Annotated in this window: 47 protein-coding genes and 1 pseudogene; 29 read left to right on the forward strand and 19 right to left on the reverse strand. The window is 64.2% G+C overall.

Annotated features, from left to right (window positions below):
* A pseudogene (locus tag WCZ84_RS03150) lies at window positions 1-1,190 on the reverse strand (MFS transporter); the annotation flags it as partial.
* 165 nt (window positions 1,191-1,355) lie between these two features.
* On the opposite strand from WCZ84_RS03150, the gene WCZ84_RS03155 reads away from it, so the two are divergent.
* Window positions 1,356-3,380 carry a SpoIIE family protein phosphatase gene (locus WCZ84_RS03155; protein ID WP_372684806.1) on the forward strand — a complete coding sequence of 675 codons (2,025 nt, stop codon included), beginning with the start codon at window positions 1,356-1,358 and terminating at the stop codon, window positions 3,378-3,380.
* A complete protein-coding gene (locus tag WCZ84_RS03160) occupies window positions 3,377-4,573 on the forward strand; it encodes an ABC transporter substrate-binding protein (RefSeq protein ID WP_372684807.1) in 1,197 nt (398 codons plus the stop codon). Before WCZ84_RS03155 ends, WCZ84_RS03160 begins: the two co-directional genes overlap by 4 nt.
* Window positions 4,574-4,624: 51 nt before the next feature.
* On the opposite strand, the gene WCZ84_RS03165 is transcribed toward WCZ84_RS03160, so the two are convergent.
* Complete coding sequence (locus WCZ84_RS03165; RefSeq protein WP_372684808.1) at window positions 4,625-6,079, reverse strand: glutamate-cysteine ligase family protein; 1,455 nt, start codon at window positions 6,077-6,079, stop codon at window positions 4,625-4,627.
* Between the two features lie 235 nt (window positions 6,080-6,314).
* Between WCZ84_RS03165 and WCZ84_RS03170 the strand changes: the two genes are divergently transcribed.
* Complete coding sequence (locus tag WCZ84_RS03170; protein ID WP_372684809.1) at window positions 6,315-7,754, forward strand: dihydrolipoyl dehydrogenase; 1,440 nt, start codon at window positions 6,315-6,317, stop codon at window positions 7,752-7,754.
* Here the strand turns inward: WCZ84_RS03170 and WCZ84_RS03175 are convergent.
* Window positions 7,751-8,617 carry a DMT family transporter gene (locus WCZ84_RS03175; protein ID WP_372684810.1) on the reverse strand — a complete coding sequence of 289 codons (867 nt, stop codon included), beginning with the start codon at window positions 8,615-8,617 and terminating at the stop codon, window positions 7,751-7,753. The genes WCZ84_RS03170 and WCZ84_RS03175 overlap by 4 nt on opposite strands.
* A 105-nt stretch (window positions 8,618-8,722) precedes the next feature.
* Here WCZ84_RS03175 and WCZ84_RS03180 point away from each other — a divergent pair, with 105 nt between their 5' ends.
* From WCZ84_RS03180 to WCZ84_RS03190, 3 genes are all read left to right on the forward strand, one after another.
* Complete coding sequence (locus tag WCZ84_RS03180; RefSeq protein ID WP_372684811.1) at window positions 8,723-10,006, forward strand: exonuclease SbcCD subunit D C-terminal domain-containing protein; 1,284 nt, start codon at window positions 8,723-8,725, stop codon at window positions 10,004-10,006.
* An 11-nt stretch (window positions 10,007-10,017) separates the two neighbouring features.
* Window positions 10,018-13,275, forward strand: a complete 3,258-nt coding sequence (locus WCZ84_RS03185) for an AAA family ATPase (RefSeq protein WP_372684812.1) — start codon at window positions 10,018-10,020, stop codon at window positions 13,273-13,275.
* Between the two features lie 148 nt (window positions 13,276-13,423).
* Complete coding sequence (locus tag WCZ84_RS03190) at window positions 13,424-13,987, forward strand: YSC84-related protein (RefSeq protein WP_372684813.1); 564 nt, start codon at window positions 13,424-13,426, stop codon at window positions 13,985-13,987.
* A gap of 127 nt (window positions 13,988-14,114) precedes the next feature.
* Here the strand turns inward: WCZ84_RS03190 and WCZ84_RS03195 are convergent, their stop codons facing one another.
* Window positions 14,115-14,624: a GNAT family N-acetyltransferase gene (locus WCZ84_RS03195; protein WP_372684814.1), complete on the reverse strand. Its 510-nt coding sequence runs from the start codon at window positions 14,622-14,624 to the stop codon at window positions 14,115-14,117.
* 196 nt (window positions 14,625-14,820) lie between these two features.
* On the opposite strand from WCZ84_RS03195, the gene WCZ84_RS03200 reads away from it, so the two are divergent.
* Both WCZ84_RS03200 and WCZ84_RS03205 read left to right on the forward strand, forming a co-directional pair.
* Window positions 14,821-15,030: a hypothetical protein gene (locus WCZ84_RS03200; protein WP_372684815.1), complete on the forward strand. Its 210-nt coding sequence runs from the start codon at window positions 14,821-14,823 to the stop codon at window positions 15,028-15,030.
* Between the two features lie 65 nt (window positions 15,031-15,095).
* Complete coding sequence (locus tag WCZ84_RS03205; RefSeq protein WP_372684816.1) at window positions 15,096-16,592, forward strand: MFS transporter; 1,497 nt, start codon at window positions 15,096-15,098, stop codon at window positions 16,590-16,592.
* 1 nt (window position 16,593) lies between these two features.
* Here WCZ84_RS03205 and WCZ84_RS03210 read toward each other — a convergent pair whose 3' ends face one another.
* Window positions 16,594-17,697, reverse strand: coding sequence for a PLP-dependent cysteine synthase family protein (locus WCZ84_RS03210; RefSeq protein ID WP_372684817.1), 1,104 nt, complete (start codon window positions 17,695-17,697; stop codon window positions 16,594-16,596).
* A 182-nt stretch (window positions 17,698-17,879) separates the two neighbouring features.
* Here WCZ84_RS03210 and WCZ84_RS03215 point away from each other — a divergent pair, with 182 nt between their 5' ends.
* A complete protein-coding gene (locus tag WCZ84_RS03215) occupies window positions 17,880-18,224 on the forward strand; it encodes a hypothetical protein (protein ID WP_372684818.1) in 345 nt (114 codons plus the stop codon).
* Window positions 18,221-18,826 (forward strand): HutD family protein, encoded by a 606-nt coding sequence (locus tag WCZ84_RS03220; protein ID WP_372684819.1) that lies wholly within the window; start codon window positions 18,221-18,223, stop codon window positions 18,824-18,826. Before WCZ84_RS03215 ends, WCZ84_RS03220 begins: the two co-directional genes overlap by 4 nt.
* 72 nt (window positions 18,827-18,898) lie before the next feature.
* Here the strand turns inward: WCZ84_RS03220 and WCZ84_RS03225 are convergent, their stop codons facing one another.
* The gene (locus WCZ84_RS03225) at window positions 18,899-20,878 is read right to left on the reverse strand and encodes a BCCT family transporter (protein ID WP_372684820.1); all 1,980 of its coding nucleotides are present in this window, start codon (window positions 20,876-20,878) and stop codon (window positions 18,899-18,901) included.
* Window positions 20,879-21,030: 152 nt separating this feature from the next.
* Here WCZ84_RS03225 and prmB point away from each other — a divergent pair, with 152 nt between their 5' ends.
* Window positions 21,031-21,942, forward strand: a complete 912-nt coding sequence (gene prmB, locus WCZ84_RS03230) for a 50S ribosomal protein L3 N(5)-glutamine methyltransferase (protein WP_372684852.1) — start codon at window positions 21,031-21,033, stop codon at window positions 21,940-21,942.
* Window positions 21,939-23,861, forward strand: a complete 1,923-nt coding sequence (locus tag WCZ84_RS03235; protein ID WP_372684821.1) for an ABC-F family ATP-binding cassette domain-containing protein — start codon at window positions 21,939-21,941, stop codon at window positions 23,859-23,861. The genes prmB and WCZ84_RS03235 overlap by 4 nt, the downstream gene beginning before the upstream one ends.
* On the opposite strand, the gene WCZ84_RS03240 is transcribed toward WCZ84_RS03235, so the two are convergent.
* Genes WCZ84_RS03240 through purN form a run of 3 tightly spaced genes read right to left on the reverse strand, consistent with a single transcriptional unit; the run spans window position 23,862 to window position 28,154 of the window.
* Window positions 23,862-26,096, reverse strand: coding sequence for a UvrD-helicase domain-containing protein (locus WCZ84_RS03240; protein ID WP_372684853.1), 2,235 nt, complete (start codon window positions 26,094-26,096; stop codon window positions 23,862-23,864). It abuts the gene before it with no gap.
* Window positions 26,090-27,478 (reverse strand): RsmB/NOP family class I SAM-dependent RNA methyltransferase, encoded by a 1,389-nt coding sequence (locus tag WCZ84_RS03245; RefSeq protein ID WP_372684822.1) that lies wholly within the window; start codon window positions 27,476-27,478, stop codon window positions 26,090-26,092. Before WCZ84_RS03245 ends, WCZ84_RS03240 begins: the two co-directional genes overlap by 7 nt.
* Window positions 27,465-28,154, reverse strand: coding sequence for a phosphoribosylglycinamide formyltransferase (purN, locus tag WCZ84_RS03250; RefSeq protein ID WP_372684823.1), 690 nt, complete (start codon window positions 28,152-28,154; stop codon window positions 27,465-27,467). The genes WCZ84_RS03245 and purN overlap by 14 nt, the downstream gene beginning before the upstream one ends.
* A gap of 55 nt (window positions 28,155-28,209) precedes the next feature.
* Between purN and WCZ84_RS03255 the strand changes: the two genes are divergently transcribed.
* From WCZ84_RS03255 to dut, 5 genes are read left to right on the forward strand one after another with little or no spacing between them, the layout of a single operon-like run.
* The gene (locus WCZ84_RS03255) at window positions 28,210-29,175 is read left to right on the forward strand and encodes a bifunctional riboflavin kinase/FAD synthetase (protein ID WP_372684824.1); all 966 of its coding nucleotides are present in this window, start codon (window positions 28,210-28,212) and stop codon (window positions 29,173-29,175) included.
* A complete protein-coding gene (gene ileS, locus WCZ84_RS03260) occupies window positions 29,165-32,005 on the forward strand; it encodes an isoleucine--tRNA ligase (protein WP_372684825.1) in 2,841 nt (946 codons plus the stop codon). The genes WCZ84_RS03255 and ileS overlap by 11 nt, the downstream gene beginning before the upstream one ends.
* Entirely contained in the window at window positions 31,998-32,528 is a 531-nt protein-coding gene (gene lspA / locus WCZ84_RS03265) for a signal peptidase II (RefSeq protein WP_372684826.1), read from the forward strand. The genes ileS and lspA overlap by 8 nt, the downstream gene beginning before the upstream one ends.
* Before the next feature lie 4 nt (window positions 32,529-32,532).
* Window positions 32,533-33,756 carry a bifunctional phosphopantothenoylcysteine decarboxylase/phosphopantothenate--cysteine ligase CoaBC gene (coaBC, locus tag WCZ84_RS03270; RefSeq protein ID WP_372684827.1) on the forward strand — a complete coding sequence of 408 codons (1,224 nt, stop codon included), beginning with the start codon at window positions 32,533-32,535 and terminating at the stop codon, window positions 33,754-33,756.
* Window positions 33,757-33,769: 13 nt separating this feature from the next.
* On the forward strand, window positions 33,770-34,234 hold the full coding sequence (dut, locus tag WCZ84_RS03275; RefSeq protein ID WP_372684828.1) for a dUTP diphosphatase: 465 nt from the start codon (window positions 33,770-33,772) through the stop codon (window positions 34,232-34,234).
* 29 nt (window positions 34,235-34,263) lie between these two features.
* Here the strand turns inward: dut and putA are convergent, their stop codons facing one another.
* The 6 genes from putA to clpS form a co-directional block, all read right to left on the reverse strand.
* Entirely contained in the window at window positions 34,264-38,070 is a 3,807-nt protein-coding gene (gene putA, locus WCZ84_RS03280; RefSeq protein WP_372684829.1) for a trifunctional transcriptional regulator/proline dehydrogenase/L-glutamate gamma-semialdehyde dehydrogenase, read from the reverse strand.
* Window positions 38,071-38,098: 28 nt separating this feature from the next.
* Window positions 38,099-38,758: a membrane integrity-associated transporter subunit PqiC gene (locus WCZ84_RS03285; RefSeq protein ID WP_372684830.1), complete on the reverse strand. Its 660-nt coding sequence runs from the start codon at window positions 38,756-38,758 to the stop codon at window positions 38,099-38,101.
* An 11-nt stretch (window positions 38,759-38,769) separates the two neighbouring features.
* Complete coding sequence (locus tag WCZ84_RS03290; RefSeq protein WP_372684831.1) at window positions 38,770-40,509, reverse strand: intermembrane transport protein PqiB; 1,740 nt, start codon at window positions 40,507-40,509, stop codon at window positions 38,770-38,772.
* Entirely contained in the window at window positions 40,496-41,743 is a 1,248-nt protein-coding gene (locus tag WCZ84_RS03295) for a paraquat-inducible protein A (RefSeq protein ID WP_372684854.1), read from the reverse strand. The genes WCZ84_RS03290 and WCZ84_RS03295 overlap by 14 nt, the downstream gene beginning before the upstream one ends.
* A complete protein-coding gene (gene clpA, locus WCZ84_RS03300; RefSeq protein ID WP_372684832.1) occupies window positions 41,743-44,052 on the reverse strand; it encodes an ATP-dependent Clp protease ATP-binding subunit ClpA in 2,310 nt (769 codons plus the stop codon). The genes WCZ84_RS03295 and clpA overlap by 1 nt, the downstream gene beginning before the upstream one ends.
* Before the next feature lie 154 nt (window positions 44,053-44,206).
* On the reverse strand, window positions 44,207-44,524 hold the full coding sequence (clpS, locus tag WCZ84_RS03305) for an ATP-dependent Clp protease adapter ClpS (protein ID WP_372684833.1): 318 nt from the start codon (window positions 44,522-44,524) through the stop codon (window positions 44,207-44,209).
* Window positions 44,525-44,654: 130 nt separating this feature from the next.
* On the opposite strand from clpS, the gene WCZ84_RS03310 reads away from it, so the two are divergent.
* Both WCZ84_RS03310 and WCZ84_RS03315 read left to right on the forward strand, forming a co-directional pair.
* On the forward strand, window positions 44,655-44,894 hold the full coding sequence (locus WCZ84_RS03310) for a cold-shock protein (protein ID WP_372684834.1): 240 nt from the start codon (window positions 44,655-44,657) through the stop codon (window positions 44,892-44,894).
* A gap of 168 nt (window positions 44,895-45,062) precedes the next feature.
* On the forward strand, window positions 45,063-45,569 hold the full coding sequence (locus WCZ84_RS03315) for a DUF192 domain-containing protein (protein WP_372684835.1): 507 nt from the start codon (window positions 45,063-45,065) through the stop codon (window positions 45,567-45,569).
* Here the strand turns inward: WCZ84_RS03315 and sodB are convergent.
* Complete coding sequence (gene sodB / locus WCZ84_RS03320; RefSeq protein WP_372684836.1) at window positions 45,535-46,113, reverse strand: superoxide dismutase [Fe]; 579 nt, start codon at window positions 46,111-46,113, stop codon at window positions 45,535-45,537. The genes WCZ84_RS03315 and sodB overlap by 35 nt on opposite strands.
* A gap of 533 nt (window positions 46,114-46,646) precedes the next feature.
* On the opposite strand from sodB, the gene WCZ84_RS03325 reads away from it, so the two are divergent.
* From WCZ84_RS03325 to rpsT, 9 genes are all read left to right on the forward strand, one after another.
* Complete coding sequence (locus tag WCZ84_RS03325) at window positions 46,647-47,255, forward strand: MotA/TolQ/ExbB proton channel family protein (protein WP_372684837.1); 609 nt, start codon at window positions 46,647-46,649, stop codon at window positions 47,253-47,255.
* Window positions 47,252-47,665, forward strand: coding sequence for an ExbD/TolR family protein (locus WCZ84_RS03330; protein WP_372684838.1), 414 nt, complete (start codon window positions 47,252-47,254; stop codon window positions 47,663-47,665). The genes WCZ84_RS03325 and WCZ84_RS03330 overlap by 4 nt, the downstream gene beginning before the upstream one ends.
* Window positions 47,662-48,747, forward strand: coding sequence for a tetraacyldisaccharide 4'-kinase (gene lpxK, locus WCZ84_RS03335; RefSeq protein WP_372684839.1), 1,086 nt, complete (start codon window positions 47,662-47,664; stop codon window positions 48,745-48,747). The genes WCZ84_RS03330 and lpxK overlap by 4 nt, the downstream gene beginning before the upstream one ends.
* A gap of 100 nt (window positions 48,748-48,847) precedes the next feature.
* Complete coding sequence (locus tag WCZ84_RS03340; protein ID WP_372684840.1) at window positions 48,848-49,033, forward strand: Trm112 family protein; 186 nt, start codon at window positions 48,848-48,850, stop codon at window positions 49,031-49,033.
* Entirely contained in the window at window positions 49,030-49,806 is a 777-nt protein-coding gene (gene kdsB, locus WCZ84_RS03345) for a 3-deoxy-manno-octulosonate cytidylyltransferase (RefSeq protein ID WP_372684841.1), read from the forward strand. The genes WCZ84_RS03340 and kdsB overlap by 4 nt, the downstream gene beginning before the upstream one ends.
* 103 nt (window positions 49,807-49,909) lie before the next feature.
* Window positions 49,910-50,578, forward strand: a complete 669-nt coding sequence (gene adk, locus WCZ84_RS03350; protein ID WP_372684842.1) for an adenylate kinase — start codon at window positions 49,910-49,912, stop codon at window positions 50,576-50,578.
* Between the two features lie 17 nt (window positions 50,579-50,595).
* On the forward strand, window positions 50,596-51,354 hold the full coding sequence (locus tag WCZ84_RS03355) for a 3-hydroxyacyl-CoA dehydrogenase (protein ID WP_372684843.1): 759 nt from the start codon (window positions 50,596-50,598) through the stop codon (window positions 51,352-51,354).
* Between the two features lie 6 nt (window positions 51,355-51,360).
* Window positions 51,361-52,914 (forward strand): murein biosynthesis integral membrane protein MurJ, encoded by a 1,554-nt coding sequence (gene murJ, locus WCZ84_RS03360; protein ID WP_372684844.1) that lies wholly within the window; start codon window positions 51,361-51,363, stop codon window positions 52,912-52,914.
* Window positions 52,915-52,963: 49 nt separating this feature from the next.
* Entirely contained in the window at window positions 52,964-53,227 is a 264-nt protein-coding gene (rpsT, locus tag WCZ84_RS03365) for a 30S ribosomal protein S20 (RefSeq protein ID WP_372684845.1), read from the forward strand.
* A gap of 56 nt (window positions 53,228-53,283) precedes the next feature.
* Here rpsT and argF read toward each other — a convergent pair whose 3' ends face one another.
* Window positions 53,284-54,225 carry an ornithine carbamoyltransferase gene (gene argF / locus WCZ84_RS03370; protein WP_372684846.1) on the reverse strand — a complete coding sequence of 314 codons (942 nt, stop codon included), beginning with the start codon at window positions 54,223-54,225 and terminating at the stop codon, window positions 53,284-53,286.
* A 131-nt stretch (window positions 54,226-54,356) separates the two neighbouring features.
* Between argF and WCZ84_RS03375 the strand changes: the two genes are divergently transcribed.
* Window positions 54,357-54,722 (forward strand): DUF3579 domain-containing protein, encoded by a 366-nt coding sequence (locus WCZ84_RS03375; RefSeq protein ID WP_372684847.1) that lies wholly within the window; start codon window positions 54,357-54,359, stop codon window positions 54,720-54,722.
* A 59-nt stretch (window positions 54,723-54,781) separates the two neighbouring features.
* On the opposite strand, the gene argG is transcribed toward WCZ84_RS03375, so the two are convergent.
* Both argG and WCZ84_RS03385 read right to left on the reverse strand, forming a co-directional pair.
* Window positions 54,782-56,119, reverse strand: coding sequence for an argininosuccinate synthase (argG, locus tag WCZ84_RS03380; protein WP_372684848.1), 1,338 nt, complete (start codon window positions 56,117-56,119; stop codon window positions 54,782-54,784).
* 118 nt (window positions 56,120-56,237) lie between these two features.
* The gene (locus tag WCZ84_RS03385) at window positions 56,238-57,473 is read right to left on the reverse strand and encodes an alpha/beta hydrolase family protein (protein ID WP_372684849.1); all 1,236 of its coding nucleotides are present in this window, start codon (window positions 57,471-57,473) and stop codon (window positions 56,238-56,240) included.
* Window positions 57,474-57,671 lie beyond the last annotated feature (198 nt).

Here is a 57,671-nt window from a genome sequence, read left to right on the forward strand (position 1 = left end):
AGCAACAGCAGCAGTTCGAACGTCGCCACCAGTGCCACGACCATGACGGTGGCGGCATCGAGGATCCGGGCACGGATCCCATCGGTCATGCGGGCGCCATCCAATAGGATCTGTATATGAGCCACAGGGGTTTGTGCGCGGCCATGAAGTGGAAACAGCAATGAATCATCCGGCTCGGCCAGGTGACCGAGCCGCCTGGTCCGTGTCGCTGCCGCATCGGGTGGCACGGGCAAGGCGCCGTGCGCATCCGCCCGATTCAGCCAGCGGCCCTGCGCATCGACCAGCCGAATCTCCTGGATCACCGGAAACGCGGCCGCCAACCGCGCCATGGGCAACTCCACCGCCTGCATTCGATCCGCTGCGATACCATAAGCCAGCACGCGGTCCAGATCCGACTGCAAACGACTACCCAGTGCCTGCGTGTTTTGGCGAGTGACTTCACGCCACGTGCCCTGGAAGGCATGAATCGTGTGGGCCACATAGGCCCCTTGCGCCAAAAGCAGTGCAAACAGCGGGAGCAGAAGCCGGAACCGGCCGATCCCGGCGAGGTCGTGCCGCAACACCATGGGCCGAAGCAGCCACAGCAACAGCAACACTGCGCCCAACGTGGACAATGCCAGCACCTGGAGGTTGTCACGGATCAGCGCATCCTGCTCGGGGATTTGGGAGGGCACCCACACCCGGACCGCGCCCAGCAACTCGCCGGCGCTCCCTCGCAAAGGCGCGGCCACCGTCAGGCGATGGCCCACCGCCTGCCAGGCAGCCCCCGACGCCTGGAGCCGGACGGTGCCTGGCGGGGCGGGCTGCAGCGGATCCAGCGCCCGCAGGGCCTGGAGCACCGTGGTGTCCTCTACGGCGCCGCCGAGCGCAGCCAGGCGGTGGCCGTCGGCGAGGACGACGTCGGCCCCACCCAGATCCGGAAGCGCATCCCGCAACCCGGCCAATAGCCGCGACAACCCGAAATACTGCGCCAGCGGCTTGCCCAGCGACATGCCCATGCGAACCTGCCCGGCCGTCTGCTCGACAAACAATCCGACCCGTTCGGCCGTGTTTTCGAGCGATTGCTGCTTCAGCGCTGCGAGGCTCAGGGCGCCGATCAGCGCCTGCGACAGCAAGAGAACCAGCACGCAGGCCATGAGCACAGCGCGAAATGGTCTGTGTATACGCATGGGGGTAAGAGAATACGGCATGGACGGCCCATCGGACAGCCTGGCGTCGGCCAAGCGCCAACGACAGCAGGTTGCCGCTCTCATGATAAATTACAATGACGCCCGGACATACCCGCGCGACGATCTCCATCGAGCCCGTATCCTGGCGCCTGGCCGGCGCGCGTCTCTTCAGCCTAGGGTCTGCTCATGCGGCCACGCTCATTGCGCAGCAAAATCTTTCTTCTTGTGGGCCTGACCACGCTGCTCGGTGCCATTGCGGTCATGCTGATCACCCAGCAGAATGTCACCCGCACGGTGGTCGCCAGCGAAAAGCACGCCGTGCATAACGTCCTCGACCTGATCCTGCACGATAGCGAGGCCCGCTGGGGGGCCCTGCTGACCGACAAGATCACCACCGTACGCAACAGCCGCAGCCAGCTGCTGCAGCTGGGTGCCACCCTCCATTCGGTCCTGGCCCTGCATGCCGAACAGGCCGCCCAAGGCGTGATCGACCTCACCTCGGCACAAGACCAGGCCCTTGCCTGGATCAGTGCCCTGGATCTCGGCGACGAGCGGTTCGGTTTCATCTTCGATGATACGTTGACCATACTTGCCAGCGGCCGGGCCGATTGGATGGGCACCGACTTATCCTCGCTCAAGGACTACAAAGGTCGCGCGCTCGCGACTTCGATGCACGACGAGGCCAGGATCACGGGTCACGGCTTTGCCATCTATCGCTGGCCGGTCAACAACACCTCCGGTGGGGATGGTGATCTGATGTATGCCTATTTTGGCTATTTCGAACCATGGAACTGGGTCATTGCCATTACAGGCAATGCGCGCCAGATTGCACGGCAATTCAACGCGCGCCGCCAAGAAATGGAGCAATCCGTGCGCGCGGCGCTGGCACCGTTGAAGCTGGCCCAATCGGGTTTCGCGTTCATCATCGACGACGCGGGCATCCTGGTGTCGCCGCCGCCCGCCGGCCACGACGCACTGCTGGACGCCCACGGCGCCCACGGCCTGGAAACGCTGCGCCAGCAAGTCATGCAGCGCCGCAAACCAGGCCAGATCCAGAACTTTCTGTTCGATGAAGCGGGGCGCGATCACCCCTGGCAAATCAGCACGGCCTACTTCAAGCCCCTGGGCTGGACCATCGTGGCAGCCGTTCCGAACGATGACCTGACGGCACCCGCCCAGGCCCTGCGCAACCGTCTGGGCCTGGTGTTCGCGCTGGTCCTGCTCGTCTCACTGGTCGTCGCCTGGCTATGGTCGGCGCGCATCAGCCGCCCGCTGCGGCGCCTGAGCGATTTTGCCCGTGCCCTGCCCGAGCAGGACCTGCAGGCCGCCGGCCGCATCCCGCCCTACATCGCGCGGCTACCCCGAAGCCAGCCTGACGAGGTCGGCCGGCTCGCTGCCACTTTTATCTACATGGATCAGCAGTTGCGTGAAAAAATCACCCGCCTGATCCACGAGACATCACGCCGCGAACGGTTCGAAAGCGAACTCAGCATTGCGCGCAACATACAAACAGGCCTGCTGCCGCAGTCTCCCGAAGCGGGGATATCCAAAAAAATCGACCTGTACGCCACCATGCTGCCAGCCAGAGAGGTGGGCGGTGATCTGTATGATTATTTTGAACTGCCTGACGGCCGCCTGTGCCTGGCCATTGGCGACGTATCCGACAAGGGCATACCCGCGGCCCTGTTCATGGCCGTCACCCGAACCCTGATCCGCGCGTCGGCCGAAGATGAAAGCAATCCGGCCCGGTTGCTGGAACGCGTCAACAACCGCTTGGCCGAACATAACCCAAACATGATGTTCGTCACCCTGATCCTGTGCGTCCTCGATTGCAACACGGGCGAACTGGCCTGGGCCAATGCAGGGCATCCCCCACCCTGCATCGTATCGGCCGCCGGCGCCCTGCGCGTGCTCGAAGGGCGCAGCGGACCGGCTTGTGGCGTACAGGAAAACTTGTCTTATCAGGCATTCGACACGACGCTCGCACAGGGCGAATACGTGTTCGGCTATACCGACGGGGTGACCGAGGCCTGGGCGCCAGACCACCGGCTTTATGGCGAGGCGCGACTCTACGACGTGCTGGCGGGCGCCTCGCCCGACGAGGCCCGCTGCGTCGTCGAAGCGGTGCTGGACGATCTCGCCGCCTTTACCCAGGGCCTGGAACAATCCGACGACATCACGGTCATTGTGGCGAAAAGAAAATGTTCATGATTGCACGCTTCCTGACGGCCTGGCTTGTTACCGCAAGCCTGTTGGTCTGGCCCGCCACCGCCGCGCCGGCGGTCGACGGGGTGGCGCCTTATCCAACCACGCCGATCCACCGGCCCGACGGCAGCCCCTGGCGCCTGGGCTATCTGGAAAGTGGCGACTACGCCGAATATCCCCGCACGCTGCGCGTCATCGCCCAGGGGCTGCAACGGCTGGGCTGGCTGGCGCTGGATACCGAGATCCCCACTGACATGAGCGGGCAGGCCCTGTGGCACTGGCTCGGCCAGCACGCCCGCGGCGGCTACCTGGTGTTCGTCGACGACGCGTGGTGGCAACCCGGCGATTTCGACGCCCAGCAGCGCGAATCCGTGCGCAACGCGATCACCCGGCGCATTGCCGAACGGGGCGATATCGATCTGATGCTCGCCATGGGTACCTGGGCCGGCCAGGACATGCGCGCCATCGGCCCCCCCGTACCGACGGTCGTGGGCTCCACCAGCGACCCGATTGCGGCGGGGATCATCGACAGCGTTCAGGACAGCGGACGCGACAATCTGCATGCGCGCGTGGAACCCGAGCGCTACCAGCGCCAGCTGCGCCTCTTTCACGATATCGTGCCTTTTCGCCACCTGGGCATCGTCTACGAAGATAGCCCAGCCGGCCGAACCTATGCCGCACTGGATGCCGTCGAACAAGTCAGCCGGGAACTGGGATTCGAGATCATCCCCTGCCATGCGGCATCGAGCAGCATCCCGACCGCGGCGGCCACTGCCAATGCGATCGATTGCTATACCCAGCTCACTCGCCAAGGGGTGGATGCGGTCTATGTCACGACACACCGTGGCGTCACAAAGGACTCGATCCGGACCATTGCCGACATCCTGAATCGCGCGCAACTACCCAGTTTCTCCATGGGGGGATCCGAAGAAGTGGCCCAGGGAATCCTGTTGAGCCTGGCCAAGGCCGATATGTCTTATGTGGGCCAGTTTCACGCCGAAACGATCGCGCGCATCCTGAACGGCGCCGTGCCCCGGGCACTGGTCCAGCTGTGGGTCGATCCTCCGAAGATCGCGCTCAATCTCGGCACGGCGCGCCGGATCGGGTTCAATCCACCCGTGGATATTCTTCTGGCGGCCGACGAAGTGTACGAGTCGCCAGAGTGGCAAATCACGGACCCGCACACCACGGGGCATTGAGTCGGCCGGCCGCCCCCTCCCGACGGTGTGGAAGCCCCGGACCCGTCTGCATCATGCGCCGTATCGGGATGGGTCCAGAGCGACGTGCCGGGTCACCAGAGCCGCCAGCTTCTGCGCGCGTCCGCCGGGCGCAGCAAGCCACGTCTCGAGCAGGCGGTCGGCCGCGTTGCGGCGCGTCTCCATCACGAAATCCGCATAGGCCAGCCAGTGGCGATCGGCGGCCGGCAGGCCTGCGCGCGCCACCGCCAGCACGTCGATGCACAAGGCGCGCACCTGTTCATCTTCGAGGCCAGATGCCATGGCGGTCTGACGCAGGGCGCCCAGCCGCTGCCAGCCCCAGTCATGCATCAGCGCCACTGCCTGCGCCAGATTGGCCTGCAGGCCGGCCTGCACCGCCATGGGCGCCATGAGCACGCTGCGCGCAACAGCGGCCCCCGCCTCTTCCAGCAGACAGGGGTCGGCAAAGCCGGCGCCCGGTATGCGCCCTTCGATATACATGGCGGTATCGCAGGATGCGAACAATGTCTCCAGCCCGCCCGGCCGGCGCCAGGCAGCCAGCAGATCCGCCAGCGGCGGAAGGGTTCCGAACCGGTAGCGCAGACGCGCATCCAGAAACTGCCCGATCTGGGAATACTCGAAGTGTCGCGCATCGACCCGCAGTTCGACGGGCGCGCTATCACCCAGGCGGCGCCCGCTCCAGCGGCCCGCATGCAGGATCGCCATCAGGCACGGGTCACCGTCTGGCAAAACGGTGCGGGCGTCCTTGTAGTCTGCGTCGGGCTCCGATGGCAGGCCGCGCGACACGGTTCCAGGCCCGAACATCCAGCCAAAGAAATCCGCCAGGTCGTGAAATGGCCGCGCAGGCCGCGTACACAGCTTGAGATCACCGCCGAACCGCGCCGAAGCCAGCGCACGCGGCCAGAGCAAGGTGCGCGTTTCCTTCAGGCCTGTCACCTGACCAGATTCAAGCGGACTGTTGGCAAACAACGCCAGATTCGCTGCGGCGAAACCCAGGTTGACGTTCAGCGCATCGATCGCCAGAGCCACCGGCACCGACGTATTGGCACCGTTCTGTGCCTTGGCATCGATCCCTTCGGCATGATGCCAACCGCGGTAGTCGCGCAGTTCTTGATAGATGGGTCGGGGGACGCAGACGTCGGCATACCACTGCGCATCGCGCCGGCAGTCCGGGTGCTGGGAGGCATTCAGGATACAGGCCTGGTCCGCCTGCAACGCCCGCAGGGCATGAGCCAGTTCGACATGGGCCCGGCGCGCCAGTTGCGTCAGCCCGCCCCGTTGCTCGGACACCGGCGCCAGCGCCGTTTCCAGCAGATTGAAGCCATTGTCCAGGCCACACTCGGCCAGCGGCGTGCGCAGCCCGACGCAGCGGCCCGCAAGTTCGTGAGCCTGCACTGCGAGCCCACTCGCCTGCTTGATCGAGCGCAGCGCTTCGAAATAGTGACGCACCGACACACTGGCGCCGTGCTGGTCGTGCACGGGAATCATTTCCAGTTCCAGACCAAATAGCCGCTGGGCAGCCGCCCGAGGGCCCGGCCCATCAGCCTGATTCATGCACAATGCGGCTGCACGATCGGTTGTCATGACAGAGAATCCCCCGGAGCCCGCGGAGACCGTGCGGCACCGGCGCCAAACGGCAGGGGGCCCCGAACAGGCCTTGAACAGTTGAACTTGCTATCATAATCCCGATCGTCGCCTTCCATTTCAATTGACAGGAAAACCGGTGAAAACAGAAATTCGCACTGATGTGCTCGTCCTCGGCGCGGGTAGCGCCGGCCTGTATGCCTTGCGCGAAGTTCGGCGCGCACAGCGCGATTTCCTGCTCGTCGACCCAGGCCCGCTGGGCACGACGTGCGCCCGGGTGGGCTGCATGCCTTCCAAGGTGGCCCTGCATGCCGGCGCGTTGTGGCAATCCCGTCTCGCCCTCGAACAGATCGGGGCCACCGGGGCTCAGGCACTCAAGCTGGATCGCGCCCGGACCTGGCAGCACCTGCGCCGCCTGCGCGACCAGTTCGCCGGCAGCGCCACCGAAAAAGCCCGCAGCGCCGCTGGCGACAGGCTCATCGAAGCCCACGCCCGCTTTCTGGCCCCTGACCGGGTGGAAATCGAAGGCCCGCAGGGCACGCGGCACATCCGTGCCCGCAGCGTGGTCATCGCAACCGGATCGCGCCCCGTGCTGCCGGGCTGGCTCGATCCCGTGCGCACCCATACCGTCACCACCGACGAGGTGTTCGAGCTCGAAGAACTGCCCGCCTCGATCGGCATCCTGGGCCTGGGGGCCATCGGCCTGGAGCTCGGCCTGGCCCTGTCCCGCCTGGGGGTGCAGGTCGTCGGGGCCGACATCGCGCCGGCGTTGGCCGGTACGGCGGATCCCGCCATCGCCGCGCGGGCACTCGAACTGGCCCGCAACGACATGACCCTCTGGCTTGAAACGGAAACACGCCTCGAGCCACTCGCCAACGGCATCCGCATGCATGCGCATGACCAGTCCGTACAAGTGGATCTGTTGTTGGCCGCCCTCGGGCGCCGGCCCAATGTCGACGGCCTGAATCTGGCTGAAGCGGGCTTCCCCACAGACCGCCGCGGCCTACCGGTTTTCGATTCCGAAAGCCTGCAGATCGGCGACCTTCCTGTGTTCATCGCCGGTGATGCCAACGCAGACCGCCCCCTGATGCACGAAGCCTCGGACGAAGGCGCAATCGCCGGGTTCAACGCGGCCCGCGAAGCGCAGCCGGCCCGCTTCCGGCGCAAAACCAGCCTGGCCATCGCTTTTACAAACCCCGACCTGGCCAGTATCGGGGCGCGTTTCGATCAGCTCGACCCCGACGCCATCCTGATTGGCACCGCGAGCGGCCAAGCCAACGGGCGCGCCCGCATTCTGTCGGCAGAAAGCAGCCTGGTGCGCATTTATGCCGACCGCGACAGCGGCCGGTTGTTGGGCGCCAGCCTGGTGGCCAGCGGTGGCGAGCACCTGGCCCATTTACTGGCCTGGGCAATACAGCGCGGTGAAACGGCGCAATCCCTGCTCGAAATGCCTTTTTACCACCCGGTGGTCGAGGAAATGCTGCAGACGGCGCTGCAGGACATCGTGCGCCAGATGCCGGTCGCCCAACCCTGGCCGCTGGGGCTGCAGGTCACCGATGCAATCCCCCCTGCGTCCTAGTCGCGCCGCAGCAGCACCGCACTGATCGCGATCACCACGCACACCATGGCGAGTGCATCCTGCCAGCTGGGCCATTCGCCGATCAGTGTGCTGCTCAGCACGCTGACGATGGGCACCGCCGTTATGCCCATGGCACTGGTGGATGCCGGCAAGTCACGCGCCAACGCAAACCAGATCACCTGCGACGCGCCATAGTTGAGAAAAGCGGACCACAGCAGCACCCCCCACATGGCTGCACTAAGATGCCAGTGCGGTTCGGGTTCGAGCACATCGGCGATCAACATCAGGACCACCGATGAGGCGCCCAGCATCCAGATGACCAGCGTTTCCGGAGCAATCGTCAGCTTGGCACGCTCCATCCACACGGTGCCCAGGGCCCAGCAAAAGGCCGCGCCCTGCATCCACGCAATCCCGATTGGACTGCCGGCCAAGGCGCTGAGTTCATTCCAAAGCAGCAGCACGATCGCCAGCAGCACCGCCGTAACGGCCACGACCAAACGGTGCGTGAAACGCTGGCCATAGAAAAACACCGCCAGCAAGACGGTAAACACCGGCATCGTAAAGCCAAGAATGGCGGCCCGGCCGGCTGGCAGATACGAAATCCCGATGATGGACAGACCGTGCCAACCGGCCACGTTGGGCAGGCCCAACACCACGACGCTGCGCCATTGGTTCAGCCCACGGGGCAGCACCGGGATGCCCTGGCGCCAGTAATAGGCCGCCAGCGCCATGGCGCCCGCGGCCATGGTCGTGCTGCGAAACCAGAGTGGACTCATCTCGCGCAGGCCCAGCTTCATCACCGGCCAGTTCAAACCCCATACCAGCGTCAGCAGAATAAGACCGATCAGTTGTCGACGGGTCAAGGCGAGCCCCAGGGTGAGTACATACGGCTCTGGATGTTAGCATGCGCAATACACGGGCCGTGAGTCGCCGTCAAACAAGATCCGGGTCCTACCGACCCTCATCCCATGAGAATTTTGCATACGTCCGACTGGCATATCGGCCGTACCCTGTACGGCAGGAAACGCCATGAAGAATTTGGCGCCTTCCTGGGCTGGCTGCTGGATACCGTCGCGCGTCTCGAGGTCGACGTGCTGCTGGTGGCCGGCGACGTCTTCGACACCAGTACCCCCGACAACCGCGCCCAGGCGCTGTACTACGATTTTTTGCGTCATGTGGCCGACAGGGGTTGCCGGCACGTCGTGGTGATTGCCGGCAACCACGACTCGCCCACCTTCCTCGAGGCCCCCAAAGCGCTGCTGGAAGCCTTGGACATCCACGTCGTGGGCAACGCAAGCACACATCCCGAAAACGAGGTGCTGGTGCTCAAGGACAGGCAAGGCCGCCCCGAGCTGATCGTCTGCGCCGTGCCCTATCTGCGCGACAGGGACATCCGCACGGCCGCCGCAGGCGAAAGCATGGCCGACAAAGAAGCCAAACTGCTCGCGGGCATTCGCGAACACTACGCCGCCGTCGCAACGCGGGCCGAGCAGACACGCGCGGCGCTCGGGGTTCGCGTGCCTATCGTTGCCATGGGCCACCTGTTCACGGCAGGCGGCCAGACGGTGGACGGCGACGGGGTACGCGAACTGTACGTCGGGTCACTGGCGCACGTGAGCGCCGCCGTTTTTCCTGCCAGCTTCGACTACGTCGCCTTGGGGCACCTGCACGTACCGCAGACCGTCGGCGGGCTGGAGACCCGGCGCTACAGCGGCTCGCCGCTGCCAATGGGTTTTAGCGAAGCGCGGCAGCAGAAAATCGTCTGCCTGGTCGACATCGCCCCTACGCCGACGGCCGGACCCATCCACGCAGCCGCCGACGCACCAGGAGACGCGCATCTGGCAATCGGCGTGCATGAGGTCGACATTCCAGTGTTTCAGCCACTGGAACGCATCCAGGGTGACTGGGACGACATCGCGCGGCGCATCGAGGCCTTGTCGACGGCCCGCACGTCCGTGTGGCTGGAAATCGTCTACCAGGGCCCGGACCTCATCGGTGACCTGCAGGATCGTCTGCAGGCCCTGCTGGCCGGAACCCACTTGGACGTTCTGCGCATCCGCAATCATTGCTTGACGCCCCAGGGCCTGGAAGCCCAGCAGGCAGAAGAAACGCTGGCCGAACTCGACCCACACGAGGTATTCGAGCGCTGCCTGAGAGCGCATGACATCCCTGCGACGCAGTGGCCTGAACTGACCTTGGCCTATCAGGATATCCTGACATCGATCGACGAAGAAGACGTGCGTGCAGAATAACGGAACGGGCGATGAGAATCCTGCAAGTACGTTTCAAAAATCTGAACTCACTGGTGGGCGAATGGCACATCGACATGACCCATCCGGCGTACCTGTCAGACGGTCTTTTCGCGATCACCGGCCCGACCGGAGCCGGCAAGACCACGATCCTCGATGCCATCTGCCTGGCTTTGTATGGGCGCACCCCGCGCCTGAGCAGAATCAGCAAGGCGAGCAACGAGATCATGTCGCGCCAGACTGGCGAATGCTTTGCCGAAGTGACATTCGAGACCCAGGCGGGATCATTTCGCTGCCATTGGGGCCAGCACCGCGCACGCCGCAGACCCGATGGCGAGTTGCAGGCCCCGCGACACGAAATCGCCCGGGCGGACTCGGGCGATCTTCTGGATACGTCCATCCGCGGGGTAGCTGAACGGATCGAGGCCGTCACGCGCATGGACTTCCGCCGTTTTACCCGTTCCATGTTGCTGGCACAGGGGGATTTTGCCGCTTTTCTTCAGGCGGACCCCGATGAGCGAGCGCCGATCCTCGAGCAGATCACGGGCACGGAAATCTACAGCCGGATTTCGATCCGGGCCCATGAACGTGCCCGCCAGGAGCGGGAGCGGCTGATGTCCCTGGAAGCCGAAGCCGGCAGCATCCAGGTGCTCGATCCAGAGCAGGTGCAAGCCACCGAACAAGCGCTCCGATCACGACAGGCCGAAGAGGCAGCACTCGCCCATCAGCTGGACGAACAGCGCAAGGCCCTGAACTGGCTCCAGCTTGTCGACACGCTGAAAGGCGAACTGGCCCAACTGACCGAAGAGGCCGAGCGTATCCAGGTGCAGCTGCGCGCATTCGAACCAAAGCGCGGGATCCTGCGCCAGGCGCTGAACGCAGCCACCCTGGAAGGACGCTATGCCACGCTGTGTGCATTGCGCAAGCAACACGCCGACGACCGCGCAGCCCTGCAGCGGCTGCACGACGCACTGCCCGAGCAGGAATCGCTTGTCCGGCAGCACGCCCGGATGCTGGAATCGGCGCTGGCGCACACGACCGAAATGAAACAGGCAGTCAAGGCAGCGGCCCCCCGATGGCAGCAGGTTCGCCTACTGGACCAGCGTCTGGCTGAACAACAAAAAAATCTGGCCGATGATCGGCATCGCATCGAGCGCGCCATTGCCCACATGAAGGCAGATCAAGACGCATTGCGCGCCGTGCAGGCACAGCACGCCACCACCGAGCAAGCGCTGGCGCAGTGCGCGCGTTACCTGAACGCGCAGGCTCGAGACGCGTGGCTGGTCGGCGGCTTGACGGGGCTCGAAGAGCAATCGGCCTCATTGACGCAATTACAACGGCAAATATCCGTGCAGGAAGAGGCCTGCAGAACAGCCACGGCTGCGCTGCACGACGCGGCGCAAGTCATGGCCGCCCGCAAGCAGCACCGGGCCGTTCATGCGGACACGCTGGCTTCGACCCTCGAAGCGGGCCGGCGTAGCCAGGATGCACTGCATCAGCTGCTGGGGGGACGCCTGCTGCGTGAATATCGCAAAGAGAAGGAATCCTTGCTGCGCGAGCTGACGTACCTGGCGCGGATTGCCGAGCTCGAACAGCACCGGGCGGCACTGAAAGACGATCAGCCCTGCCCGCTTTGCGGTGCAACGCAACATCCGTACACACAGGGCCAGGTACCGACACCGAATGAAACAGAACAACGAATTCATGCGCTGTCGGTCCTGATCGAGCAGGCCGAGCGCCTGGATACCGACATCCAGGGTCAGAAGGCCACGGCAGACCAGATACGCCAGGATCTGATCGAAGCGGAACGCCTCCAATTGGCGGCCGTCGTCGAGCACGATCGCATGCAGCAGGCCGTCACACAACGGGCCGACGCGCTGGCCGCATTGCACAAAGACCTGGCGCAGCGCAGTCGACTTTGGGCCGCACGGCTCGAACCGCTGGGTATCACCCAGGCATCCGAAGAAGATCCCGCAAGCCTGATCAGCGCGCTCAGGGCCCGGCTGCATACCTGGCAGGCCATGGTCGAGAAAAAAACCGAGCTCGGCGTGGCGAGCCAAACGATCCAAGGCGAAATCAACCGCTTGTCCGCCCTCATAGAAGCCCAAAACACCGCATTGACCGATCAGCGGGCCCGGCTGGCCGCGCAAGAAGACGAACGATCCAAAACCAGGGAAGCCCGTCGCGCACTATTCGGCGACCAGGATCCCGATGTCGAAGAACAGCGTCTGGCGGTTCAGACAGGACAGGCCGAAGAGGCAGAAACGCAGGCCAGACGCCAGCACGACGCGCTGCAGCAGCGCTGGCGAGCGGCCACGGTGCAGGCTGACGCGCTGCAGGCCCGAATCGTCCAGCAGGATACCGCGCTACAAGTGCAGGAAGCCGTCTTTGCGGCCGCCCGGGCGGCGGCCGGCTTTGCCGGCGAATCCGCCTATCGGGCCGCTCGGCTGGCACCCAATGAAATCGATGAGCTGGCCCACGGGGCCAAGGCGCTGGACCAGCATCACGCCACCCTGGAAGCCAAACACCAGGATCGCAAAGCGCGTCTCGATGCCGCGCTGGCCAGGCCGCTCACGACTTTGCCGATAGACGCTTTGAAGCGCCAGATGGCTGCTCAAGAAGACACCGTGCGCACCGTGCGCCAAGCCATGGCATCCTTGTTGCACAGCCTGGAGCAGAACACGCAGGCCCGGCAGGAAATCCGACGCCGGCAGGCCGGCATCGAGGCTCAGAGAAAAGAATGCCGCGTCTGGGACAACCTGCATGCACTGATTGGCTCGGCGGATGGCAAAAAATACCGTAATTTCGCACAGGGTCTGACTTTCCAGATCATGATCGGGCAGGCCAACCACCAGCTGCAGAAAATGACGGATCGCTACACGCTGATACCCGACCCGGAGCAGCCACTCGAACTGAGTGTCCTGGATCATTATCAAGCGGGCCAAATCCGCTCCACCAAGAACCTGTCCGGGGGTGAAAGCTTTATCGTCAGCCTGTCCCTGGCGCTGGGCCTGTCGCGCATGGCCAGTGAAAACGTCCGTGTGGATTCTCTTTTTCTGGATGAAGGCTTTGGCACGCTGGATGAAGAAGCGCTGGATACGGCACTGGACACCCTGGCCAGCTTGCGCCAGGAGGGCAAGCTGATCGGCTTGATTTCACACGTAAACACGCTGAAAGAGCGCATCAGTACGCAAATCCGCGTAGAACCCGGCATCGGCGGCCAAAGCCAGATCAGCGGCCCCGGTTGCACGCACGTTTCGAACGCCCGCTGAACCCAGCACGGCCATGAAAAGCCGGCGTGGCCGAAAATATCGGGACGACCGTCCCGATTCCGGCGACAATACATATGCATCCCTCTCATGACCTCAAAGGCCGTCTATGATTCCCATCCCGTTCCCCAAAGCCCTGAGAACGCGCTTCTTGCAGCCCATTCGCAGCGTCGGCGCACGTCGGTGGCTCGGCCTGCTGCTGAGCTTCGTGCTGTTCTCGCCAACACCCGCCAGCCTGGCCGCTTCTGACGCCGCGCTCGAGGCAGACGCTTGGACCGCGCTCGAACAGCTGTACCAGCAGCAGCCTGAAGCGCACTGGCTGGCCGAGCACGCCAGCGCCATTCTGGTATTTCCACGCATTGTGAAAGCGGGCCTGATCGTAGGCGGCGAGCGGGGCAAAGGGGTGCTGTTCAAAGACGGTCAGCCAGACGGGCGCTACGCATCTACGGGGCTGTCCTACGGCCTTCAGGCTGGGGCACAGGCGTATTCCTACGCACTGTTCTTCATGAACGACAGTGCGCTGCGCATGCTGGACAGACGCGAAGGATGGGAAATCGGGGTGGGCCCCAGTGTGGTGGTGATCGATCATGGGCTGGCCGGAAAACTGTCGTCCACAACCCTGGACGATGATGTCTATGCCTATATTTTCGGCCAGAAAGGCCTGATGGCCGGCATCGGGATCCAGGGCAGCAAGATCTCCAGGCTCGAAGACTGATCTCCGGTATGATCCTGAACCAAGAGGCCGTACAGGACCTCTTGCCGGGTCGATAGCCTCTCTGCCGGCGTCAGGCGGCAACCGGTCAGGGGCGCAGGATACGGTTCGTCTCTGCGTATTTGGGGAATCAGGGCCTCAGGGCCTTGATTCCGCGCTTTTCATACCAGTAGTGCGCGTACGGGTTGGCGTTGTAGGCCTCGATTTCGCGATAACCATTGCGCACGTAGAGCCTCTGGGCTGCCGTCAGGCTGCGATGGGTATCGAGCCGAATCACGTCCAGGCCCACTTCGGCGGCCTGCATTTCGAGTGCGTCGAGAAGCCGCTGCGCCACGCCGGCACCGCGAGCCGTGGGCGAAACCCACATCCGCTTGATCTCGCCATAGCCATGGCCCTCGATTTTCAACCCACCGCAGCCAATGACTCGCGCGCCCAGCCGCGCAATCAGTAAATAGCCCGCCGGGGGCCGCAGTTCTTCGGGCGTGGCCGACACGCTTCGATGCGGGTCGAAGCCCTCTGTGAAGCGCGCTTGCAACTCGGCAAAATACGCATCCATGCAGGCCTGCGCGTCGCTGGACAGCGGATCGGCCACTTCGACCGTGATTTCGGCAGTATTCGGTGACGGCGCGGTTTTGGCCATGATTGAAGCCGGATCCGGAGTGCAGCGGCGGTGACGGTGCTTGTCGCGGTCAAGGCAAAGCCAGGCGCCGCAGGCGTTCGACCTGCGCCTGATTCAGACGCCGTGCTTCGGCTTCTGCAAACTGGCGCTCGCCAGGCTCGTACTGCCCGTCGTACATGCAACTTTGCGGGTTGACCCGGCAAGCATTGGAGACGACGTGAGCGGGACCGCCCTGCCGTTGGAAGCGGGGCGACTGGGGCGTCGAGCATCCGGCAAGGACAATCAGGCTGATGAGAACAATACGGCTGAGCATGCTGAAAACCACAAAATCGTCATGGGCACGAGCATACCGGAAAATGGCGGCGGTTTGCATCTCCGCCAAGTGCCGCGCGCCCATTTCAGCCTTCCCGCGGCCGCCAACGCCTGACCGCCGGCCGATTCGGCGCCCCTGGTCGATCCACGGGATCCCTACAAACAGGCATAATTCACGGAATGAAGAAAAATCTGTCACAGGGTCCACGCCCCAACGACCCTGACCCGTCTCCGGACCCGGCGCGCTGGCGCATTCTCGCGGTATTGCTGACCACGATATTCATGTCGCTGATCGGCGTGAGCATTGTCAATGTGGCCCTTCCCTCCATCCAGGCATCGCTGGGCGCCACCCAATCGGATATTCAGTGGGTGCTCTCCGGCTATGCGCTCACCTTCGGCGTGATTCTCGTGGCCGCCGGCCGCGCGGGCGACCTCATGGGCCGCGGCGGCATTTTTCTGATTGGCGTGGCCCTGTTCACGGCTTCGTCGATCGCCGCCGGCTTTGCCCCCGATGCGCGCTGGCTCAACGCGGCACGCTTCATACAGGGCGTGGGTTCCGGGCTGCTCAACCCGCAAGGGTTGGGCATGATCCAGCAATACTTCCGAGGCGCCGAACGGGGCCGTGCATTTGGCTATTTCGGCACCATCGTCGGCTTTTCCGTTGCGATCGGGCCCGTACTGGGCGGTGTCCTGATCGAACTGGGTGGCTCAGACCTGGGCTGGCGGCTGACCTTTCTAGTGAATGTGCCGATTGGCTTCCTGGTGCTGTATTTGGGGCTCAAGTGGTTTCCGCGCCCTTTGATCCGCCGCTTGGCCAAGGCCAGCGATGCAGCCGGCAAGGGCCGCCGGAGCGGATGGCGCACGCTGGATCCGGTGGGTTCCGGCCTGCTGGGGTTCGCGGTCCTGGCCGTCTTGTTCCCGTTCGTGGAATCCAGGACATCTCCGCTCACCTGGCTGATGCTGCCCGCGGGCTTGCTCCTGACGGCCATCTGGGTGATCTGGGAGCGGCGCATGGCCCGCAACGGGCAGAGCCCCATGGTCGACCTGGACATCTTTTCGACATCCAGCTTCACCAATGGCGTGCTGATCATGAGCCTGTATTTTCTGGGAATGACCAGTATCTGGGTGCTGGTGGCCCTGTACATACAAGAAGGGCTGGGCATGAGCGCGCTGCAATCCGGGCTGTTCGGCATTCCCGCGGCGCTGCTGTCCTCCTGGGCAGCAGACTGGGCAGGCCGGCGCGTGATGCACCTGGGTCGCAAGATCGTGATCGGCGGGCTCTGGCTGGCCGTGATCGGCCTGGCGTTGAGCATTTTCGTGATCTATCTCGAAGAGCATGGCCTGGCCAGCGCCTGGTGGCTCATGCTGACGCTGTCCTTCGTGGGCATTGCCCAGGGCTCGGTGATCAGCCCCAACCAGACGCTGACGCTCATGGACGTGCCGCTCGACTACGCAGGCAGTTCGGGGGCCATCATGCAGACCGGCCAGCGGATCGGCACGTCGGTCGGCATTGCCATGATCACGGCAGCCGTGTTCGGCTCGCTGACCCTGACGTCCTGGCCACGCGCCACGATGATCGGATTCGGCTTCATCATCCTGGTGATCCTGCTCGCTCTCGGGGTGGCCTGGAAAGACCTGCACGACCGCGAACGTCTGCGCACAGGGGCAAGCCGCTGAATCAGGGGCAGAGCCCGGCACCCGTATCCAGAAACCGCTCGATCCGGGCCCGCCAGGTGTCGATGTCCAGATTCTGGGCTTTCAGCCAAGCAGCATCATAATAGGTAGCCGCATACCGGTCTCCGCTGTCGCAGATCAGGGTCACCAGTGAGCCGTCCCTGCCCTGCGTGCGCATCTGGGCCGCCAGGCACAGGACCCCCATGAAGTTGGTGCCTGTCGACCCCCCTACCCGGCGAAACAGCCGGTCTGACAGCGCATGCGCGGCTGCGATCGATGCGGCGTCATCGATACGGAACATGTGGTCAATCACCGTAGGGATGAAGGATGGTTCGACCCGTGGCCGGCCAATGCCCTCGATGCGCGAGCCGCTGGCCGTGAGACCGCTGTCGCCACTCTGCCAGGCATCCAGGAACACCGAGCCCTCGACGTCCACCACACACAGCCGCGAAGTCAGGTTGCGGTAGCGGATGTATCGCCCCAGCGTCGCGGACGTACCGCCGGTGCCGGCACTCATCACCACCCATTCTGGCACCGGGTGGGGTTCACCTTCCATTTGGCGGAAGATGCTCTCGGCGATATTGTTGTTGCCCCGCCAGTCAGTCGCCCGCTCGGCATGGGTGAATTGATCCAGGTAATAGCCCTGGGTTTCGTTGGCCAGCGCCTGCGCCACGCCGTAGACTTCGTGCGCATGATCGACCAGATGACAGCGTCCGCCGAAACGCTCGATAGCCTGGATTTTCTGGGCACTGGTCGAGCGCGTCATGACGGCGATGAACGGCAGGCCCAGCAGGCGCGCGAAATAGGCTTCCGATACGGCCGTCGATCCGGATGAGGCTTCTACCAGCGTCGTGCCTTTGCAGATGTGGCCGTTGCAGATTCCGTACAGAAAGAGCGAACGTGCCAGACGGTGCTTGAGGCTGCCCGTCGGGTGCGTGCTTTCATCTTTGAAATAAATGTCGATGCCCCGCAAACCCGGGAAGTCCGGCTTGACCAGGTGGGTATCGGCAGAGCGCCGACCATCGGCCTCGAGCAGCGTAATCGCGGCGCGCGTCCACTGGCGATCATCGGCAGACAAAACGCTGGCGGCATGGGGGCAGGTTGACATGATGAGGTCCTGGAGGCGCATTGGTCGTGATCCGATTGTAGGGGAATCGGGCGGGGCCGGAATGCGCATACCCCCTCTGCCTGCCCGGGCTCCCGATGAAATACGGGCCTCAGGCATCACAATAGAAGCCGGTGCCCCGAGATCCTGGAAGCAGGCGTCCGGGGTCCGACACAGGAGAACCCATGAGCCCGACGGAACACTTGCTGGACATCGACCCCTATGTGGGCGCCCCCATGACGCTGCGCGCAGTGCCCCCCCAGCAGGGCTACCCCTATGCGCCGCGGATCGACTGCGCGGGTGCGGACGGTCTGCGCATCGAATTCTATGACCGCAGCTTCGTGAGCGAGCCCGACTTTCAACCTTATGGCCAGTTCATCGGCAGCCTCTGCGCCCAGACACTGGCACAGGATACACGGCCAGGGCCGCTGATCCTGAAGAGCATCGTGCCACAGTGGTGGATCGACGCCGACACGATGCGGCAGGTGCGCGCCTGGGCCGCCGAGCAATGCGAACGGCAGGCCGCATGACCGATGCGGTCCATCTGATCCCCGCAACCAGTGCGGCGGGCGGCCCCTGGGGCGGCGCCCATGCCCAGGCGCGAACGATCGCCTCGCAGGCCCGCAACGACGGGTCGGACTCCGTGCTCTGGCGCGCGCTCGACCTGGACATCGATGGCGACGGTGCTTGCCCCACCGCCGACGGCCTGGACTGCATCCTGATGCTGGTCGAAGGGGGCCCCCTGCATTGGGTGAAAAAGCGCACGGCACAAACCACCCGCCTGGACGCCGGTTCACGACTGTATTTCGCCGCTGAGGCGCCGTGTGCGGTTCAGGCCGTCGAAGCGCCCGCGCGCCTGTTCTTGCTGCAGCTGCTGCGCAAGCAGGCCCACGGCTGCGTCGATCTGCGCAGCCGGGCACAAAACCTGCCCATGCGCGCTGGCGAGACCCTGTTGCATTGCGCGCGGGGCCGCTGTCAACTGCGCTTGCCGGCCCACCTGGGTGGCCCACGCGAGCTGCAGGCGGGCGACACGCTGCGGATCACGCTGGCCCGGGAGCCCGCGTTCGTCCTGCCGTTCGAGCCCGGAGATGATCGCAGCCGCCTCATCGATGCGCGTATTCACAGATACTGAATACTGAATACGCGGGTGAATACGCGGGCGCCACGACCCCGCCAGGGCGGGAGGCCGCCTGCCAACGCGATGCTAGCGCGCCACCGAAGCCGCTTCGCCATGCACCATGTGCAGATACTGACGGTGGCGTTCATACTGGTCGAGGATATCGCCGATCACGGCATCTTCCGTCCAGCCCATGATGTCGTAGTCCTGCCCGCCTTCCCGCAAATGCACCTCGGCCCGGTAATAACGCCGGTCTTCTTCGTTGTCGGGCTCGTCGGACGTCAGCACCGGCCGCACCTGCGCGAGCAGCTGAACGGCATACACGAAATCCAGATACTCGCCCTGATGCGCCACGTGCAATTTCAGCCTCTGCCCGCCCATCTCCTGGTCCACTGACGTTTCGAACCCCTGTTCACGGAGCTCATCGGCCACAGCCTGCAAAGCAGGGCCAACGATATGGTCCATGAACGCGCGCACGTGATCTTCTTTGGGCATGCGCACAATGTTGCGCAGGCGATTCTGCCAAGGCTCGCGGTTGCTGGGCATCGGGGTGCGCGTCACCGTCTGGTAGCGGATGCGCCGTTTGGTGGCATCCAGCTTCAACGCTTTGAATACCCCCCAAAGCGAAAGGAGCAAGATGACGGAAAAAGGCAATGCGCTGGCGATGGTGGCCGTCTGCAAAGCCTCTAGCCCGTCGGCCAACAACAGGGCGATGGCGACCACCCCCATCAGCAAAGACCAGAATATGCGCTGCCAGACCGGAGAGCGCTCGGCCCCGTTCGAGGCCAGCAAGTCCACGACCAGGGCGCCCGAGTCGGCCGAAGTCACGAAAAACACCAGGACCATGATGATGGCGATGAACGATGTGATGCCGGCCAGCGGCAGGTGTTCGAGAAAGGCGAACAGGGCCAGCGAGCTGTCTTGCGCCACGAGCACGGCCAGATCGTGCATCTGCTCGACCAGGATCATGTGGATGGCCGTGTCGCCGAACACCGTCATCCAGATCAGGGTAAAACCAGTCGGCACCAGCAGAACGCCCCGCACGAATTCGCGGATGGTGCGCCCGCGCGAGATGCGCGCGATGAACAAACCGACAAACGGCGACCACGCAATCCACCAGCCCCAATAGAACAACGTCCAGCCGCCGATCCAGTCGTTCGGTTCATAAGCGTACAGATTGAAGGTCTTGCCCACGATTTCAGACAGGTACTGCCCCGTGTTCTGCACAAAGGTCTGCAATATGAACACGGTAGGCCCCAGAATCAGCACGAACAGCAGCAGCGCCAGGGCCAGCGCCAGATTGGTTTCGGACAGGATGCGGATGCCGCGGTCCAGCCCGCTGGCCACCGACAGCGTCGCCAGCAGGGAGGCGGCGATGATCAGCGCAATTTGCACCGGAATCGTGACGGGCAAGCCGAACAGATGGTTCAGGCCGCTGTTGATCTGGGCGACGCCCAGGCCCAGCGACGTTGCGATGCCGAACACCGTGCCAATGATGGCGAACACGTCGACGGCATGGCCGATGGGCCCGTAGATGCGGTCGCCGATCAGCGGATACAGGGCCGAGCGCAACGTCAGCGGCAGGCCATGCCGGTAGCTGAAGAACGCCAGCACCAAACCGACGATGGCGTAGATGGCCCAGGCATGCAGGCCCCAGTGAAAAAAGGTGATGTTCATCGCCTCGCGGGCGGCATCCACCGTGGCGGGTACGCCTTCGGGTGGCGAGACATAATGCATGACGGGCTCGGCCACCCCGAAGAACATCAGCCCAATGCCCATGCCCGCAGAAAACAGCATGGCAAACCAGGTGATGTCGCGGTAGTCGGGCTGGCTGTGATCCGGCCCCAGCTTGATGTCGCCATACCGGCTGATGGCCAGGTAGACGATGGCCAGGAGAATGATGGCTACCGTCAGGATGTAGAACCAGCTGGCATTGAGCAGGATCCAATTCTGGATGGCGTCGAACACCCTCTGGGCCCGGCCCGGCGCCGCCATGGTGAGTGCGACGGTCATGAGAATGAAAGCCGCGGCCGTATAAAATACAGGTGGGTGATATGTTCTACGCAAAACGGGTCGTCTCCGATCAGGCCGCAGTTCGGGCGCTGCAAAGGTCTGGGAATGAAATCCACGTGGTCATGTCGTACTATCCTGACAGCCCGTCTCAGACCCTGTCAAGGAATCTCCAGAGCGCCCCTGGCGCCCGCCTTATTTTTTCAGCCATGTCCCAGCCGCACACCGAATTGTTCACCTTGCGCGATCTCCTGCGCTGGGCTATCAGCCGCTTCCATGCCAGCGGCCTCGTCTTTGGCCATGGCAGCGACAATGCGCGCGATGAAGCCGCATACTTGCTGCTGCATGCCTTGCACCTGCCACCCGATCTGCTCGAGCCGTTCCTCGATGCCCGCCTGCTCGAACGCGAACGCCAGCGCTGTGTCGACTTGATCCACGAACGCATCACCAGCCGTAAGCCGGCGGCCTACCTGACGGGTGAAGCCTGGCTGCAGGGCGAACGTTTCCTGGTGGACGAACGCGTCATCGTGCCCCGTTCCCCGATCGCCGAATTGCTTGCAGAAGCGCTGGCGCCCTGGATCGCCCAGCCCGAAGCGGTCGAAACGGTGCTCGACCTGTGCACGGGGTCGGGTTGCCTGGCCATCCTGGCCGCCAAAGCGTTCGAAGAGGCATCGATCGATGCAGCGGACATCTCGCCGGGCGCGGTCGACGTGGCCCACGCCAACGTCAGCCTGCACGGCCTCGAGGACCGCGTACAGGTGATCCGCAGCAACCTGTACGATGCCTTGCCGGCCGGTCGCCGCTACGACATCATTCTGTGCAACCCGCCTTACGTCAATGCGCGGTCGATGGCCGAACTGCCGCCAGAATACCAGCACGAACCGGTGCTGGCCCTGGCCGGTGGCACCGACGGCATGGATCTCGTGCGCCGTATCGTGTCGCAAGCCAGCCGGTACCTGACCCATCAAGGCATTCTCGTGCTGGAAATCGGACACGAAAAACGGCACTTCGAAGCGGCATTTCCCCAGCTGCCCGGAATCTGGCTCGATACGGTGCAGGCCGCGGATCAGATCGTGCTGTTGACCCAGCCAGACCTGGCGGCCTGGCGCACAACGACATGATCCGCGTACAAGGCCTTACGCTCCGGCGTGGCGTCAAGGTCCTGCTGGACGAGGCCGATTTCGTGATCCACCCTGGCGAGCGAATCGGTATCGTAGGCAAGAATGGCGCGGGCAAATCATCCCTGTTCGCCTTGCTGCGCGGCGAAATCGACGCCGACGGCGGCAGGCTCGACATCCCGGCTTCATGGCGCATGGCCAGCGTCGAACAAATCGTGCACCAGACCGATCGCCCAGCCCGCGAATTCGTGATCGATGGCGATCGCCCCTTGCGCGCCCTGCAGGCGCGCCGGGCCGCGCTGACAGCCGACCAGGGCCATGAAATCGCCGAACTCGAAACAGCGCTGGTCGAGGCAGCCGCCTGGAGCGCACCTGCCCGCGCCGAACAACTGCTCGCCGGGCTGGGCTTCTCATCCGCCGAGTGGGGCCAGCCGGTCGCCACGTTCTCGGGAGGCTGGCAAATGCGTATCGCGCTGGCCCGTGCCCTGATGGCACCCTCCGATCTGCTGCTGCTGGACGAACCCACCAATCATCTCGATCTCGACGCCATGCTCTGGCTCGAGCGCTGGCTGGCCTCCTATCCCGGCACCATCCTGGTGATTTCGCACGACACCGAGTTTCTCGAATCCGTGGCCCGCAGCATTCTGCACTTCGATCAGTGCAAGCTGGTCCGGTACAAGGGCGGCTATCAAAGCTTCCTCGAGCAGCGGGCGGAACGCCTGCGCCAAAATCGCCTGGCTCATCAACGCCAGGCCCGCGAGGCCGCTCACCTGCAATCTTTCATCGACCGCTTCAAGGCCAAGGCCACGAAAGCCCGGCAGGCGCAAAGCCGGGTCAAGGCCCTGGCCCGCATGCAGGTCCTGGCGCCGCTCGTGGCCGAAGCCGGCATTCATATCCACCTGCCCGAGCCGGCCCACACGCCCGACGTGCTGATCACCCTGCAGGACGCGACCCTGGGCTATCGTCCGCCTTCTGGCGAGGCACGCGCCGTGCTGCACGGCGTCAACCTGACGCTGCGCGCCGGCAGCCGGATCGGCATCCTGGGGGTCAACGGGGCCGGCAAAAGCACGCTGGTCAAGACGTTGGCCGACGAGCTGCAGCCCCTGTCCGGGTCATGCCACCGGGCCCGCGGCCTCGAATGCGGCTATTTTGCCCAACAGCAGTTGGACATGCTCGATCCTGCGCTCAACGCCCTGCAACATTTCACGCGGCTGGCGCCCGACACCCGCGAACAAGAATTACGCAATATGCTCGGGCGTTTTGGTTTCAACGCCGACATGGCCGCGCAGCCGGTCGCCCTCTTCTCCGGCGGGGAAAAGGCCCGCCTGGCCCTGGCGCTCATCGTGTGGCGCAAGCCCAACCTGCTCTTGCTGGACGAACCCAGCAACCACCTGGACGTGGATACCCGTGAAGCGTTGGCCAGGGCCCTGGCGGAATTTGGGGGCAGCATGGTGCTGGTCTCGCACGACCGGCACTTGCTGCGCACCACAGTGGACCAGTTCTGGATCGTTGCCGACGGCCGTGCCATGCCGTTCGATGGTGACCTGGAAGATTACCGCGACTGGCTGCTGCAGCGCCGGGGGTCCGACCCGAAATCGGAACGCCCGGACACAGCCGGCGAGAACGATCGCAAGACACGGCGGCGCGAACAAGCGCTGGCCCGCCAGGATCTGGCGCGCCGCCGCAAGCCGCTGGAAACGCGTCTGAATCAAATCGAATCGACCCTGGCCCAGCGCAAGGCCCGGCTCGATGAGCTCACCGCACTCATGGCCCAACCCGGCTTCTATACGGATGAGGCCTGGAAGGCCCAGCGGCCCCTGTTGATTGCCGAGCAGGGCGAGCTCTCGAAGGCCGTGCAGGACGACGAGGAGGCCTGGCTCGAGCTGCAACTGGAGATCGATGCCTTGCAGGCAGACCGTTGATCAGTCCAGCACCGCCAGCCTGGCAACCCCCAGCGCCAGTGTCTTGGTGCCCACGTCTGAAAATTCGATGCGCGCCAGCGCGTCATCGCCACTGCCGCTGAGCGACACCACAGTGCCTTCCCCGAACCGGTCGTGCTGTACCCGCGTGCCGATGCGGTACGTCTGCTCTCCGACGATGACCCCCTGGGCCAGCCCACGCGCCTCGTGCAGCGAGCGACCCCGCGCCGCCCTGCCTTCCTGGCCCCCCAGGCCCCGCTTGAATGCGCCGCGCCACGGCGCCGCGGCCTGAGCGGTTTGGCGCGGGGTGAGCCATTTCAGGGTGCCCTCGGGAATTTCGTCGAGAAAACGCGAGCGCCGACCGTAGCGCGTCTGCCCATGCAACAAGCGGCTTTGGGCCAGGGTGAGGGTCAGGCGCTTGCGCGCGCGCGTAATGGCCACGTACATCAGGCGCCGCTCCTCCTCGAGCCCAGCGGGCTCCAGCAAGCTGTTTTCGTGCGGGAACAGGCCTTCTTCGAGCCCCGTAATGAACACGGCATCGAATTCGAGCCCTTTCGCTGCATGAACCGTCATCAGCTGCACCGCGTCTTCGCCTGCCTGTGCCTGATTGTCACCCGCTTCGAGGGCGGCGTGGCTGAGAAAGGCCGCCAGGGGCGACATCGGGGCATCGCCCTCGGGGATGCGCCCGGCGGCCAGGCCCTGCAGGCCGGCCTCGCCCACGAAGGCCGCGGCCGCGTTGACCAGCTCTTGCAGATTATCCAGGCGCTCCTGCCCTTCGCGATCCGACCGGTAATGGGCTTCCAGCCCGCTCGCCTGTACGACGTGGCTGATCAAATCAGGCAAGTCGAGCGTCTGGGCGGCGACCGCCATCTCGCGGATCAGGCCGACGAAACGGGCCAGGGCCGCACCCGCTTTGCCCGGCACGTGAACCACCGCGCCGGCCAGGCTCAAGCCATGCAGCCGTGCCACGTCAAGCAGTTGTTCCTGGGTCCGGGCCCCAATGCCACGGGTGGGGAAATTCACCACCCGCATCCAGGACGTGTCATCATCCGGTTGGTTGATCAGCCGCAGATAGGCAAGCACGTGCTTGATTTCCTGGCGCTCGAAAAAACGCTGCCCGCCGTACACCCGGTAAGGCACCTGCGCCGAAAACAGCGCGTGTTCGATCGGCCGCGACTGGGCGTTGCTGCGATACAAGATCGCGATCTCGCGGGCCGCCCAGCCTTCGCGCAGCAAAGCGCGGACCTCGTCGGCCAGCCATTGGGCCTCGAGGGCGTCACTGGCCTGCTCTACCACCCGCAAAGGGTCTCCAGCCCCTTGGGCCGTCCAGAGCCTCTTGCCCAAGCGCCCCTGATTGTGTCCGATCAGCGCATTGGCCGCATCGAGAATATGCCCCTGCGAACGGTAATTCTGTTCGAGGCGAATCACCCGCCCGCGCGCGTGGCGCGATTCAAAATCCGCCATGTTGCCAACCCGCGCGCCGCGAAACGCATAAATCGACTGGTCGTCGTCCCCCACGGCAAATACAGGCGCACCCCCCTCGGCCAGCAGCATGAGCCAACGATACTGCAGCAGGTTGGTATCCTGGAATTCATCGACCAGAATCTGGCGAAACCGTTGCTGATAATGGGCGCGTAACGCGGCATCGCGCTGCAACAGTTCGGTGGCACGCAGCAGCAGCTCGGCAAAATCCACCACGCCCTCGCGCTCGCATTGATCCTGATACGCCTGATAGAGTGCGGCCAGGCGCTTTCCATGGCTGTCGCGCACGTCGAGGTCCATGGGGCGCAGGCCATCCTCTTTGGCGGTATTGATCATGCGCTGCACATCACGGGCCGGATAACGGTCGGTATCGACCCCTTGCGCCTTCAGCAAGCGCTTGATGGCCGAGTGCTGATCCGCCGCATCCAGGATTTGAAATGCCTGCGGCAAGCCGGCTTCGCGATGATGGGCGCGCAGCAGCCGGTTGCACAAGCCGTGAAAAGTACCCACCCACATGCCGCGCACGTCGATGGGCAGCAAGGCCGACAGGCGCGCCAGCATTTCACGCGCGGCTTTGTTCGTGAACGTGACGGCCAGCAACTGGCGTGGCGCCAACTGCCCGGTCTGGACCAGCCACGCCATGCGCGTGGTCAGCACCCGGGTCTTGCCGCTGCCGGCGCCAGCGAGCACCAGTACGTGCTCGAGCGGTTGGGTGACGGCCTCGTGTTGGGCGTCGTTCAAACCTTCCATCATGATGCTTTCGATGCTTTCTGTAGAACCGCTGCAAAAAAACCGTCGGTGCCGTGCTCGTCGGGCCGCAGGCGCAAAAATGCATCCTGCATGGGCAGCTCGATTTTCTGCCCGGCCAGGACATCCGCCGCATCGAGCAGCGAAAAGCCCGGCACGCGGGCCAGAAAAGCGTCGATCTGCTGCTCGTTTTCTTCGGGCAGGATGCTGCAGGTGGCATAGACCAGCCGGCCGCCCGGGCGCAGGCAGCGCGCGGCCTCTTGCAACAGGGCCGCCTGGGTCTGCTGCAGCGCCAGCAGGGTCGTTGGGGTCTGGCGCCATTTGAGGTCGGGGTTGCGCCGCAAAGTACCCAGGCCGCTGCAGGGGGCGTCGACCAGAACCCGGTGCGCCTTGCCATACAGACGCTGTACGCGTTTGTCGCGCTCGGCGGCGATGACCACCGGCGTAATATTGGACAAGCCGCTGCGCGCAAAGCGCGGCTTGGCACGCGCCAGCCGCGACGCTGAAACGTCGAAGGCATACAGGCGGCCGGTGGAACGCATCAGGGCGCCCAGCAGCAAGGTCTTGCCGCCCGCGCCGGCACAGTAATCGATGACCATTTCGCCGCGCCGCGGCGCCACCAGCATGGACAGCAACTGGCTGCCTTCGTCCTGCACCTCGATTTCACCCTGTTCGAAAGACCGCCAACGCTGCACCGGAGGCCGGCCCTGCAAACGGATCCCCCACGGCGAATGAGGCGTCGGGACAGGCGACCATCGGGCCTCGGGCCCGGCCGTCCAGGCTGCCAGCATCGCATCGCGATCCGCCTTCAGCGGATTGACCCGCACGTCGAGCGGGGCGGGCTGATGCAGCGCATCGAGCAACGACAGTACGCCAGGCAGCTCGGCCAGGCGCGTATCGAGCCAATCAGGCAGGCTGTAGCGCACCGCCCGTGGCAGGCTGGCCGGATCGACCGCTTGCAAATGATCCAGCCAGGCGCCTTCGCCCGCCTGCAGCCCGGGGTCCAGCTGTGCGCGCGGCTGGGTGGCCGCCAGCCCCATGAGGGCCAGCCGGCGCTCTTCCGTCCCTTGCCCGCTCTGTGCCCAGTGCCGATAGCGCCGCAAATGGCGCAAGATGTCATACACGGCTTCTGCGATCTGCGCACGATCCCGGGAACCCGCTTCGGGGTGTGCGCGAAACCAGCGCGACAGGACGGCATCCGCCGGCCAGTCCCAGGACAACAGCTCTGGCAATACCTGAGCCACCTGGCGGATACGCAATGCCGCCGTACCCGGCGTCGGTGGGCTGCCAGCAGTTGAACCGCGTGCGGGTCGCGAGCGTGCCGATCGCGACGAGATGGATCGGCCCTTGGGTGCGGCGCCCGGCCGCAAGTGGCGTTCAGATTGAGTCATGGGGTTCCGGAGAATACTGCGTGGCTTCGAGCCATGCGCGATGCGGCTGGCCCGTGATCTGCACCCGACCGTCGTCCCGCAAGCAAACACGACCCTGGGCAAGCCAGCGCAGGACCTGTACGTAGATGGCATGCTCGACCGGCAGCAGGCGCGCGGCCAGCGTATCAGGCGTGTCGTCGGCCAGGACGGGGATCACCCCTTGGGCGATGATGGGACCATGATCGAGCACGGGCGTGACGAAATGCACGCTGCAGCCGTGCCATTGCACCCCTTGGGCAAGCGCCTGCGCATGAGTGTGCAGGCCCGGAAACGCGGGCAGCAGCGACGGGTGGATATTGATGATGCGCCCCGCAAACCGGTTTGCCAGGTCAGGCCCCAATACACGCATGAAGCCGGCCAGCAGGATGAAATCCGGCGCCAGGTCGTCGAGCCACGCCTGGAGCGCGGCATCGAAGGCTGCCCGGTTTTCGTAGTCACGATGCGCCAGGATCCGCGTTGGCAGGCCTTGCGCACGCGCCCAGGCCAGGCCGCCGGCATCGGCCCGGTTGGACAGGATCGCAAGAATTTCTATGGGCAGGTGCTCGTCTTGTACGGCGCGCACCAAAGCCTGCATGTTCGTGCCGCGCCCCGAGATCAGGATCACCACGCGCACGCTGTTTGTGGCGCATTGCACCATGAAACATGACTCCGGCATAAAATCGTGAATGATCCTCGATTGTAAACTGTGGTCCGTGAACACTGCCCCTACCCTTTACCGCCATCTGCCGCGCCGGCACTGCACGGCTCCCAGCGCTTTGACCATCGGCAACTTCGATGGCGTGCATCTCGGCCACCAGGCGATCCTCGAACGGGTCCACGAACAGGCGGCAGAATACGGCTTGCTGCCCACGGTGATGACCTTCGCCCCGCATCCGCGCGCCTACTTCGCGCGGGTATCCGGCAAGCCGGGGTTGGCGCCGCCGCAGATCAGCACCCTGCGCGACAAAACGGCGCGTCTTGCGGCCTGCGGCATGCAACAGATCGTGATCCTCCGATTCGACCAGGCCCTGGCACACATGAGCGCCGAAGATTTCATCCTGAAGCTGCTCATCAGCGGGCTGAACACGCGGTGGCTGCTGGTCGGTGAAGATTTCCGCTTTGGCCACAAGCGCTCGGGCGACGTGGCGCTGCTCAAGCGCATGGCGCCCGAACTGGGGCTGACGGTCGAAACCCTGACGGACGTCACCGAACCGTCTGGGAAGCGCATTTCCAGCTCGACCTTGCGCACCGTGCTGGCAACCGGCCAGGTGGCCGAAGCCACCCGCCTGCTGGGTGCGGCGCCGCGCATCAGCGGCCACGTCGTCCACGGCCGCAAGCTGGGCCGGCGCATCGGCTTTCCGACCCTGAATCTGCGCGTCCCCGAGCCTTGTGCCATGCGCCGCGGCATCTACGTCGTACGCGTACTCGGGCTGGGGCCCGAGCCGTTGGCCGGCGTGGCCAGTCTGGGGGTTCGGCCTACGGTGGACGATGACGGACCCCTGCTGCTCGAGACGCACATCCTGGATGCCAGCCCGGACGCCTACGGTACACTGGTGTGCATCGAACTGTTGCACTTCCTGCGCGACGAAACAACCTTTTCCAACCTTGCCTCACTGGGCGCGGCCATCGGGAACGATGTGCAGGGCGCCCGCCTTTATTTTGCCTCCCATGGACTATAAAAAGACCCTCAACCTGCCCGAAACACCCTTTCCCATGCGCGGCAATCTGGCCAAGCGTGAACCGGGCTGGATCAGCCAATGGGAAGAAAACAAGGTCTATGCCGCCATCCGGGCCGCCGCCAAGGGGCGGCCCAAATTCATCTTGCACGATGGCCCTCCGTATGCCAACGGCGACATCCACATCGGCCACGCCGTCAACAAGATCCTCAAGGACATCATCGTCAAGAGCCGCGACCTGGCCGGCTATGATGCGCAATATGTGCCGGGGTGGGATTGCCACGGCATGCCCATCGAGATCCAGATCGAAAAGAAATACGGCAAGAATCTGCCCGTGGCCGAAATGCAGGCGCGCGCACGCGCCTACGCCACCGAGCAAATCGGCCGCCAGCGCAAAGACTTCAAGCGCCTGGGCGTGCTGGCCGACTGGGACAACCCGTACCTCACGATGAACCCGCACAACGAAGCCGACGAACTGCGCGCACTGGCACAGATCATGCGCAAGGGCTTCGTGTTTCGCGGCCTGAAACCCGTCAACTGGTGCTTCGACTGTGGCTCGGCCCTGGCCGAGGCCGAGGTCGAATACGCCGACCGGCGCGATACGGCCGTGGACGTCGCCTTTGCCTTCGATGATCATGCCGCGCTGGCCAAGGCATTTCATCTGTCCGAGCCGGTGGGGCCAGGCGCCCTCGTCATCTGGACTACGACGCCCTGGACCTTGCCGGCCAACCAGGCGCTCAACGTGCACCCGGAGCATGAATACGCCCTGGTGCAGCTCGATACCCCCCTGGCCACGGGCGCCCTGCTGCTGCTGGCGGCCGAACGCGTGGCGCCTTGCCTCGAGCAGTGGGGCCTGAAAGGCCGCATTCTTGCCAAGACGCCCGGCACGGCCCTCGTGGGGCTGGCGTTCCGGCACCCCCTCTACGAAGCCGACCCTGGCTACGCGCGCCTGGCGCCCATCCACCTTGGCGACTATGTCACCCTGGACTCGGGCACCGGCATCGTGCATTCGTCGCCGGCCTATGGGGTCGAAGACTTTCTCTCATGCCGCGCCCATGGCCTGGCCGACGAAGACATCCTCAATCCGGTCACGGGCAACGGGCACTACAGTCAGGATCTGCCCCTGTTCGGCGGCCAACTCATCTGGGACGCCAACCCACGCATCGTCCAGGCGCTCGAAACCGCGGGCCGCCTGGTGCATGCCCGGCCGCACGATCACAGTTACATGCACTGCTGGCGCCACAAGACACCCGTCATTTATCGTGCGACGAGCCAGTGGTTCGCCGGCATGGACATCCCCCCGAAAAAAGGCCCGACACTGCGCGAAATGGCGCTCAAGGGCATCGCCGATACGGCGTTCTACCCGGCCTGGGGCCGCGCCCGTCTGCACGCCATGATCGCCAGCCGCCCCGACTGGACCCTGTCGCGCCAGCGCCAATGGGGCGTACCCATGGCCTTCTTCGTGCACAAGGAAACGGGTAAGCTGCACCCCCGGACACCGGAACTGCTCGAGCAAGTGGCCCAACGCGTAGAAAAAGAAGGCATCGAAGCCTGGCAGGCCGTGTCGGTGCGCGACTTTCTGGGCGACGAAGCCGATCAATATGAAAAGAACCGCGACACGCTGGATGTCTGGTTCGATTCGGGGACCACGCATGCCACGGTCATGGGCGGCCTGGACCACGCCATCAAGGGGTCGCACACCGAGGCGCTGGCCTGGCCCGCCGACCTCTATCTCGAAGGCTCGGACCAGCATCGCGGCTGGTTCCATTCGTCTTTGCTGACGGGCTGCATGCTCTATGGCCGACCGCCCTACAAAGCTTTGCTCACGCATGGCTTCGTGGTCGATGGCCAGGGCAAGAAAATGAGCAAATCGGTGGGCAACGTCGTCTACCCACAAGAAGTGGCCAATACACTGGGCGCTGAAATTCTGCGCCTCTGGACGGCCGCCACGGATTATTCGGGCGAACTGTCCATCTCGCGCCAGATTCTCGACCGGGTGGTCGAATCCTACCGGCGCATCCGCAACACGCTGAAGTTCCTTCTGGGGAACCTGGCCGATTTCGACCCCCGGCAGAACGCCGTCGAGCCAGGTCGCTTGCTCGAAATCGACCGCTATGCGCTGGCCATGACCGCCGCCATGCAGGCTGAAGTGCTGGCCGCCTACGACACCTACGAATTCCACGCGGCCGTGGCCCGCCTGCAGATCTTCTGCTCCGAGGACCTGGGCGCCTTCTACCTCGACATCCTCAAAGACCGCCTCTACACGACGGCCGCCGACAGTCTTGCGCGGCGTTCGGCCCAAACCGGCCTGCACCATATCACGCATGCCCTGCTCAAGCTGCTGGCGCCCATTCTTTCATTCACCGCCGAAGAGGCCTGGGCCGACTTGCATCCGGGCCAGGTCATGCCCAGCCTCTTTACCGAACTGCATCATGCCCTGCCGGCCTTCGACGATGCGGATGCCCTGATGGCACGCTGGGCCCGCCTGCGCGCGATTCGTGCCGAAACCATGCGCGAGATCGAAACGGTGCGCTCGCGCGGCGAAATCGGCGCCTCGCTGGCCGCAGAAGTCGATTACCAGGCGGGCCCGGACGATTGCGCTCTGCTTCAGTCCCTAGGTGAAGATCTGCGTTTCGTGATGCTCGTCTCGCGCGCCGGCGTGCACCCCCATCCGGGTTCTCTGGAAATCCAGGTGCAGGCCAGCACGCACGCCAAATGCGCGCGCTGCTGGCACCATCGACCCGACGTCGGCGCCGATGCCGGGCACCCGGAACTCTGTGGGCGTTGTGTGCAAAACCTGTATCACCAAGGAGAAGCCCGTCACCATGCCTGAAGAACGCGTCGAAGACGTCCTGGCCTTTGATCGCCGCCTGCAGGTGTTTCGCTGGATGATGCTGTCCGTTCTGGTGCTGGTCATCGACCTCATCACAAAATCCTGGATCATCCGCCATCTGCACTATGACGACCGGATCCCCGTCTTGCCGTTTTTCGACCTGACGCTGCGCTACAACGAAGGCATCGCCTTCGGTTTCCTCGTCGGCGTGGGCAGCGAAAACCGCTGGCTGTTGCCAGCCGTCGCGATCGTGGCGATCGCGGTCATCGCGTTCTGGATTTATCGCGATGCCGGCAACAAGTTTCATTGCACGGCGTTGGCGCTCATCCTCGGGGGCGCCGCCGGCAACGCCTGGGAGCGTATCGACATGGGCTACGTGACGGACTTCTTCCTGTTTTACTGGAATGCATGGTATTTTCCGGCTTTCAACGTGGCGGATGCCGCCATCACGGTCGGTGCCGCCATGCTGATCTACGAAGAAGTGCAGCACAGTTGGCGCGCGCGCGCCAGAAAGCCGAGGTAACGCCATGCCTGATCTCATTGGTAAACGCATCGTACTGGGCCTGACGGGCGGCATCGCCTGTTACAAGTCGGCCGAACTGCTGCGACGCCTGCAAGACGAAGGGGCGAAGGTCGATGTGGTCATGACCGAAGCCGCCACCCGTTTCATCACCGAAGCCACTTTCCAGGCCTTGTCCGGCCGGCCCGTCTGGGTGGACGCCTGGGACGCCCGCATGGCCAATCGCATGGCGCACATCAACCTGGCGCGGAGCGCGGATGCCATTCTGGTGGCCCCGGCCAGTACGGATTTTCTCGCCCGCATCACGCACGGCCTGGCCGACGACCTGCTCACCGCCTTGTGCGTGGCCCGCGGGGCGGTCCCCCTGTTGGTGGCGCCGGCCATGAATCACGAAATGTGGACTCACGCGGCCACCCAGCGCAACGCGCGGCAATTGCTGGCCGACGGCGTACAGCTGATTGGGCCCGCAGAAGGCGAGCAAGCCTGCGGTGAAACCGGATCGGGGCGCATGATGGAAGCCGACCAGATCCTGCGCGCCCTGATCGCATTCTTTCAGCCCAAGCGGCTGGCCGGTCGAACCGTCCTGATCACCGCCGGCCCCACCAGCGAAACCATCGATCCAGTACGCGTCCTGACCAACCGGTCATCCGGACGCATGGGGTATGCGCTGGCGCGCGCCTGTGCTGAAGCCGGAGCGTGCGTCACCCTGGTTTCCGGGCCGGTCAGCCTGCCCTGTCCCGACGGCGTGACCCGCATCGCGGTAGACTCCGCCCGCCAGATGCACGCGGCGGTCATGCGCCAGGCCGCCACGGTCGATTTGTTCCTGGCGGTTGCAGCGGTAGCCGACTGGGGCGTTGCCAACCCCTCTGCACAAAAGCTGAAGAAATCCGCCCAGGCGCCGCTGCCACCGCTGCAGTTCGTGCCGAATCCCGACATCCTGGCAGATGTTGCCGCCCTGCCCGGCGGTCCCTGGTGCATGGGCTTTGCGGCTGAAACCGAGCACCTGCACGAGCACGCTCAGGCCAAACGGCTGCGCAAGGGGGTTGAGCTGATCGTCGGCAACCTGGCACAAGAGGCCATGGGCGCCGAAGACACTGAACTCGTTCTGTTTGATGATCAGGGGGCCCATCCCCTGCCCCGACAGGGCAAACTGCAGGCGGCGCGCGAATTGGTGCTCGAAATCAGCCGGCGGCTGCCGCCCGCCCCCAGCGTCGCCACGGCGCCCCTCTGAAGCTGGATCTGCCATGCAACGACGTCTCATCCAGGCCCGCATCGTCAATCCACTCCTGGGTGGAAAAATCGCCCTGCCCACGTATGCCACCGATGGATCGGCCGCGCTCGACCTGCGCGCTTGCCTGCCTGAACCCCAAGTCCTGCTTCCGGGCGAGCGCCTGCCCATCGGCACCGGGCTGGCGCTGAACATGATGGATCCCGGCCTGGTGGCCATCGTCGCCTCTCGCTCCGGCCTATCGCTCAAGCACGGCATTCGGGTGGCCCAGGGGATCGGCGTAATCGATGCCGACTACCACGGCGAAATCAAGGTGCTCCTGAGCAACGAGGGCGAGCAGGCCTACGAAATCCAGCCGGGCGAACGCATTGCGCAGCTGCTGTTCCAGCCAGTCGTGCTGGTCGATCTGCATATGGTCGACGCGTTCGACACCACGACCCGCCGCGGCATCGGCGGGTTTGGCAGCACAGGCACCCTCTAGGCGGCATGGCCGCCCAAGGGCCGTGCTGTTCAGCCAACCATCATCAGCGACGCGTTGCCGCCCGCAGCCGCCGTATTGATACATACGGCCAATTCGCGCACCAGCATTTCGAGCGGATACGCCCGGCCGGCCGCCAGTTCGTCATGGTTGAGCGCCACGACCGGAACTATGGGCCCCGGACGCGAAGCCACGGCAAGGGTCAAGGCCTGCAACGCGTCACTGTCGCCCTCGAACAGCACGGCCTGGAAGCTGGCTGCATCCAGGGCTTCGGCGGCCACCCACTGGAGCCCGCCGCCGCCCGTCGCCGCATTCGTTGCCGTATTCGCTGCCGCGTGCCAGGCGCGGACGTCGGGGTGATCCACCCACAGCATCGCATTGCCGGTGCGCGTGCAGGCCTCGAGCTGGGCCTGGGCCCCCTGCGCGCTGGATGCGTGGCACAGAACCGTGCCACGCGGCTTCAGGTGGTAGTGGTTGGATTCGCCGGTGGGGCCGGGCAATGACAGGCCGGCCGCTTCGGTGGACGACGGTTTCGTCGGCAGCCAGGCGGGCCCGCTGGCCAGCAGACGATGCAGATATAGCGGCCCCCCGGCCTTGGGGCCCGTGCCGGAGAGCCCTTCGCCGCCAAATGGCTGGACCCCCACGGTGGCGCCCACGATGTTGCGGTTGACGTACATGTTGCCTGCCCGCACGCGGGTGGTGACGTGGCGCACCATTTCGTCCAGGCGCGTGTGCACGCCGAAGGTGAGCCCGTAGCCGCGAGCGTTGATGGCCTCGATCAGCGTATTCAGGCCCTCTCTGGGGTAGCGCAGTACGTGCAGCACCGGACCGAACACCTCGCGTTCGAGCTGCGCCACGTCGTCGATGAAAATCAGCGTGGGCGCCACGTACGTGCCCCGTCGGGCCAGCGCCGGGTCGAGCGGATAGCGCACCACTTCGTGGCCAGCCGCCTGCATGGCCTGCACGTGCGCCTCGATCGAAGCGCGTGCTTCGGCATCGATGACCGGACCGATGTCGGTGGCCAGAAGCTCTGGACGGCCGACACGCAGTTCGAGCAGGGCACCCCTGAGCATGTCGAGCGTGCGGTCGGCACAGTCTTCCTGAACACACAGGATGCGCAAGGCTGAACAACGCTGGCCCGCGGAATCGAATGCCGAGTCGAGCACGTCGTAGACCACCTGTTCGGTGAGCGCGGACGAATCCACGATCATCGCATTCAGGCCCCCTGTCTCGGCGACGAGCGGAATGGGGTGACCGGTCTCATCCAGGCGGGCCGCCAGCGTTATAGCGATCTGCCGCGCCACCTCCGTGGAACCGGTGAACAACACGCCCCGAATGCCGGGGTGTGCCACCAGCGCGGCACCGACGGTTTCACCCCGGCCCGGCAACAGCTGCAGCGCGTCGGATGGCACCCCGGCCCGGTGCAACACCGATACCCCGTAGGCGCCGATCAACGCCGCCTGTTCGGCCGGCTTGGCGAGCACCACATTGCCAGCGGCCAGCGCCGCGCTGATCTGGCCGGTAAAGATGGCCAGCGGGAAATTCCATGGGCTGATGCACAGTACGGGCCCCAGCGGCCGGTGGCTGTCGTTCGAGAAACCGGCCTCGATCTGCTGTGCGTAATAACGCAGAAAATCGACGGCCTCGCGCACTTCGGCGATCGCATTCGGGTAGGATTTTCCTGCCTCGCGCACGATCAGGCCGATCGACAACTGCATTTCGTCTTCCATCAGTTGTGCGGCCTGCCGCAAGCAGTGGGCTCTTTCTGCCACCGCAGTGGCCTGCCAGATCGGTGCCGCATATTCAGCCTGGCGCAGGGCGCGCCGCACGTCGTCGTCACCGGCCTCGAACACCTGCCCCACGACATCCCGGTGATCGGCGGGATTGAGCACCGGCTGTCCAGGCTCATCTTCGCCCCGGCCAGCCGGCGCTGCCCGCCAGGGCCGATCCGCCCCCGCAAGCAAGGCCGCAGCCAGCGACCCCAGGCGGTGCTCGCTGGTCAGGTCGACGCCCTGCGAATTGAGCCGGTGCCCGGCCTGGTAAAGATCCCGGGGCAAGGGAATGCGCTCGTGGGGCGCACCCAGCGGCTGGACGCCGCGTGCCCTGACAACGGGATCCTGAATGAGCGTATCGACCGGGATACCCATATCACCGATCTGGTTGACGAACGACGTGTTTGCGCCATTTTCGAGCAGGCGCCGGACCAGGTAGGCCAACAGCGTTTCATGCGTACCCACGGGCGCGTACACGCGGCACGGACGGTTCAACCGCCCTTTGGATACCGGACCCACCACTTCTTCGTACAGGGGTTCCCCCATGCCGTGCAGGCATTGGAATTCGTATTGACCCGGGTAGTAATTTTCGCCGGCGAGAAAATAGATCGAGGCCAGAGTCTGGGCATTGTGGGTGGCAAACTGCGGATAGACCGCCTCTGGGGCGGCAAGCAGCCGTCGGGCGCAAGCGAGATAGGAAATATCGGTATGCACTTTGCGTGTATACACTGGATAGCCCTCGAGGCCGTCCACCTGCGCGCGCTTGATTTCGCTGTCCCAGTAGGCGCCCTTCACCAGGCGGATCATGAGGCGATGCCGCGTGCGCCTGGCCAGGTCGATGATGAAATCGATCACCAGCGGGGCCCGTTTCTGGTAGGCCTGAATCACGAAACCAATGCCATTCCAGCCGGCCAGACGCGTGTCGACGCAGAGCGCCTCGAGAAGATCGAGTGAAAGCTCCAGGCGATCGGCTTCTTCGGCATCGATATTCAGGCCGATGTCGTATTGGCGCGCCAGAACGGCCAGGTCGGCCAGGCGCGGCAAGAGCTCGGCCATGACCCGGTCGCGCTGGGCGCGCTCATAGCGTGGATGCAGTGCGGACAGTTTGATCGAAATGCCGGGCCCTTCGTAAATGCCGCGGCCCTGGGCCGCCTTGCCGATGGCGTGGATGGCCTGCTCGTACGACTGCCGATAACGCTCGGCGTCGTACGCGGTCGTGGCGGCCTCACCCAGCATATCGTACGAATACCGAAAGCCCGCGTCCTCGTATTTGCGGCTATTGGCCAACGCGGCCGAGATGGTCTGCCCCGTCACGAATTGCTCGCCCATCAAGCGCATCGCCATGTTCACGCCACGGCGAATCAGCGGTTCACCGCCCCGCCCGATCAGACGGGCGAGCGCCTGCGACAGTTTTTGCTCGCTGTTGACGCTGACCAGTTTACCCGTGACCACCAGCCCCCAAGTGGCTGCGTTCACGAACAGCGACCGCGATTCGCCCAAGTGGGCACGCCAGTCACCCTGACTGATCTTGTCCCGGATCAGCGCATCGCGCGTCGCCTGGTCGGGAATGCGCAGCAAGGCTTCCGCCAGGCACATCAATGCCACGCCTTCCTGGCTGGACAGGGAGAATTCCTGGATCAACCCCTCGACCCCACCCCCCCGGCGCTTGCCGCGCAAGGCGACCACCAGGCGCCGGGCCAATGCCTGCACCGCATCGGGTTGTACCGATTCCGCCTGTTCGAGCAGCATGCGGACGCAATCCGGCTCGGGACGCCGGTACGCCGCCGTAATGGCTGCGCGCAGCACCGACTGTGGCTGGACTTCCTGGGCGAATTCATGAAAAGGCGGCTGCCATTCGGGCTCTGGCGCCGGTTCGGGCGGCGCGCCTTCGCCGCCTGGCTGGCGCTGCAGTTCGGGCGGCACCTGGCCGCGCTCTATGGATTCGATATAGCTCAGCAACGCCTGCTTGTGTAGCCAGTGCGGCGTGCAACCCATGGAATCCGCCACACTGCGCAGGCGTTCGCGCAAGGATTCATCGACTTTGACGCCTAAGGTGACAGTCGCCATATCGCCAATAAGTAAACCAGATGTCTATTTAGGTACAACCAAATTTTGACACTTGATAAGAACCTTGTAAACCCGTGGTTAACCCGGTGGCCGCCTCGGTGATCAACTCGGACAAGAGGCGCGCCGCATCACGCTGCGACTGCACGAGGTCGGGCACGCTGCCGCCTGCCGGAACCTGAATGTCGGCTTCACAGATACGCGGCGCCTCGCTGCCTGGCGCCTGGTCCACCCAGATGGCCGCCAAACGGGAGAATTCGCCCCAGACCAGGTCGAACCGGGTCAGCCGCACCTCGATGCTGCGAGCGGGGCGGCCCGACGCCATCGGCAGCCGCTGCAGATCCACCAGGCCCAGGCCCATGCTGACCCGAGCGGACAATACCGCCTGCAACTGGCTGTCGAGCGAGGCGGACCACAGCGATTCATTGAGCACCTGAACTTCGCCGGCCGGATCATGCCGGGGATCCCGCACGACCAACTGCAGGCGATCGACTTGCGCGGGCACCTCGACCACATCCAGCCGCAGACCATGCGGCGCCAGCGGGTCCGCGGCGGCGGAACCATTGGCTGGCATGGCCGGCGCGCGCGGCGATTCAGCGTCCTGCACGGGGATCAGGCTGTAATAGCGGGTGGGCGCGGTGGCACAGGCGCTGAGCACGCACAGGAACAACAGGATGGGCCAGATCGGCATACGGTCTCTCATCAACGCAGGGTATCACGCGGCAAACCACGCAGCAGAGATTCGGGGTGGGCCTGTAGAAGATCCGCCAGCACCCGCAATGCCCGCGCCGCCTGGCTCACTTGTTGCATCGTGGTCTGCAGCCCCCCCATCGTCGCGTGCAAACTGCCCATGACGGGTGCCTCGGGGCCCAGCGCCGCGCCCACCTGGTCGAGCGAGCGCCGGGCCGCCGTCAGGGCGTCGGATGCCTCGGGCACCAGTTGCGTGTCCAGTCGGCCCAGCAGCGTGTTGAGCGAGGCCAGGCTGTCGGCCAGATTGCGCCCGATGTCGTCGAGCGGCAACGCATCCAGCTTGGTGACGATGCTGCCGACCTGCTGCTGCAGCCGGTCGAACTCGCCGGGAATGGTCGGCACCAGGGTCGCCATGGGGGGTTCATCGCCCGGAGTTTCCTCGGGGATCTCATCCTTGGAACAAAAACTCAGTGCAACGTATTGAATCCCCGTCAGCAGGTTGGCCGTCTTCAATTGAGCGCACAAGCCATTTTCGACCAATGGATCGATCAGCGAGGCACTGCGGGCGTCGCCAGCGGCCTTGACCAGTTTTGGATACAGCTGGCCGAAGCGCATGGGGTACAGATTGGCTCGCACCCGCGTATAAAAACGTCGGTGGCGTGCGTCATATTCCAGATCGATGTCCAGCACATGACCAATCGGCATGCCCCGGAATTCGACACCCGCCCCCACCTGCAGGCCCCGCACCGACTGGGCAAAACGCATTTCGATGGGCAGCGGGATGCCATCCGGCTCTGCGAGCGCCTTCTTGCGCGTTTCGAACAATTCGAACTGCGTGCCGGGCGCCGCTGGCTCGCGCGACGCGACGCCATCGAAAGTGCTTGCTTCATCGGCCGGTGCAAAAGAGATGCCGCCATCCAGAATCGCCGACAGGCCGCTGGTGCGCAGTTCGACCCCGTTGGCCGAGATGGTCATGTCGATCCCGCTGTCATTCCAGAAACGCGAATCGGACGTCACATAGGCGTCGTATGGGGCTTCGACGAAAATCTGCATCTGAACGGAGCGCCCGTCGTCGGCCAGGGCGTACGACACCACCCGCCCCACGTCGATGCGCCGGTAGTACACGCGCGAGCCCACGCGCAGCGAGCCCAGCGTACCCGAGGTCAGCGTGAAGCGCGTACCCAGCTGGCCGCTGATGACCTCGGGCGGGTTTTTAAGGCCCTCGAATTCGAACACGGGCTTGTCGTCCGAGCGCTCGAGCGGCGCATCCACACTGAGATACACGCCTGAGATCAGGGTGTCCAGCCCCGACACCCCCGAAATGCTGACTCGCGGCTCGACCACCCAGAATTTGGCGGCCTCTTGGGTGATGTACCCCGAGCCCTCGCGTTGCAGCTGCACGTCGATCAACACGTGTTCGCGATCGGGCGCCACCCGGACCGCCGAGACCTCGCCCACCACCACGTTGCGGTAGCGCAGCTTGGTTTGCCCCGTTTCGATGCCCGCGGCCGTGTCGAAGCTGATGGTGATGACCGGGCCGCTGCGCACCCACACCGACGCCAGCAGCGACAGCCCCACGGCCAGGGCCAGCAGCGGCACCAGCCAGACCCATGACCAATGCAACGTGCGCCCTGGACGGATCGTTGGCGTCTGGACGGACCCGGGGCCCTCCGGCCCGCTTGCAGGCGGGCCGCCCCCCGGTAACAGGTCTTCTGAGGGCGCCCCCGTGCCCGACCGATCAGAGTCTGTCATGCCGTTCTTCATCCCGTGTGCTGGCTCGGAGCCGGTCCCAGCCTGAACGCGGATCATAGCGCATGGCGGCCCACATGGTCAGCACGACCACCGCGCCGAAATTCAGCGCAGCCGGCCCGATATCGATTTTCGACAGGCCCGGAAAATTAGCCATGGCGGCCATGAGCACCACCACGAAGACATCCAGCATGGACCACTGGCCGATGAATTCGACCATGGTGTACAGGCGCGTGCGCATGCGCTGCACGGGCACGCCGCGAGGGCGGGTTCGCAAGAGCAGATACGCCAGCGCAATCAGTTTGGTGACGGGAACCATCACGCTCGCCACGAACACGATCACGGCCAGGTCCAGCGCCCCCATCTGCCAGAGTTCGACGACCCCGCCAAGAATCGTATGGCTGCTGTTGCCCAGCACCGATTGAAACTCCATCATGGGCAGGGTGTTGGCCGGTATGTAGAAAATGACAGCAGCCAGCACCAGGGCCCAGACTTCGTTTGGCTGGCCGCGGCGCCCGCTGCCCAGACGGGCGGCACAACGCCGGCAATGGTCATCTGCCGAGGGGGCCTGCACGAAACCGCATGCTTCGCAGACCGTACCCTGCCCATGCTGCCCGGACACTGGAACCAGGCCGGCGTCCTCGGCACGGCGCCACAGATTGTGGGCATTCCAGCGGCCCATCCCGGTCAGCAGGAAGCTGAGCAGGAAAAACCCGATGAGGCCCGGCCCGACGTGTAAATGAGCCAGATCGGCCATCTTCACGATGGAGACGAGAATTCCGAGAATCAGCACGGTGGCCATGGACCAGGGCGACAGCGCGTGGATCAGCCGTAAGGACAGGGCCTGCCTGAAAGGCTGCCGCCCCGACACAATGGCGTGCAGCACGCGCAGCGTCAGTGCAATCAGAAGCAGCGGAAACCAGAAGCCCACGAGCCCGGTCATGATCGAGACGCTGTAGTAGCCGCGGTCCCAGGCCAGCCGCAAAGCCTGCCAGAATGTCACCTGGACTTCCAGCCCCATGAGCGTCAGCGTCCCGATCGGAAACCACTGGGCGATGGCGAAGACGATCAGGCAGGTCCAGACCATCGCGATCCATTGAGCGGGCGTCAGCCAGCCGCGCCGGTAGAGCAGCCCCGAACAGCAGCGGCAAAACGCCCTGCCGCGCGTACCCGGATCGAGGCGCACGTGCAGGGTATCGCAATGCGGACAGGCGATGAGCGGCTGGCGGGCCTGCATCAATCGACGAGTTCAGGCTCGGGGCGCGCCCGCGCCACGTGCCCATGGGGGCTGGCGTCATCGAAACGCAGTACGACCTGCCCCTGGGCGTCGAGATCGACGCAGACTTGCCCGCCCTGCGCCAGGCGCCCGAACAGGAGTTCATCGGCCAGGACACGCCGTATGGTGTCCTGGATGAGCCGCTGCATGGGCCGGGCCCCCATGGTGGGATCGAAGCCTTCCCGGGCAAGGTACTCGCGCAGCGCCGGCGTGAACTGCACCTCGACCCGTTTTTCGTGCAACTGGTCTTCGAGCTGCATGAGGAACTTGTCGACCACCTGGAGGATCACTTCGGGCGGGAGGGACGCAAACCCAATGATCGCATCGAGCCGGTTGCGGAACTCGGGCGTGAACAGGCGTTTGATCTCGGCCATTTCGTCGCCCACCTGGGCCGTATTGGCGAAACCGATGGTGGGACGGCTCAGTGCCTCGGCGCCTGCATTGGTGGTCATGATGATGATGACGTTGCGGAAATCCGCCTTGCGCCCATTGTTGTCGGTGAGCGTGCCGTGATCCATCACCTGCAGCAGGATGTTGTAGACGTCGGGGTGCGCTTTTTCGATTTCATCGAGCAACAGCACGCAGTGCGGCTGCTTGGTGACCGCCTCGGTGAGCAGGCCGCCCTGGTCGAAACCAACATACCCCGGAGGCGCACCGATGAGGCGTGAAACCGTATGCCGTTCCATGTATTCGGACATGTCGAAACGCAGCAGTTCGATGCCCAGCACAAAAGCCAATTGCCGCGCGACCTCGGTCTTGCCTACGCCGGTGGGCCCGGAAAACAGGAAGCTGCCGATGGGCTTGTCGGGGCGCCCCAGCCCCGAGCGCGCCATCTTGATGGCCGCGGCCAGTGCGGCGATCGCCTTGTCCTGGCCAAATACCACCGCTTTGAGATCCCGTTCGAGCGTGGCCAGGCGGTTGCGGTCATCGGTCGAGACGCTTTGTGGCGGAATGCGCGCGATGCGCGCCACGGTGGCCTGGATTTCCGGCTTGCCGATCAGTTTTTTCTGTTTGGATTTGGGCAGCAGGCGCTGGGCCGCCCCTGCCTCGTCGATGACGTCGATGGCCTTGTCGGGCAGGAACCGGTCGCTGATGTGGCGCGCCGAAAGCTCTGCGGCAGCCGACAGGGCGGCACCCGAATACCGGACCTTGTGATGCGCCTCGAAGCGGCCCTTGAGGCCGCGCAGAATGCGTATGGTCTGCTCGACCGTGGGTTCGGGCACGTCGATTTTCTGGAAGCGCCGCGCCAGCGCGTGGTCTTTTTCGAAGATCCCGCGATACTCTGTATAGGTGGTTGCCCCGATGCATTTGAGCCGCCCGGTCGAGAGGGCTGGCTTGAGCAGGTTGGAGGCATCGAGCGTGCCGCCGGATGCCGAACCGGCCCCGATCAGGGTATGGATTTCGTCGATGAAGAGCACGGCATCGCGGTCGTCCTTGAGTGCCTTCAGGACCAGCTTGAGACGCTGTTCGAAATCGCCCCGGTATTTGGTACCCGCCAGCAACGCCCCCATATCGAGCGCATACACGCGGGTGGGCAGCAGGACGTCCGGTACGTCGCCCTTGGTGATGCGCCAGGCAAGGCCTTCGGCAATGGCGGTCTTGCCGACCCCGGCCTCGCCCACCAGCAACGGGTTGTTCTTGCGCCGGCGGCACAGGATCTGAATAACGCGCTCGACCTCGTCTTCGCGGCCGATGAGCGGGTCGATGTGCCCTTTCAGGGCTTCTGCATTGAGGTCGGTGGCATAGGTTTCGAGCGGCGACTTCTGCGCGTCGCGCGGCTCGGGGCCGGGCGGCTCGTTGCGGACCGACCGGGGGGGAGCGGGTTCGTCTGGCGTCTTGGTAATGCCGTGAGACAGGTAATTGACCACATCCAGGCGCGAAACCCCCTGCTGGACCAGGAAATACACGGCGTGTGAATCTTTTTCGCCATACATGGCCACCAGCACGTTGGCCCCCGTCACCGCCGCCTTGTTGGCGCCGCTGGAGGACACGTGCATGATCGCACGCTGGATGACCCGCTGGAACCCCAGCGTGGGCTGGGTGTCGACCTCGCCCGTGCCAGGAAACACCGGCGTGTTCTCTACGACGAATTTGCGCAGATCCTGGCGCAGGAGTTCGATGTCGGCGCCACACGCGCGCAGGACTTCGGCCGCCGACGCATTGTCGAGCAGGGACAACAGCAAATGTTCTATGGTGATGAATTCGTGCCGGGCCGCGCGGGCCTCGACAAAAGCCATGTGCAGGCTGACTTCAAGTTCTTCGGAAATCACGCTTCCTCCATCGCATCGGAGCGGATGAATCTATCCGTTGTCTCTATTCTATGACTAAAACCGCCTGTCGTCGGCTTCAGTGAAAACCCGCCATGAAAACACGCCACGATATTTACGATGCGGGCTTCGCGATACGGGCCGGCGAAATGGCCGATCAGCAGGCTGGCACCGGCTCCATGCGGCATTGCAGGGGATGCTGGCCGGCCTGCGCCATGCGCAACACCCTGTCGACCCGCGTGGCTGCCACGTCGCGCGTATAAATGCCGCACACGCCCCGGCCATCGTAATGAACCTGCAACATGATGCGTTCGGCCTCTTCGAGGCCCTTGTGAAAAACGACGCGCAAGACGCGCACCACGAAATCCATGGGCGTGTAATCGTCATTCAGCAGCAGAACCTGGTACATGGGCGGCGGGGCAAGCCGAACGGATACGGGTTCGGTGACCTGCGGGAGCTGTAAATCGGTCGACATCACGCCCAACCTAGTGGTTTCCATAGTTGACTGAATGATATTGAATTCAGCATGATTTGGGTGCCCCGCAAACCATTGCTGGCAACCGGGTACCGTATCCACCCCATACTATAGTCGAGAGGCAGTTTGCATGTCCGAATCCGTCGAAAGCACCGAAACCCCGCAGAAAATCAGCGGTACGGTCAAATGGTTCAACGATGCCAAGGGTTTTGGCTTCATCACCCCAGATAACGGGGGCGAAGATCTTTTCGCACACTTTTCATCCATCCAGATGAATGGTTTTAAAACCCTGAAAGAAGGCCAGAAGGTCGTCTTCGATATTGCGCAAGGCCCCAAGGGCAAGCAGGCACTCAATATCTCGGCTGCCTGAACACGCTGTATCCTGTCTGGTTGAATCCCTTTTGATTTTATAATCATTCAGGGCCTGTGGCTGTGCATTTGCACCCCCGCAGGCCCTGAACGGCTTTTCATGCATGGCCGGAACGCCGTGATGCACGGCCACGACCCCAACCCCCCGACGCCAGAGCCCACCATGCGGATGACGACATCCTATTTGCCCAGGCTGACACGGGCCATGACGCTGGCCGCCATCGCGGCGGCCGCCCCCGCCGTGGCGCAAAACCCATTGCCCGAGCAGGCGCTGCGGGTCGGGCCGCACACCATACGGGTCGAACGGGCCGATACCCCCTACACCCAGTCTCAGGGCCTGATGTACCGTCACGATTTAGACGAAGATGCCGGCATGCTGTTCGAATTCGACGCGACCGATACGCTCTGCTTCTGGATGAAGAATACCTTGATCCCGTTGTCGATTGCATTCATCCACGAACAGCGCATCGTCGACATCCAGGACATGCAACCGCTCACCACGGAGAGCCATTGTTCGGCGTACCCCGCCAACCAAGCGCTGGAAATGAACCAGGGCTGGTTTGCGCGTCATGGCATACGGGTTGGGGACCCCATCGGCAAGATACCGTCCGTGCCCCCGACACCCTCTGGCCCGGGGGCCCTTAACCGAGATTTTGCGCCGCAAAGTCCCAATTGACCAGCTGCCAGAAGCTTTCCAGGTATTTCGGCCGCGCATTGCGGTAGTCGATGTAATAGGCGTGCTCCCAGACATCGCAGGTCAGCAGCGCGGTATTGTCTGTGTTGACGGTGGTGCCGGCATTGCTGGTGTTGACGATGTCCAGCGAACCGTCGGGCTTCTTGACCAGCCAGGTCCAGCCCGAACCGAAATTACCCGCCGCAGACTGGCTGAAAGCGGTCTTGAAGGCATCTACGCTGCCCCACTTGGCTTCGATCGCCTGGCGCAGCGCGCCCGAGGGCTCGCCCCCCCCCTTGGGAGACAGGCTGTTCCAGTAGAACGTGTGATTCCAGACCTGGGCTGCGTTATTGAAGACGCCGCCACTGGACTTGCGAATGACGTCTTCCAGGCTGAGTGCCGCCATGTCGGTGCCTTCGATGGCCTTGTTGAGATTGTTGACGTATGCCTGATGGTGCTTGCCGTAATGGTATTCGAGCGTTTCTTTCGAGATGTGCGGTACAAGCGCATCCAGGGCATACGGAAGAGCGGGCAAAGTAAAAGCCATGATGGTTCCTTCTGACGGGTTCAAACTTCTTCAAGTCTAACGCATTTTGAACGCCGCACCCAATGGCCCGCACACCGGCCCGCACACCGGCCGGCGGGTCTGACGGCAGACCCCCGGCACGCCCGATCATCGCCGAAACGCCCGCCATCGCGCACTCTCACCCGGATACATCCCGTCGCGCCCGGGCCCACCTGTCCACAGAGAACCGAAATTTGTCAAACCCGTGGATTCACAAGCCAATCAAGGCAAATGGTCATGTGAATTCTAAATTAACGTTCATAAGTTATTGATTTATATGAAGTGATAAAAACATCACAAAATGCTCAATAAATAACCAATCGACCAGCAGATGGCTTGAATCATGCCTTTTGACGAGCTTGTGCACAGAATTATCCACAGATTCTGTGGATACCTGCCCCTCTCTTCCGCGCAAATGAGCCCAGAGACACGCCGCGCATGACACACAGGCACGCGGTGCCTATAAAATGGCCCCGTACGCCGTGAGACGGCGCCGACCACAAGGACATCCAAAGGTGCTTGACATCATCGACGAAGCCGGCTGGCCGATCTGGCTGCTGGTGGCCTGCTCAGTCATTACCCTGGCCATCATCATCGAACGTTTCATGGCTTTGCGCACACGCCAGATCATGCCGGCAGGCCTGCCCGAACAAGTGCTCGAGCTGGTCCGCCGCCAACAAGACGAGCCCGACACCATTCTGCGCCTGGCGCGCGGCAGCCCCATGGGCCGCATCCTCGCCGAAGTGGCCGCGCAGCGCCACCAGGAAGACGCCTGGCGCCTGTCGGCCATCGAATCCGTGGGCCGGGATGTGTCCTGGCGGCTCAACCGCTACCTGCCGGCCCTGGCCACCCTGTCGGTGATCGCGCCACTGCTCGGGCTGTTCGGCACGGTCGTGGGCATGATCGAAATCTTCGGCTCCTACGATCCCAGCGGCGGCGACCCCAGTCAGCTGGCGCGTGGCATCTCGATCGCGCTCTACAACACCGGCTTTGGAATCCTCATTGCCATCCCGGCCCTGGCGTTTCACCGCTACTTCCGCTCACGCGTCGAATACTTCCTGCATACAATGGAACGCGAGGCCGAAACCCTGAACCGGCTCATCAGCCGGCGCGCCACGCCATGAACTTCAGCCATCGCGAAGAACACGATTCTCCGGAAATCAACCTGATCCCCCTGATCGACGTGCTGCTGGTCATACTGATTTTCCTGGCAGCCACCACGTCGTTCTCGCGCCAGACCCGGCTGGAAGTCATCCTGCCCCAGGCTCAGGCCGAAGCGCTGGACCCGACCCCGGTCATCGAGCTCGACATCAGTCCGGACGGCCTGTATGCGCTCGACAACCATGCGCTCGACATCCGCTCGGACGAGGACCTGGCCCATCATCTGCAACGCGCGCTGGCCGAACGCCCCGATGCCACCCTGCGCGTGGCGGCCGACGGCCAGGCGCGGCATGCGGCCGTGGTGCGGGCGCTCGAGGCGGCCCGGCTGGCACACATCGAACGCATCCAGTTCCTCACCCAGACCCAACCGTGAAGCGCGCAGAAGACGTCCTGCACCGGGTCTGGAGCGGGCGCGGTCCGGTCAGCACCCTGCTGCTGCCGCTGTCGTGGCTATACGGCTGCTTGTCGGATGCCCACCTCCGGCGCCAGTCGCACGGGGCTTGGCGGGCGCCCGTACCCGTCATCGTGATCGGCAACATTCTCATCGGGGGCACGGGCAAGACCCCGCTGGCCCAGGCCCTGTGCGCCTATTTGCAACATCAGGGGCGGCGCCCGGGGCTGATCAGCCGGGGCTATGGCGTGCGCATCGGAACGCGCCCCCATCTCAGCCAGGACGCCCAGGACAGCCGCTGGCTGGGCGACGAGCCCGCTTTGCTGCACGCGGCCACACAGGTGCCTGTGGCCGTGCACCCACGGCGCGTCCTGGCCGCACAGGCCTTGCTGGCCGCCTGCCCCGAAGTGGACGTGCTGGTGGCCGACGATGGCCTGCAGCATCGCGCCCTGGCGCGCGACATCGAAATCATCGTCCAGGACGAGCGCGGCATTGGCAATGGCCGGCGCCTGCCGGCCGGCCCGCTGCGCGAGTCCCCCGCACGGCTGCAGCAGGCGGACTGGCTGGTCACCCACGTTTCCGCCCGCCCCCGCGAGGGGCCGGCTGTCCGCGAGACGGCACGGTTCGGCGATCCATCCGCCGCCTTGGCCAGCCAGGCGGCCGCGGGCCGGCATGTCACCATGCGCCTGCAAGCGACCCACGTGGAACACCTGGGCAGCGGCACCGTACAGCCGTGGGCAGCCTGGCGCGAACAACAGGCCGGCAGACCGGTCAGCGCCGTAGCGGGCATCGGCCAGCCAGCGCGGTTCTTTGCCATGCTGCAGGCGCAGGGCCTGGCTTTGCACGATACGGTGGCACTGCCGGATCACGGGCGGCTGACAGCTGCGACCCTGGCACGGCTACCCGCCGGCCCCGTCTTGCTGACCGCCAAAGATGCGATCAAGTGCCGGCCGCCCCACGACGGCCGCCTGTGGATGGTGCACGCGCAGGCGGTATTTTCTCCGGCATCCTGGATGGCGGATCTGTTCACGCAGCTGGCCCGGGCGCCGTCGGGCACGGATTGAGCGGCCACGCTGGCTGGCCAGTGCCCCCCAATCGCCCGCCCAGGCATTAGAATGTCCACTTTGCCTCTGGATACGCTATTTTGGCGTTCATGTACCTGCCATGGAAACCCGCCTGTTGCAGATTCTTGTTTGCCCCTCCTGCAAAGGGCCCCTGCACCACGATCGCGAACACGACGAACTGATCTGCCACGCCGAGCATCTGGCCTATCCCATCGCCGATGGGGTGCCTGTGCTGCTGGCGCGCCAGGCCCGTTCACTACAGGCTGGCTCTGATACGCCAGCATGAATTTCCTGGTCGTCATTCCGGCACGGGCCGCCTCCACCCGGCTGCCCGGCAAGCCTCTGCTCGATCTGGGCGGCCTGCCCATGGTGGTGCGCACGGCACGGCAAGCAGCCCGGTCGCAGGCCGCACGGGTCTTGGTGGCCACCGACCACCCCGCCATTCACGCAGCGGCCCAGGCGCACGCGATCGAATGCATGATCACGCGGCCCGACCATCCCACCGGCACCGACCGGTTGGCCGAAGTCGTCCAGCGGTTGCACCTGCCCGAAGACAGCATCGTCGTCAACGTGCAGGGCGACGAACCCCTGATCGATCCCACCCTCATCGACGCCGTGGCTCAATTGCTGGCGGCGCACCCCGAGGCCGCCATCGCCACCTGCGCGGCACCCATCGCCGATGCCCGAGCCCTGTTCAACCCCAACGTCGTCAAGGTAGTGTGCGCCACGGACGGACGCGCCCTGTATTTTTCGCGGGCGCCGATCCCCTGGGCGCGCGATGCCCTGGCAACGGGTGAAAAATGCCTGGCCCCTGGCCTGCCCGCCTGGCATCACATCGGCCTGTATGCCTATCGCGCCGGCTTCCTGAGGCAATTTCCGCAGCGCCCCACAGGCTGCCTCGAACGATTCGAGTCACTCGAGCAGCTGCGCGCCCTCGAACACGGCGATACGATCCTCGTGCACACCGTCGATCAGATGCCGGCGGCTGGGGTCGATACCCCTGAAGATCTCGAGCGGGTACGCCAGACACTCGCCAACACGGCCCACGGGCCCGGTTAAACTCGGTACGTTGCACAACCCGGGTCCAGGCAATAAAAGCATGCACAATTTGTTGCATTGCGGCATAATCCGGAACTTGGACTCGACGCTATCGGAGGAAATCATGCGTTTGATTCTGCTCGGCCCCCCCGGCGCAGGCAAAGGGACTCAGGCAAGCTTCATCACCGAGGCCTTCGGCATCCCGCAGATCTCCACGGGCGACATGCTGCGTGCCGCCGTCAAGGCCGAGACCCCGCTGGGGTTGAAAGCGAAGGCCGTGATGGACAGCGGTGCCCTGGTGTCGGATGACATCATCATCGGCCTGGTGCGCGATCGGCTGCAGCAGCCCGACTGCCAGGCAGGCTACCTGTTCGACGGTTTTCCGCGCACCATTCCACAGGCCGACGCGCTGAAAGCGGCCGGCATCGCCCTGGACTACGTGATCGAGATCGACGTCCCGGAAACCGACATCATCGAGCGCATGAGCGGGCGCCGGGTCCATCAGCCCAGTGGCCGTACGTACCACACGCGCTTCAATCCGCCACGCATCGAAGGCCACGACGACGAAACCGGCGAACCCTTGATCCAGCGCGACGATGACCGCGAAGAGACGGTACGCCACCGGCTTTCGGTGTACCGCGAGCAAACCCGTCCGCTGGTCGATTACTATTCCGCATGGGCCGCATCCGGGGCGGCAGAGGCCCCCCACTACGCAAGAATCTCCGGGGTCGGCGGCGTGGATGAGATTCGCTCGCGCATCCTCGCCATCTTGCGTCCCCGCCAATCCGCCTGACACAGGAGTCAATACGCATGGATATTCAAAATCAAGTCATACTGGTCACCGGAGGCGCTTCCGGTCTGGGCGCTGGCACGGCCCGAGCACTCGTGGCACAAGGCGCCCGCGTGCTGCTGGCCGACGTCCAGGACGAGGCCGGCCAGGCCCTGGCAAGCGAACTCGGCCAGACCTACGTGCACTGCGACGTCACCTCCGAGGCGGATGCCGGCAAGGCGGTCGAGGCCGCCGTTGCCATGGGAACGCTGCGCGGCCTGGTCAACTGTGCCGGGATCGCCCCGGCGGCCCGCATCGTCAGCAAGCAGGGCGCACACGATCTCTCGCTTTTTCGCAAGGTGATCGACATCAACCTCATCGGAACCTTCAATATGTCCCGCCTGGCCGCGCAGGCCATGGTGGGCAATGAACCGCAGGCCACGGGCGAACGCGGCGTGCTGATCAACACGGCGTCAGTGGCGGCCTACGATGGTCAGATCGGGCAGAGCGCTTATGCCGCCTCCAAGGCGGGTGTGGTGGGCATGACCCTGGCGATTGCCCGCGACCTCGCGCGCAGCGGCATCCGCTGCATGACGATCGCCCCGGGCATTTTTGGCACGCCCATGCTGTTCAACATGCCGCAAGAAGTCCAGGATTCCCTGGCCGCCAGTGTGCCCTTTCCATCGCGCCTGGGCCGCCCCGAAGATTACGCCAAGCTCGTGCTGACGATCCTCGACAACGACATGCTCAATGGGGAAACCATCCGTCTCGACGGGGCCATCCGCATGGCCCCCAAATAAGGCTCGATGGGGCTGCTGCGTTCGGCTGCAACGGTCAGCAGCCTGACCTTCATCTCCCGCATCAGCGGCATGCTGCGCGATGTAATCATCGCCAGCCTGTTTGGTGCGGGGGCCATCACCGATGCATTCTGGGTTGCGTTTCGCATCCCGAACCTGCTGCGCCGGCTGTTCGCCGAAGGCGCATTTTCCCAGGCGTTCGTGCCCATCCTGGGTGAAGTGCACGCCCGCGGCAGCGACGAGGCCCTGCAGCAGCTGCTGGATCGCGTCGCCATCCTGCTGTTTGCCACATTATGCGCCGTCACCCTACTGGGGATGGTGGGCGCCCCCTGGGTGGTAACCGCCATCGCAACCGGTATGCGGGAAGCCGGGCGCGCCGAAGGATTCAACGAAGCCGTCTGGATGACGCGGCTGATGTTTCCCTACATCATCTGCATGTCGCTGGTCGCCTTCGCATCCGGGGTCCTGAACACGTTCAGCCGTTTCGCCGTCCCCGCCCTGACACCCGTACTGCTGAATATTTCCATGATGGCCACCAGCCTGCTGCTGGCGCAGCACGTCGACCAGCCCATCCACGCGCTGGCGATCGGCGTCATCCTGGGCGGGCTGCTGCAGTTCGGGGTGCAGTGGGCCGCGCTGGCCAAACTCGGGCTGCTGCCGCGTCCGGTCGGCGTGCTGGTGGCCTGGCGCGACAGTACCGTGCATCGCATCATGCGACAGATGATCCCGGCCATTCTCGGGGTATCGGTGGCCCAGCTTTCCTTGCTGATCAACACCAATATCGCCACCTGGCTCACACCCGGCAGCGTGACGTGGCTCTCGTTCGCGGATCGCCTGATGGAGTTTCCCACCGCCCTGCTGGGCGTGGCCCTGGGCACCGTATTGCTGCCCACCCTGTCGGCCGCCCATGCCCGCCAGGATCATGATGCCTACAGCGCGCTGCTCGACTGGGGGCTGCGCCTGGTGCTGCTGCTGGGGGTCCCGGCCGCCGTGGGGCTCGCCCTGCTGGCCGACGGGCTGGTGGCCACACTATTCAATTACGGGGCGTTCACAGGGGCCGACGTGGCCCAGACCCGCCTGGCCGTCATGGCCTACGCGGTCGGCCTGCTGGGGCTGCTGGCCATCAAGATCCTTGCACCGGGCTTCTACGCCAAGCAGGACATCCGCACTCCGGTTCGCATCGCCATTTTCGTGTTGATCTTTACCCAGCTGATGAACCTGGTGTTCGTCCCCTGGCTGGCTCATGCCGGGCTTGCCCTGTCCATCGGCCTGGGCGCAAGCGCCAATGCCCTCTGTCTGGTGGTTCTGCTGCGGCGGCGCAAGCTGTACCAGCCGCAGGCGGGTTGGCCCCAGTTCCTGCTGCGCATACTGCCGGCGCTGGCCGCCCTGATCGCCTTCCTGCTCTGGATACAGGACCATTCCGACTGGGTGGCGCTGGGGGTAAGGCCGGTAATACGGGCCGCCTGGTTGATGGCGGTGGTGGGCGCCGCCGCCCTGATCTATTTCGCCCTGTTGATCGTCTGTGGATTCAGGCTGAAAGACTTTACACAAAAGCCTGTATAGATTAGAATGCCTGCTTTATTTCAATGACCCCGGATTTAGTCACACACTTATGGCCAACTCTGCACAAGCACGCAAACGCGCCCGCCAGGCTGTCGCCCTCAACAAACACAATGCCAGCATGCGCTCCATGATGCGCACAGCCATCAAGCGCGTACGCCAAGCCATTGAAAAGGGTGACCAGGCCGCCGCCAACCAGGTCTTCCAGAAGGCCACCAGCGCGATCGACCGCGTGGCAGACAAGAACATCATCCACAAGAACAAGGCCGCACGCCATAAAAGCCGCCTGTCGGCCGCCATCAAAGCCATGGTCTAAGCCGCAGCCGTTCTTTTTCTTGCGGGGTAAAAAAAGGTGCCGAGCGGCACCTTTTTCTATGCGGCCTGCCGCCCCAGCAGCAGGAATTCCATCAGGGCTTTTTGCACGTGCAGCCGATTTTCGGCTTCATCCCAGACCACGCTCTGCGGGCCGTCGATGACCTCGGCGCTGACTTCTTCACCGCGATGCGCCGGCAGGCAGTGCATGAACAATGCCTCGGGGCGCGCCGCCGCCATCATGCGGGTATCCACGCACCAATCGGCGAAGGCCCGGCGGCGGGTTTCGTTTTCGGCCTCATAGCCCATGCTGGTCCAGACATCGGTCGTCACCACGTCTGCCCCCGCGCACGCCTCGAGGGGATCGTCGAATTCGCGCAATACCCCAGGCCCGGTGTCGCCCACCAGCGACGGATCGAGCCGGTAGCCCGGCGGGCCCGACACGTGCAACGTGAAGCCCAGTAGTTCGGCGGCCTGCAACCAGGTGTAGGCCATGTTGTTGGCATCGCCGATCCAGGCGACCGTTCGGCCGGCAAGATCGCCCCGGTGTTCGATGAACGTAAAGATGTCGGCCAGGATCTGGCAGGGATGGTATTCGTTGGTCAGGCCGTTGATGACCGGCACCCGCGAGTGCGCGGCAAAGCGCTCGATGCGGGTCTGCTCGAAGGTGCGGATCATGACCAGATCGACCATGCGCGAGATCACGCGCGCGGTGTCTTCGATGGGTTCGGCGCGCCCCAGCTGGGAACCTTCTGTCGTCAGGTAGATGACTGAACCGCCCAGCTGGTACATGCCCGCCTCGAACGAGACCCGGGTCCGCGTGCTGGCCTTTTCGAACACCATGGCCAGATTGCGGTCATGCAGGGTATGGTGGGGCTGGTAGCGCTTGAATTTGTCTTTGATGAGGCGCGCCCGATCGAGGACGTACAGAATCTCTTGGGCAGAGAAGTCACGCAACTGCAAAAAATGGCGCAAAGGCCCGGGGTTTTGGGCAGCGGACATGAGATACTCAGTGCAAAAGCCGCATCTTACTCTGCCTGCGCAGCTCGCGCAAAATGGCAATCGGATACAATGCGCCACGTGGGCAGGCAGCCAGCCGCACCAACCGGGCCTGCCCCAGCCACGGAACCCGTATGCCCCAGCCCCCTCTTTACTTCATCATCCACGGCAAAACCCTGCAGGGCCAGCGGTTCAGGCCCAGTGACTGGGCCGAGCGGCTGGCCGGGGTCCTGTCGCGCTTCCGGCCACCGGGTTCTCTGTACAATCCGCTGTCTTATTCGCCATACGCCATCCCGCGTACGCTGGATGGCGTGAAATGCGTGGTGGTCGATCACCGGCTGCGCGATCTGGAACCATTGGCCTGGAAGTTCGTGTGCGAGTTCGCGGCAAGCAACCAGCTGCAGACCACAGACACGGCCGAACGGCCCAGCGACGCAAGCGACCCGGCCAACCCCGCGGGCATGACACCTGCATTCACCCCCAAGGCGGGGGTTGCCTGAGGCCCAAAGGCTGCGCCACAGGCCCCGTTTGATGAGACGTCGGGCCTGATCCAGCGCCCTCAAGTGGATTCGTCTTTCAGGCGCGGGATACCGCCCGCATCGATCTTGCTGAGCAACCCGGCCCGGGTATAGGTAAACAGCTTGTCGCGGGTATCGACGATGTCCAGATTGCGCATGGTGAGCTGGCCAATGCGGTCGCGCGGCGAAAACATCGATTCGCCCTTTTCCATCGTGAGGCGGTCTGGATGATAGGTCAGGTTGGGCGAACGCGTATCCAGCAACGAGTAGTCGTTGCCCCGGCGCAATTCGAGCACCACCTCGCCGGTGATGGCACGGGCCACCCAGCGCTGGGCGGTCTCGCGCAGCATGATGGCCTGGGGATCGAACCAGCGCCCCTGATACAGCAGCCGGCCCAGCCGCAGGCCATTGATGCGGTATTGTTCGATCGTGTCTTCGTTGTGGATACCGGTGACCAGCCGCTCGTAGGCAATGTGCAGCAAGGCCATGCCCGGTGCCTCGTAGATACCGCGGCTCTTGGCCTCGATGATGCGGTTCTCGATCTGATCGCTCATCCCCAGGCCATGGCGCCCGCCAATGCGATTGGCTTCGAGCATGAGTTCGACCAGGTCCGCGTATTCGACCCCGTTCAGGGCGACCGGCCGGCCTTCTTCGAAACGCACGGTCACTTCCTCGGGCGCGACCTGGACCCCGGGCTTCCAGAAAGCCACCCCCATGATGGGCTGCACGATGTGCATGCCGGCATTGAGATGTTCGAGATCCTTGGCCTCGTGCGTGGCGCCCAGCATGTTCGAGTCGGTGGAATAGGCTTTTTCGGCCGACATCTTGTAGTCGAAGCCGTTTTCGACCAGGTACTGCGACATTTCGGCACGCCCGCCCAGTTCGTCGATGAACTGTTGGTCGAGCCAGGGCTTGTAGATTTTCAGCGCCGGATTGGTGAGCAGGCCATAGCGATAGAACCGTTCGATATCGTTGCCCTTGAAGGTACTGCCGTCACCCCAGATATGGACGTCGTCTTCCTGCATGGCCGCCACCAGCATGGTGCCTGTAACGGCCCGCCCGATAGGCGTGGTATTGAAATACGTGACACCGGCCGTGGCGACATGGAACGCATTGCATTGCAGGGCTGCGATCCCTTCGGCCACCAGCTGCGCGCGGCAGTCGATCAGGCGCGCGCCGAGCGCCCCGTAATGCAGCGCCTTGCGCGGGATTTCATCGTAATCGGACTCGTCGGGCTGCCCCAGGTTGGCGGTATAGGCATAGGGCAAGGCCCCCTTGTTCTTCATCCACAGCAAGGCAGCGCTGGTATCCAGCCCACCCGAAAAGGCGATGCCCACCTTCTGCCCGATCGGCAGGTTTTCTAGAATCGTTGCGCTCATGGGGTGTCCCGATGGTCCTGGAAATATCGACAATCGGGCATTATATCGTTCCTGATGCCCCAGCCCCCTGGGTGCGCCCGACGTTTGGGCGCCCAGCGTTCGGGTGCCCAAGAAGGCGTCAGCCAAATGTCTCGTCGAGCCAATCCATGGACACCGCGGCCGAAAAGCCTGGGTTGGCGCTCTGGCAGTGGCCATCGGCCCCCTCTTCGGCCGTGAACACGTAGCGCGTCACCGGGCCGCCGACCCGGGCCACGAAATGCTCGGCCTGCTGCAGAGGGTTGGCCCCCTCGCCCTCGCCAACCAGCGCCAGGCTTGGGCAGGCGATACGCGCCAGTTCGGCGTCCTCTACACGGAATCGCTTCAGATAGCGGTAGGTGTCGCGAAACGATGGCTGGCCCATGCGCAGCATGATGTTGCCGCTCATGGCGCGCATCTGGGCATTCATGACGTGGTCGGGTATGAACGCCAGGTCATCTGGGCCGAAATTCTCTTCGTCTGGCAATTCGGCAGGATCCAGGCCTGCAAATGACACCATGTACGCGTGCAGGTCCGTGATAGGCGAATTGGGAATCAGTGCCCCCAGACGCGGCTCGTGCGCTGCAATGCGGGTTGCAAAATAGCCGCCGAAGCTGATCCCCATGAGGGCCACGTGCCCCCCCTGCATGTGAGGCAGCGCCAGCGCCCGGTCGACCACGACATGGCCGATGCGCTCGAAATCGGGGCGAAAATGGCTCTGGGCGTTGAAACGCCAGGCATCCATCTGACCCGGGCCGGCAAACAGCAGCACGTCGTAGCCGCGCTCGTGGGCCGGCGCCCCGTAGACCAGCCAGGACTCTTCCAACGTGCCGTCGAAACCGCTGATGATGGCCAGCATGCGGGCCGGCGCCCCGTTGGACGGTTTGTGCGCCGCCCGCACGTGGTAGGCGGGCAGCTGCTGGTCATCGAGCGTGAACCACCATTCTTCACAGGCCACGCCCCCGCAATGCATGGCGGACAGGAAACAGCGCCGGCTGGCCAGGCCCAGCGCGCGATGTTGCGGATCCAGAACAGGCGCATAATACTCGGCGGCGCGGTACAGGTTGCAGGCAATGAGATATTGGTCACGCGCACTGATGGCATGCCCCCTGGCAGCCCGGGCGCCGGCATCCGCTTCTTGGCGCTGCCCTGCCGCGGCAAACGCCTGGACCCAGGACACCGGATCCGCATCGTCGATGCGCGCTGCCAGTGCCAGGCATTCCCCCACCGAAGCCCCCCCGTAGCGGGTTGCGCCCAATTGGCGTATCAGTTGGAAATCCATTTCCGGGTCGGCAAAGCCGCGAACCCGGGTGCGCCCACGCTCCAATGAGTCTGCCATGCGAAATCTCCTGAAGACACGATGCTGCGATCGCAAAATTTTTAGTATGACATCAAAAAAGGGATTGAAAAAGAAAATATTCGTCCGAATGTCGCGCGATTTCATGGATCGTGGATGTCGGTTTACCTAAACGGTACCGGGTGGCTTCAGGCCGAAACAGCATCCGCCCAGGCCACGGATTATGCTAAGGTGCCCCAT

This window comes from Castellaniella sp. (genome assembly GCF_041675725.1).
In the GTDB taxonomy this organism is placed as follows: Bacteria; Pseudomonadota; Gammaproteobacteria; order Burkholderiales; family Burkholderiaceae_B; genus Castellaniella.

Excerpts from the sequence above, each read along its gene's own strand:
- purN (WP_372684823.1), bottom strand. The coding sequence starts at position 28,154 with ATGGTGCAATGCGCCACAAACAGCGTGCGCGTGGTGATCCTGATCTCG.
- WCZ84_RS03385 (WP_372684849.1), bottom strand. The coding sequence starts at position 57,473 with ATGGCAGACTCATTGGAGCGTGGGCGCACCCGGGTTCGCGGCTTTGCC.
- clpS (WP_372684833.1), bottom strand. The coding sequence starts at position 44,524 with ATGTCGACCGATTTACAGCTCCCGCAGGTCACCGAACCCGTATCCGTT.
- WCZ84_RS03155 (WP_372684806.1), top strand. The coding sequence starts at position 1,356 with ATGCGGCCACGCTCATTGCGCAGCAAAATCTTTCTTCTTGTGGGCCTG.
- WCZ84_RS03375 (WP_372684847.1), top strand. The coding sequence starts at position 54,357 with ATGCCCCAGCCCCCTCTTTACTTCATCATCCACGGCAAAACCCTGCAG.
- WCZ84_RS03290 (WP_372684831.1), bottom strand. The coding sequence starts at position 40,509 with ATGACAGACTCTGATCGGTCGGGCACGGGGGCGCCCTCAGAAGACCTG.
- WCZ84_RS03245 (WP_372684822.1), bottom strand. The coding sequence starts at position 27,478 with ATGACTCAATCTGAACGCCACTTGCGGCCGGGCGCCGCACCCAAGGGC.
- sodB (WP_372684836.1), bottom strand. The coding sequence starts at position 46,113 with ATGGCTTTTACTTTGCCCGCTCTTCCGTATGCCCTGGATGCGCTTGTA.
- murJ (WP_372684844.1), top strand. The coding sequence starts at position 51,361 with ATGGGGCTGCTGCGTTCGGCTGCAACGGTCAGCAGCCTGACCTTCATC.
- WCZ84_RS03210 (WP_372684817.1), bottom strand. The coding sequence starts at position 17,697 with ATGTCAACCTGCCCCCATGCCGCCAGCGTTTTGTCTGCCGATGATCGC.
- WCZ84_RS03330 (WP_372684838.1), top strand. The coding sequence starts at position 47,252 with ATGAACTTCAGCCATCGCGAAGAACACGATTCTCCGGAAATCAACCTG.
- adk (WP_372684842.1), top strand. The coding sequence starts at position 49,910 with ATGCGTTTGATTCTGCTCGGCCCCCCCGGCGCAGGCAAAGGGACTCAG.
- dut (WP_372684828.1), top strand. The coding sequence starts at position 33,770 with ATGCAACGACGTCTCATCCAGGCCCGCATCGTCAATCCACTCCTGGGT.
- WCZ84_RS03285 (WP_372684830.1), bottom strand. The coding sequence starts at position 38,758 with ATGCCGATCTGGCCCATCCTGTTGTTCCTGTGCGTGCTCAGCGCCTGT.
- WCZ84_RS03160 (WP_372684807.1), top strand. The coding sequence starts at position 3,377 with ATGATTGCACGCTTCCTGACGGCCTGGCTTGTTACCGCAAGCCTGTTG.
- WCZ84_RS03195 (WP_372684814.1), bottom strand. The coding sequence starts at position 14,624 with ATGGCCAAAACCGCGCCGTCACCGAATACTGCCGAAATCACGGTCGAA.
- WCZ84_RS03215 (WP_372684818.1), top strand. The coding sequence starts at position 17,880 with ATGAGCCCGACGGAACACTTGCTGGACATCGACCCCTATGTGGGCGCC.
- WCZ84_RS03315 (WP_372684835.1), top strand. The coding sequence starts at position 45,063 with ATGACGACATCCTATTTGCCCAGGCTGACACGGGCCATGACGCTGGCC.
- prmB (WP_372684852.1), top strand. The coding sequence starts at position 21,031 with ATGTCCCAGCCGCACACCGAATTGTTCACCTTGCGCGATCTCCTGCGC.
- argF (WP_372684846.1), bottom strand. The coding sequence starts at position 54,225 with ATGTCCGCTGCCCAAAACCCCGGGCCTTTGCGCCATTTTTTGCAGTTG.
- WCZ84_RS03180 (WP_372684811.1), top strand. The coding sequence starts at position 8,723 with ATGAGAATTTTGCATACGTCCGACTGGCATATCGGCCGTACCCTGTAC.
- putA (WP_372684829.1), bottom strand. The coding sequence starts at position 38,070 with ATGGCGACTGTCACCTTAGGCGTCAAAGTCGATGAATCCTTGCGCGAA.
- WCZ84_RS03340 (WP_372684840.1), top strand. The coding sequence starts at position 48,848 with ATGGAAACCCGCCTGTTGCAGATTCTTGTTTGCCCCTCCTGCAAAGGG.
- ileS (WP_372684825.1), top strand. The coding sequence starts at position 29,165 with ATGGACTATAAAAAGACCCTCAACCTGCCCGAAACACCCTTTCCCATG.
- WCZ84_RS03165 (WP_372684808.1), bottom strand. The coding sequence starts at position 6,079 with ATGATTCCCGTGCACGACCAGCACGGCGCCAGTGTGTCGGTGCGTCAC.
- coaBC (WP_372684827.1), top strand. The coding sequence starts at position 32,533 with ATGCCTGATCTCATTGGTAAACGCATCGTACTGGGCCTGACGGGCGGC.
- WCZ84_RS03220 (WP_372684819.1), top strand. The coding sequence starts at position 18,221 with ATGACCGATGCGGTCCATCTGATCCCCGCAACCAGTGCGGCGGGCGGC.
- argG (WP_372684848.1), bottom strand. The coding sequence starts at position 56,119 with ATGAGCGCAACGATTCTAGAAAACCTGCCGATCGGGCAGAAGGTGGGC.
- WCZ84_RS03235 (WP_372684821.1), top strand. The coding sequence starts at position 21,939 with ATGATCCGCGTACAAGGCCTTACGCTCCGGCGTGGCGTCAAGGTCCTG.
- WCZ84_RS03205 (WP_372684816.1), top strand. The coding sequence starts at position 15,096 with ATGAAGAAAAATCTGTCACAGGGTCCACGCCCCAACGACCCTGACCCG.
- lspA (WP_372684826.1), top strand. The coding sequence starts at position 31,998 with ATGCCTGAAGAACGCGTCGAAGACGTCCTGGCCTTTGATCGCCGCCTG.
- kdsB (WP_372684841.1), top strand. The coding sequence starts at position 49,030 with ATGAATTTCCTGGTCGTCATTCCGGCACGGGCCGCCTCCACCCGGCTG.
- WCZ84_RS03355 (WP_372684843.1), top strand. The coding sequence starts at position 50,596 with ATGGATATTCAAAATCAAGTCATACTGGTCACCGGAGGCGCTTCCGGT.
- WCZ84_RS03185 (WP_372684812.1), top strand. The coding sequence starts at position 10,018 with ATGAGAATCCTGCAAGTACGTTTCAAAAATCTGAACTCACTGGTGGGC.
- WCZ84_RS03295 (WP_372684854.1), bottom strand. The coding sequence starts at position 41,743 with ATGCAGGCCCGCCAGCCGCTCATCGCCTGTCCGCATTGCGATACCCTG.
- WCZ84_RS03310 (WP_372684834.1), top strand. The coding sequence starts at position 44,655 with ATGTCCGAATCCGTCGAAAGCACCGAAACCCCGCAGAAAATCAGCGGT.
- rpsT (WP_372684845.1), top strand. The coding sequence starts at position 52,964 with ATGGCCAACTCTGCACAAGCACGCAAACGCGCCCGCCAGGCTGTCGCC.